This is a genomic window from Micromonospora sp. S4605 (assembly GCF_003176715.1).
Lineage (GTDB): Bacteria > Actinomycetota > Actinomycetes > Mycobacteriales > Micromonosporaceae > Micromonospora > Micromonospora echinaurantiaca.
In genome coordinates this window covers 1-48627 of record NZ_QGSW01000242.1, presented here as the reverse complement: position 1 = coordinate 48627, position 48627 = coordinate 1, and the positions used below count along the sequence as shown (strand labels likewise).

Genomic DNA, 48627 nt, shown 5'->3' with positions numbered 1-48627 from the left:
CCCGCCCCCGCCATCCGGCCCCCTCGGCGTCGCGCCGGTCGTGCCGGCCTGCGTGATCACCCGGAGAGCGGAGGATACGTTGCCGGGAACCGCCCGCGCTGTCCCGTTCACGACCGGTCCGGGCGTCCACCCGCCGGTCGGGTGACGCGGCGCGGCGCCCGCCGCGGGGGCGGACGCCGCGCGACGTACGGGTCAGAAGGCGAACAGCGATCCGGTCTCGCGCAGCAGCGCGCAGCGGTTGCCGAAGGTCTTCACCCAGGACACCGGCTGGTCCTGCCAGAACCCGAGCGCGCGGGCGGTCACCGGCGCGTACTCCAGGGTGCACGGCCCCGGTTCGGGGGTCATCGCGCCGAGGTCGCCGTCCACGGCCGCCACCGCCTGGCAGGCGGTCGTCGCCTCGGGGTGCGTCCCGCCGGCCGGGTCGCAGCGCAGCGCGGCGACCCGCGGTTCGCCGTGCACGTGCGGCAGGACGGTCAGCAGCAGCACGGAGGTGGGCCGGTCGGGAGCGGCGTGCGCGGCGCGGGGGGTGGTCGCGGCGGCGAGCGCGCCGGTGGCCAGGACGGTCACCGCGAACAGGGCGGCGACCCGCTGGACGAAGGGCATGGTGTGTCCTTCCGGTCGAGGCCCCGGGTAGGGGCCGGTGGTCGGCCCGGCCGTCGTGTGACCGGGCCGCCGACCACGCTAAGTGGACACTGTGAACCGGAATCATCACCAACTGTTACGAGGACTCGACCTGCCGCCAGTCGTCCGACCGCAACGCGTTGGCCTGCGGGCCCATCGTCAGCATGCCGCCGTCCACCGGCCAGGAGGCGCCGGTGACGTACGCGGCGGCGGGGGAGGCCAGCAGTGCGACCACCGCCGCCACCTCGCGGGCGTCACCCGGCCGCCCCACCGGTACGCCCGGGCGTTCCTGGGTGAACGGGTCGACGTCCTCCTGCCCGGTCATCGGGGTGGCGATCTCGCCGGGGGCTACCGCGTTGACGGTGATGCCGTCGGCGGCCAGTTCCTGCGCCATCACCTTGGTGAGCAGACCGAGCCCGCCCTTCGCCGCGCAGTACGCCGCCGAGCCCACCCGCGGCGCGTGTTCGTGCACGCTGGTGATGTTGACGATCCGGCCGCCGGTGCCGTCCGCCCGCATCCGCCGCGCGGCCCGCTGCGAGCAGAGGAACGGCCCGTCCAGGTCGACCGCGAGCACCTCGCGCCACTGCTCCCAACCGGTGTCGACGAACGGCACGGAGGCGCCGGTGCCGGCGTTGTTGACCAGCACCCCGATCCCGCCGAGCCGGTCGGCCAGCTCGTCGATGACGGCGGCGGCGCCGGGCAGTCGGGTCAGGTCCAGCTCGGCGACCTCGCAGCGGCGCCCGGTGGCGCGCACCTCGGTGGCGGTCCGGTCGGCGCCCTCGGCGTCGCCGTACCAGGTGATGCCGATGTCGAAGCCGGCCTCGGCGAGCGCCACCGCGCAGGCCTTGCCAATGCCGGAGTCGGCGCCGGTGACGACGGCGATCCGCGGATAGTTCTCGTAGCGAGCTGGCATGCCCCGCGCAATACCCGTCGGCGGCGAATGCAACCATCCGTCGAGGTCGGTCCATGCAGGGGATTGTCGGCGGCCGATCGCTCTGACATCCTCCAGCGTGGACGCTGCCAGTGACGGTCGCCAATCCGGTGCCGCGCTGCGGCGACGCCTTCTCGTGCCGGAGGGACCCTCGTGAAGCGTAGACGTCGCCATCTCTTCGCAGGACTAGCGGTCGCCGCCCTGGTGGCGTCGACGGGTGCCGCCGGCATCCACTTCACCGGCGCCGAGGTGCCGGCCGCCGCGGCGGTGGGCGACGGCGAGATGCCGGGCGCCACCGGAGCCCACCTCGACCGGCTGCGCCAGGCGGTGCCCGGCAGCGACGGGATGTCGCCCGAGGGGCCGGGCAACGCCGCCCAGCAGGAGTTCCTGGAGCGCGCCTACCCGGCCGACTCGATCAGCATCGCCCAGGTCGACCGCTCGAAGGCCGCGTACGCCGCCGCCGAGCGGCGCCTGCGCGGCGGGCAGCGGTGGACCAACGTCGGGCCGAGCGAGGCGCTCTACCCGTTCACCGAGTTCCGCAACGCCTACAACTACGTGCCCAACGACTACGTCGCCGGCGGGCGGGTCACCTCGATCGACATCGCCCCGGACTGCAACGCGCTGCTCTGCCGGGCCTACGTGACCCCGGCCGGCGGCGGCGTCTGGGGCACCCTGAACGTGCTCGCCCCCGAGCCGAAGTGGTTCTACCTCGGCGGGCCGCTGGGCATCAACGCCGCCGGCTCGGTGAAGATCGACCGTAACGACAAGACGGGCCTGACCATCTACGTCGGCACCGGCGAGGCGAACACCTGCGGCTCCGGCTGCGTCGCCGGCGTCGGCCTGTACAAGTCGACCAACGGCGGCCTGACCTGGCAGGGCCCGCTCGGCAAGGACGTGCTCGCCGGCAAGGGCCTCGCCGAGATCACCATCGTCCCGGGTCAACCGAAGACGCTCTACGTCGCCACCACCATCGCGTTGCGCGGCATGTCCAGCTCCTGCTGCACCGGCGTCACCCGGCCGGTGCCGGACGCCGCCAAGTGGGGCCTGTACAAGTCCACCGATGGCGGCAAGAGCTGGCGGTTCATCCACAACGGCTCGGCCGACGCCACCCAGTGCACCGGCAGCGCCGCGGAATACAACAACACCGCCGCCTGCTCGCCGCGCGGGGTCCGCTACGTCAAACTCGACCCGCGCGACTCGAACATCGTCTACGCCTCCTCGTACGCCCGCGGGGTGTGGCGCTCGCCGGACGGCGGCGCCACCTGGACGCAGATCAAGCCCTCCCTCAACGCCGCGGTCTTCCAGACCCGGGCCGCGATCGACGTGACCGCGCTGCCCGGCGGCAAGACCCGGATGTACGTCTACGAGGGCAACCTCGGCAACCCCTACTCGCGGCTGTTCCGCAGCGACGACGTGGCCACCGGGGCGCCCACCTTCACCGACCTGACCAGCGCCAACCCGGCCGACCCGGGCTTCGCCACCTACAACCAGTGCACCGGCCAGTGCTGGTACGACGTGTTCGTGCACACCCCGGCCGGGCACCCGGACATCGTCTACACCGGCGGCTCCTACGTCTACGGCGAGACGGTGGCGCACAAGCGGGCCGTGGTGCTCTCCACCGACGCCGGGGTCAGCGGCACCGACATGACCTACGACGGCACCGACGAGCTGCACCCCAACGGCCTGCACCCCGACCAGCACGCGCTGGTCACCAACCCGCGCAACCCGTACCAGTTCTTCGAGGCCAACGACGGTGGCGTGATGCGCTCCAGCGGCCAGTTCGTGGACCGCTCGGCCTGGTGCGACAACCCGGACCGCAACCTGACCACGCAGGCGCAGAAGGACCGCTGCCGGCAGATGCTGTCCCGGATCCCGTCGAAGCTGGACGGCATCAACAAGGGCATGAACACCCTGCAGTTCATCAGCCTCTCGGTCAGCCCGCACGACCACCGGATGCTGCAGGGCGGCACCCAGGACAACGGCACCTGGGAGAACAAGGGCCAGCGCACCCGCTGGGTGAACACGATGATCGGTGACGGCGGGGCGTCCGGCTTCGACGTCGGCCGGCCGGAGTTCCGGTTCCACACCTTCTACGACGCCACCCCCGAGGTGAACTTCAACAACGGGGACATCGGCAGCTGGATCTCCATCTACGACGGCGTCTTCGGCCAGGCCGGCACGCTCTTCTACGCACCGGTGATCAGCGACCCCAAGGTCAGCGGGACGATGTTCGCCGGCACCGCCCGCTCGGTGTACCGCACCAAGACCTTCGGCCTGGGTGACCGGACGATGGCGGAGGCCAACCGGATCTGCAACAGCTGGACCGGCACCTTCGAGGCCCGGTGCGGCGACTGGGAGCAGTTGGGCGGCGTCGCGCTGACCGACGCCGCCTGGGGCGACCGGGCCGGCGGCGCCGTCTCGGTGGTCCAGCGGGTCGCCAGCGACTCCTCGACGGCGTACGCGGCCACCAGCACCGGCCGGGTGTTCGTCACCCGCAACGCCGACGCCGAGCCGGCCGCCGCGGTGACCTGGACCCGGATCGACACCCCGACCACGCCGAACCGCTTCGTGACCAGCATCCACGTCGACCCGGCCGACCCGGCCCGGGCGTGGATCTCCTACAGCGGGTTCAACTCGAACACCCCGGCCACCGTCGGGCACGCGTTCGAGGTGCGGCTGGCCGGCGCCGGGGCGACCTGGGCCGACCGCTCGTACGACTTCGGCGACCAGCCGATCACCGACCTGGTCCGCGACGACGTCACCGGCGACCTGTACGCGGCCACCGACTTCGGTGTGCTGCGGCTGGCCAAGGGGACGACGAGCTGGGTCAAGGCGGCCGGCGGGATGCCGAACGTGGAGGTCGCCGGGCTCACCATCGTGCCGGACAAGCGGATCCTCTACGCCGCCTCGCACGGGCTCGGCGCCTGGCAGCTCCCCCTGCGGTAGGCGAACATCGGCACCAACCGGGTGAGGGGCCGCGCGAGCGGCCCCTCACCGCTGCCCGAGCGGGCCGCGCGCATCTGGCGCACCCTCGGCGCGGCCTTCGTGATCCTCGTCTTCGTCCCGCCGCTGCTGCTGCTGGTCTCCGGCTCGCTCACCGAGCCCGGCCTGCCGCCCTCGCCGACGCCGCAGCTGGTGCCGGAGCCGGTTTCCACCACCGGTTACCAGCAGGCGGTGGAGCTCGGCGGGCTGCTGCGCGCGTCGCTGAACTCGGTGCTGGTGGCGGTCGTCGCCGTGCCGCTGAGCGTGCTGGTCGCCGCGCTGGCCGGCTTCGCGTTGGCCCGGGTCGCGCCACGCGTCACCGGCACCGTGGTCGCGGCCTCCCTGGTCGCGCTGATGGTGCCGGCCACCGCGCTGCTGGTGCCCCGGTTCGCGATCTTCCGGACGCTCGGGCTGACCGATACCCTGGTGCCGTTGATCGCGCCGGCGCTGGTGGGCACCTCACCGCTCTACGTCCTGGTCTACTACCTGGCCTTCCGGGCCCTGCCGGCCGACCTCTACGACGCCTGTCTGGTGGAGGATCTCTCCCCGATGCGCATCTGGTGGCGGGTCGCCCTCCCGTTGGTCCGCCCGGTAACCGCCGCGCTCACCGCGCTCACCTTCGTGCTCACCTGGTCGAACTTCCTCGACCCGCTGGTCTACGTCTACGACCGCGACCTGTTCACCCTGCCGCTGGCGCTGCGCTCGCTGTCGGTGCTGGACCCGACGAACTTCCCGGTGTTCCTGGCCGGGGCGGTGCTGGCCACGGCGCCGGCGCTGGCCGTGTTCGTGCTGGCCCAGCGGCGCTTCCTCCACCACGACGACCCGACGGGACGGAACCGATGAGACCGAAGGCCCTGCTGGCACTGCTGCTCTCCGCCGTGCTCCTGACCACCGGTTGCGGGTCCGGGTCGGGTTCGTCCGCCGACGGCCCGGTGCGCCTGCTGGTCTTCGGCGCCCCGGAGGAGCTGGCCGCCTACCGCACCCTGATCGAGGCGTACGAGAAGGCCCGGCCCGGCGGCGACGTGCAGCTCATCGAGGCCAGCGACCGCAAGGACCTGCTGGCCCGGCTGGCCACCTCGGTGGCCGGCGGCGCGCCGCCGGACCTGTTCCTGATGAACTACCGCTTCTACGGCCAGTTCGCGGCCAAGGACGTCGTCGAGCCGCTGGACGACCGGATCGCCGCCTCCGACGCCGTCGACCCGGCCGACTACTACCCGGTGGCGATGGAGGCGTTCACGTGGAACGGCAAGCAGCTCTGCCTGCCGCAGAACGTGTCCAGCCTGGCCGTCTACTACAACCGCACCCTGTTCCAGAGGTACGGCGTGCCGGAGCCGAAGCCCGGCTGGACCTGGAACGACCTGGTGGGCACCGCCACCGCGATGACCCGCGACGCCCGCGGGGTGGTGGTCAAGGCCACCGAGAGCGAGGGCGCCGCGCTGCGCCCGGCCGTGCACGGGCTCGGCGTCGAACCGTCGATCATCCGGCTCGCCCCGTTCGTCTGGTCCAACGGCGGCGAGATCGTCGACGACCCGGCGAAGCCGACCCGGTTGACGCTGGACACCCCCGCCGCCCGGGAGGCGCTGAAGAACCTCGTCGACCTGCGGCTGGCGTACGGGGTGGTGCCCACCGACGAGGAGGTGGAGGCGGAGGACGACGAGTCGCGGTTCGCCAACGGCCGGCTGGCCATGCTGATGAGTTCCCGCCGGTCCACCACCACGTTCCGGTCGATCACCGACTTCGAGTGGGACGTCGCGCCGCTGCCGGTCTACCGCGAACAGGTCGGGGTGCTGCACTCCGACGCGTACTGCATGACCCGGGGAGCCAAGCGCAAGGACGCCGCCTGGCGGTTCCTGGAGTTCGCCATCGCCGAGGAGGGGCAGCGGATCATCGCGGCCACCGGCCGCACCGTTCCGTCGCACGTCGGGGTGTCGCAGTCTCCGGCGTTCCTCGGCCCGGCCCAGCCGCCGCGCAGCGCAAAGGTCTTCCTCGACGCCATCCCCACCGTCCGGGCGTTGCCCACCGTCTCCACCTGGCCGGAGATCGAGGACGTCACGTACGGGATCCTGGAGAACGCCATGCACCGCGGCGACCGGCTCGACGACGTGATCCGCGACCTGGACCAGCAGACCCGGCCGCTGTTCGCCCGTGGAGAGCACGGGTGAGCGAACCGGGGCTCGTCCTCGACGGCGTCAGCGCCGCGTACCGGTCCGCGACCGTGCTGCACGAGGTCGACCTCACGGTGCGCCGCGGTGAACTGCTCGTCGTGCTCGGGCCATCGGGGGCCGGCAAGTCGACGGTGCTGCGGGTGGTGGCCGGGCTGGAGCCGGTCACCGGCGGCCGGATCCGGATCGCCGGGCGGGACGTCACCGGCGACCGCCCCGGCCGGCGCAACGTGTCAATGGTCTTCCAGTCGTACGCGCTCTTCCCGCACCTGAGCGTGGCCGAGAACATCGCGTTCGGGCTGGAGGTGCGGGACACGCCCCGCGCGGTCGCCCGGGAGCGGGCCCGGGTCGCGGCCGAGTCGGTCGGCTGCGCGGCACTGCTCGACCGCCGCCCCGGGCAGCTCTCCGGTGGCGAGCGGCAGCGGGTGGCGCTGGCCCGGGCGCTGGTCCGGGAGCCGGACGTGTTCCTGCTCGACGAGCCGCTGTCCAACCTCGACCTCGCGCTGCGGGTGGAGATGCGCGCCGAACTGCGCGCCCTGCACGACCGGGTGGGCGCCACCATGGTGCACGTCACGCACGACCAGACCGAGGCCCTGGTGCTGGCCGACCGGATCGCCGTGCTGCGCGACGGCCGGATCGAGCAGGTCGGCACGCCCGACGAGATCTGGCGCACCCCGGCGAGCACCTTCGTGGCCCGGTTCGTCGGTTCCCCGGCGATGAACCTGCTGCCCGCCGACGGGCCGGTGCGGCCGGCCGGCAGCCCGCCGCCCGGTGCGCCGGTCACCGAAACCGGCCGGCTCGACCTCGGCTTCCGGCCCGAGGCGGTCACCCTGGCCGGCGCCGACGCCGAGGGCACGCCGGCCACCGTGGAGCGGGTGGACGTGGTCGGCGAGGACGCCTACGCGTACCTGCGGCTGGCCGGCGGGGAGCCGGTGGTCGCCCGGGTGCCGGCCGCCCGCCGCCCCGACCGGGGAGCGGCGGTACGGCTCACCGTCCGCTGGGCCGACGTGCACGTCTTCCACGCCGGCTCCGGGCGACGGTACGCCCCGTGACCCGACCGGACACCCGCTCCCGGCGGCAGTTGGCGCTGATGCTGGCGCCGTACCTGGTCGGCCTGGTCGCCCTGGTGCTGCTGCCCGCCGTGGTGACCCTGGCGCTGGCCTTCACCGAGTACGACCTGCTGCGCCCGCCGACCTGGGTCGGGTTGGACAATCTCACCGCGCTGGTCGACGACCCGGTCTTCCGGGTGTCGCTGACCAACTCGCTGGTGTTCGGGCTGGTGGCCGTACCGCTGCGGGTGCTCCTCGCGCTCGGCCTGGCGCTGTTGCTGCACCGCCGCGCGCTCGGCGTCGGTAGCGCCCGCACGGCGGCGGTGCTGCCCACCGCGGTGCCGGAGATCGCCTACGGCCTGCTCTGGCTCTGGCTGCTCAACCCGCTGTACGGGCCGATCAACCAGCTGCTGCGCACCGGCGGCGAGAACGGGTTGACCGCGCTCGGGCGCACCCCGCCGCAGTGGCTCACCGACCCGACCGACGCCCGGGCGGCGATCATTCTGATGAGCCTGTTCACCATGGGGGAGACCTTCGTGGTGCTGCTGGCCGCGCGGCGGGCGCTGCCCCGCGACGTGTACGAGATGGCGGCCCTCGAGGACGCCACCGGCTGGGACGTGTTCCGCCGGATCACCCTGCCGCTGATGGCGCCGGTGCTGGCCCTGCTCGCGGTGCGCGACCTCATCCAGAGCCTGCACTTCTCCTTCGTGCCGGCGTTCGTGGTCACCGACGGCGGGCCGCCGCCGTACGCCACCACCTACCTGTCGCTGTTCGTCTACCGCAACGCCTTCGAGTACCTGCGCTACGGCTACGCGGCCGCGGCGACCCTGGTGATGATCCTGCTGACGGTGGCGGCGGTGGTCGTGCAGTGGCGGCTGGTCCGCCGGTACCGCGCCTTCTACCGGCTCTGACGGGGAACCGGACCGGTTGCCACCGCGTCCCACGTGACGGAGGTTGGTCTCATGCGCAGAGCATCGGTCCTGCTGGCCGCGGTCGGCCTACTGTGCTGGCTGACCGCGTGTTCGGCCGCCCCGGACTTGCCCGAGGTGAGCGGTACGCCGACACCACTGCCGTCCGGTAGCGGCAAGCCGCCCCGGCCGTCGCCGTCCGGCACCGGCGAGGTGCCGGCGTCGCCGTCCGGCAGCGGTGAGTTGCCGGTGCCGTCGCCGTCCGGCGGCGGCGAGGTGCCGGGCCCGCTGCCATTCGGCGCCCGCACGCTCACCGGCACGGTGGAACGCGCCGGGGACTGCACCATGCTGCTGGTGGGCGAGCGGCGCTGGGCGTTGACCGGTGACGTGGCGGCGGCCCTGCGCCCCGGCTCGCGGGTGACCGTGCGGGGCAACGTGGCGCCCCGGCCGGCCGCCTGCGGCGACCGGGACCTCGCGCAGACCGTCGCCGTCACCCGGGCCGACCCGGCCTGACCACGACAGGGCCGGCGGCGACCCGGGCCGGCCGGCGAAGACCCGGGCCCGGTCACCCGGCCCGTGATGCGCCGTCCCGCTGCCGGCGTGTAACACCCGCCGGACCGGGTAGGACGCGCGGATGGAGCTGGTGGAGGAGTCGCCGTACCGGTTCCGGATCGACCGGCACGACCCGATGCGGGTACCGGGGGTGGTCTTCGCGTCCCGGTCGCTGCTGCCGGACGCCGGGGCGGACCGGTCGCTGGAGCAGGTGGCGAACGTGGCCACGCTGCCGGGCATCGTCGGCGCCTCGTACGCCATGCCCGACGTGCACCTGGGCTACGGCTTTCCGATCGGCGGCGTCGCGGCCACCGACGTCGAGGCCGGCGGGGTGGTCTCTCCGGGTGGGGTGGGCTTCGACATCTCCTGCGGCGTGCGGCTGCTCGCCGCCGACCTCGACGGCGCCGAGCTGGGTACCCGGCTGGAGCCGCTGATGGACGGGCTGGGCGCGGTGACCCCGCGCGGCATGGGCAAGGGTGCGGTGTGGCACCTGTCCAAGCAGTCGGAGCTGGACGCGGTGCTGCGCGGCGGCTCCCGGTACGCGGTGGAGCGAGGCTACGGCGTCGAGCGTGACCTGGCCCGCTGCGAGGACTACGGGGCGGTCGACGACGCCAACCCGGCCGAGGTGAGCGAGCGGGCGGTGGAGCGCGGCGCCCGGCAGGTCGGCAGCCTCGGCTCCGGCAACCACTTCCTGGAGGTGCAGACCGTCGAGGAGGTGTACGACGACCGGGTCGCCGCCGCGTTCGGGCTGCGCCCGGGCCAGGTCTGCGTGATGATCCACTGCGGCTCGCGCGGGCTGGGCCACCAGATCTGCACCGACTACGTGCGCCGGATGGAGAAGGTGATGGCCCGGTACGGCATCAAGGTGCCGGACCGCCAGCTGGCCTGCGCACCGGTGGACTCGCACGAGGGCCGCGCCTACCTGGGCGCGATGGCGGCCGCCGCGAACTACGCCCGGGCCAACCGGCAGTTGCTGGCCGACGCGGCCCGCAAGGTGTTCAAGCGGGAGACCGGCCGGGGACTCGACCTGGTCTACGACATCTCGCACAACCTCGCCAAGATCGAGACGCACGGGGTGGATGGCGGGCAGCGCAGTCTCTGCGTCCACCGCAAGGGGGCCACCCGGGCGCTGCCGCCGGGCCACCAGGACCTTCCCGACGACCTGCGCGACGTGGGGCAGCCGGTGCTGATCCCCGGCTCGATGGGCACCGGCTCGTACGTGCTCACCGGGGTGCCGGGCGCGCCGGCGTTCGCCTCCACCTGTCACGGGGCCGGCCGGGTGCAGAGCCGCAAGCAGGCGGTCAAGGCCGAGCGGGGGATGGACCCGCGCGCCCAACTGGAGGCCCAGGACATCGTGGTACGCGGCGCCTCCCGGCGCGGGCTGGCCGAGGAGATGCCGGCGGCGTACAAGGACATCTCGGCGGTGATCGAGTCGGCCGAGGGAGCCGGGCTGTGCCGGAAGGTCGCCCGGCTGGCGCCGATCGGCGTGGTGAAGGGCTGACCCGGCGCGTCGGCCTCGCCGGGCGCTGACCGGCCGGGTCAGACGTCCAGGGTCACTGCGCAGGACCAGCGGGCGCCGTCCCGGGCGAAGCGCAGCTCGTGCAGGGCGACCGCCTTCGGCACCGCACCGACCAGCTCGACGGCGTCAGTGTCGGTGGTGCGCCAGCGCACCAGCAGGCCGTCCGCGCCGTCGTCGGTCACCTCGGTGCTCAGCGGCAGCTCACCCTCGGTCTCCATCCGGAAGATCACCTCGTCGAGCACGCTCACCAGCAGGTCCGCGTCGTCGCCGGCGGGCGCCCGGAACTCCCGTTCGGCCGTCGGCCGGGCCCCGGCGGTGTCGGTGAACGTGTCGACCAGCGCGGTGACCGCCTCGGCCACGCACCCCTCCCGGGTGGGCGCCCACGCCTCGATCCGTACGTCGGCGGTGTGCGGCACGCACCGGTGTCCCCGTTCCGCTGGTCGCTCCATGCCCCGATCATCCGCCCCGCTCCCGGGCCTGGCGGGGTGGTTGTCGCAGCCGCCCCGGAAGCCGGTCCGGGGGAACCCGGAGCGGCCCCGGAAACCGGCCGGATCTGCTGGGCACGGGCCGCATATGCAGGCACGCTACAGGTACCGAATCTACAGGAGGTGCCATCGTGGTGGCCGGACGACGATCCCTGGCCCGGGTGACCATCGGCGTGCTCGCCGTCGTGCTCGTACTCTGCTGCGGCGGCGTGGCCGTCGGCGGCTGGGCCCTCGCCCGCGGCGGTACGGACACCGTCGGACAGGTGGACTTCGTCCGCCCGCTGGCCGTCCCGCCGCTGGCCGAGTCCCGCGTCGACGAGCGTGGGCGGCGGGTGTTCGACCTGCTCGCCCGGGACGGCGAGCGCGACTTCCACGGCGACGGGCGGCTGACCCGCACCGCCGGCTTCGACGGCGACTTCCTCGGCCCGACGCTGCGCGCGAAGCGCGGTGAGCAGGTCGTGGTCAACGTGGTCAACCGGCTCGCCGAGGAGACCAGCGTGCACTGGCACGGCATGCACCTGCCGGCCCGGATGGACGGCGGGCCGCACCAGATGGTCCGGCCCGGGGCCACCTGGTCCCCGACCTGGACGGTGAACCAGCCGGCCGCCACCCTCTGGTACCACCCGCACCCGCACGGCCAGACCGAGGAACACGTCTACCGGGGGCTGGCCGGGATGTTCATCCTGGATGACGACCGGGAGGCCGCGCTGCCGCTGCCGCGCCGGTACGGCGTGGACGACATCCCGGTCATCGTGCAGGACCGCAACTTCTCCCGCAGCGGCCAGTTCAAGAAGACCCGCAACCTGATCGCCGGCATCGGGGTGCTCGGCGACACCCTGCTGGTCAACGGCACCGTCGGGCCGTACCTGGACGTGCGGACCGAGCGGGTGCGGCTGCGCCTGCTCAACGCCTCGACCGCCCGCACGTACGACTTCGGCCTCTCCGACGACCGGCCGTTCGCGCTGATCGGCAGCGACGGCGGGCTGCTGCCGCGCACCGCGCGGGTCGACCGGGTGCGGTTGTCCCCGGGCGAGCGCGCCGAGATCGTGGTGGACGTGCGGCCGGGGGAGCGGGTGACCCTGCGCAGCAACCCGCCCGAGTTGGGCGCGGGCGCGTTGGCCGACCGCTTCGCCGGCGGGGCGGACCGGTTCGACGTGCTGCAACTGCGCGCCGCCGACACCCTCGCCGCGTCGCCGCCGGTGCCGGAGACGCTGGCGCCCACCGAGCGGCTGGATCCGGCCGACGCCGAGCGGACCCGCCGGTTCACCCTCACCGGCCGCAGCATCAACGGCCGCTCGATGGAACTGGACCGGATCGACGAGACCGTCACCCGCGGCGCCACCGAGGTCTGGGAGGTGACCAACCGGGACGGCGCCCCGCACAACTTCCACGTGCACGACGTGCAGTTCCAGGTGCTCTCGGTCGGCGGGTCCGCTCCGCCGCCCGCGTGGAGCGGCTGGAAGGACACCGTCTACCTGGCACCCGACCGGCCGGTACGGCTGATCATGCGGTTCACCGACCACAGTGATCCGGACACGCCGTACATGTACCACTGCCACCTGCTGTACCACGAGGACGCCGGTATGATGGGCCAGTTCGTGGTGGTCGAGCCGGGCCAGCGGGCCGGCCGCCCGCCGCGGTCGGGCGACCACGCCGGCCACGACTGACGGGTGGCGGGTGGGTGCCGCGGGTGGCTGCCACGGGTGGCTGCCGCGGAGCCGGCCGGGCACCCGCGGCGCCGCAGGCCCTGTCGAGCTGCCCCATCAATAGGACCAGCCGCGCGCCGGGCCGCCCGACCTGCGCCACGGCGCGGAGCGGCCTCATCGTGCCCCATCTGTGCGGGCAGCTCGACAGGGCGCGCACCGGTCCAGCGTCACCGGGCCGGCGGAGGGGCGAGTGCCGCCCGGCGGCGCACCGGTCCAGCGTCACGGGGGCCGGTGGACGGGCGAGTGCCGCTTGGCGGCGCACCGGTCCGGCGTCACGGGGCCGGCGGACCGGCCGCCGACGCCGTGCCTGGCGGGACCGCGGCGGTGGACGGCAGGGCGTACGGTCGGCGGGTGCGGATCATCAAGTTCACCCACGCCTGTGTCCGGATCGAGCACGACGGGGCGGTTCTGGTGATCGACCCGGGCACCTGGAGCGAGCCGCGGGCCCTGGCCGGCGCGGACGCCGTGCTGGTCACCCACGAGCACACCGACCACGTCGACGTGCTGCGGCTGGCCGGCCTGGGCGTCCCGGTCTTCGCGCCCGAGCGGGCGGTGCTGCCCGACCTGGCCCCGCTGCCGGTCACCCGGGTCCGCGCCGGCCAGCGGTTCACCGCCGCCGGGCTCACCGTGACCGCGTACGGCGGGCGGCACGCCGCGATCCACGATGGGCAGCCCGACTGCGCCAACCTCGGCTACCTGGTCGAGGAGAGCGTCTACCACCCGGGCGACTCGCTGCACCGCCCCGACCAGCCGGTGCCGATGTTGCTGGTGCCGGCGCAGGCGTCCTGGCTCAAACTCACCGAGGCGATCGACTTCGCCCGGGCCGTCGGCGCCGAGCGGGTGTTCCCGATCCACGACGCGCAGCTCAACGAGCGAGGGCTGGCCAGCGTCAACGGCTGGTTCGGCGAGACCGTCCCCGGCTACCGTCACCTCGCCCCCGGCGAAGCCGCCTGAGCCCTCCGCCGTTCACCCGGCCGTGGCGTGGCGGCTCGGTTACGCTCGGCCCCACCGTCCCCGGCAGGGAGCAGCATGAGCAGCGAGACCGTGTCCACGGTGATGCCCGCGGCCTTCTTCGGGCACGGCAGCCCGATGAACGCCCTCGAACTCAACCGATACACGCAGGCGTGGCGCGCCTTCGGCCGGTCGGTGCCGCGGCCCCGGGCGATCCTGGTGGTCTCGGCGCACTGGTACATCGGGGCCACCGCGGTCACCGCCATGCCCCGGCCGCGGACCATCCACGACTTCTACGGCTTCCCGCAGGAGCTGTTCGACGTGCGGTACCCGGCGCCCGGCCTGCCCGAGCTGGCCGAGGAGATCAGCGACGTGGTGCACCCGACCTGGGTCGGCGCGGACGTCGACTCCTGGGGCATCGACCACGGCACCTGGTCGGTGCTCACCCACGCCTTCCCCGACGCGGACATCCCGGTCGTCCAGCTGAGCATCAACGCCTTCAAGCCGTTGGACTACCACCTGGAGCTGGGCGCGAAGCTCGCGCCGCTGCGCGAGCGGGGCGTGCTGGTCGTGGCCAGCGGCAACGTGGTGCACAACCTGCGCGGGGTGAACCCCGGGATGGTCGACGAGGGCTTCGACTGGGCGCACCGGTTCGACGAGGCGGCGAAGGAGGTCATGCTCGGCCAGCCGACCGAGGCGGCCACCCTGGACGCGCACCGCGACTTCGGCCTCGCCGTACCGACGCCCGACCACTTCATCCCGCTGCTCTACCTGGCCGGCCTGGCCGGTGCCGCCGGCGACGGGTCGGACGTGCTGGTCGACGGGTACGCCTACGGGTCGCTGTCGATGACCGCGTACACCGTGGGCCTGACCTGCGAGGGCGCCGGCCCGGCGACCGGGGCGCCGAGGCTGCCGACCGACGTGCCGGCTGACTCGTCCAACATCTGACCGCCGGCGCCTCCCCACCCGTCCGGCCGGCAGGGCGGCCAGCGGGCGGGGGAGGCTCAGAACTCGAAGCGCGGCGCGGCCGGGGTCAGCAGGGCCGTCCGCGACGGCGCGGACCAGCCCCGGCCCAGCTCGCCGGCGATGGCGTCGAGCACCCGCGGCACGTCCCGCGCGGCGCCGTCGTGCATCGCCTCGACCACCACCAGGATCGTCGCGGTGTCGTCGCGGACCGCCGACCAGCCGCTCTGCCGGTTGGTCCAGCGCCGGGCGTGCGCCCGCCCGTCCGGGTCGGCGAAGATCACCTCACCCGGGTCCGGGTGCTCCTCGGCGCCGGCGAAGGTCAGGTAGCGCTCGTCGCCGTGGGCCGGCCGCACCTCGATGCCGCCGCCGATCCGCGCCACGTCGAGGATCCCCACCGGGATGGCGTACGCGGCGGAGACCGCGTTGCCGAGGTCGACCAGCGGGTGCACCTCGGGCAGCTCCCCCTCGGTGCGCAGCCGGCGCAGCAGCGACTCCGACGCGCACCGGTACCTCGTCGGGGCGAGTCCCATCCGGGCGAACGCCCGCCGCCACGCCTGGATCTCCGGGAAGCTCGCCTCGGTGCCGCCGGCCAGCCGCTGTCGGGCAGCCTCGTGCAGTTCGGCCAGCGGCAGGTCGGCGCGCGGCTTGCCGGCGACGCCCTCGGCGTACAGCAGGCCGGCGACCAGCCCGGGGTGCGCGGCCCAGACCTCGGGGGAGTGCTGGAAGAACATCTCCGCCCCCCTCACGCCTCGGCGCGGGCCAGCAGCAGCCCGAGCGCGACGAACGAGCCGGCGAAGCCCCGGCGCAGCCAGCGGGTCACCGCCGGCCGGGCCAGCACCCGGTCGCGCACCGCGCCGGCGAGGATCCCGTAGACGGCGAACACCGCGAAGGTGAGCGCCATGAACACCGCGCCCAGGCCGAGCATCCGGGCGAACTGGTTCGGCTCGTCGGCCCGGACGAACTGCGGCAGGAACGCGAAGAAGAAGATGGTCAACTTCGGGTTGAGCAGGTTCGACAGCACCGCCACCGAGATCACGCGGGCGGCCGAGGGAGCCGGCTCGGCCGGGTCGACGGCGAACCCGTCGCGGTCCCGCAGGGTGGCCCAGGCCAGGTAGAGCAGGTACGCCACGCCGGCGTACTTGAGCACCTGGAAGGCCGCCGCGCTGGAGTGCAGCAGCGCGGCCAGCCCGGTGACCGCCGCGGCCAGGTGCGGGGCGACGCCCAGGGTGGAGCCGGCGGCGGCGAGCACGCCCGCCCGGGGCCCCCGGCCGAGCCCGGCGGCGAGGGTGTAGAGGGCCCCGGTGCCCGGGGTGGCGATCACGACGAGCGAGGTGACCAGGAACGCGATGGTCATCATCGTCCTTCCGACGAGTGTGTTGGTGCTGTCTCGCCACCTACTCTGCTGCCATCATGGTCCGATGAGCAGGGCCAAACCACGTCCATCCGAGAGGTCCATAACCGCCGGGTCGGATTTCCTGCACCTGGACATCGTCGAGGCGCCGCCCGGCGGCCGCGCCGACTGGCTGGCCACCCGGCTGCGCCAGGCCATCGCCGACGGACGGCTCCCGGTCGGTGGCCGGCTGCCCGCCACCCGGGTGCTCGCGGCCGACCTCGGTGTCTCCCGGGGCGTGGTCACCGAGGCGTACCAGCGGCTGGTGGAGGACGGCCAGGTCGCCGGGCGGGGACGCGCCGGCACCGTGGTGGTCGCCGCCCCGGCCGCGCCGCCCGCGCCGCCGCCGGCAGCGGCACCCGCCCCGGTCACGCTCTTCCCCCGCGCTCCGGGCACCGACATCCTCGACGCCGTACGCGCGGTGCCGGCGCGGGTCGACCTGACGCCCGGCGTACCGGATCTGGCCGCCTTTCCCCGCGCGGCCTGGCTGCGCGCCGAACGGACCGTGCTGCGGCAGCTGGCCGCGTCCGACTTCGGCTACGGGGATCCGCGCGGGGCGCCCGCGCTGCGCGCCGCCGTCGCCGCCTGGCTGGCCCGCAGCCGCGGCGTCGCCGTGGATCCCGCCGAGGTGATCGTGACGACCGGTGTCTCGCAGGCGCTCGGCGTGCTCGCCCAGGCCTTGCGGCCGTACGGCATCACCCGGATCGCGGTGGAGGACCCGGGCTCGCTCGGGGTACGCCAGCACCTGAACAACTGGCAGGTCGACACCCCACCGGTCGCGGTCGACGACGCCGGCCTGCGGGTCGACGAGCTGGCCGCCAGTGGCGTGGCCGCGGTGATGCTCACCCCCGCCCACCAGTTCCCGACCGGCGTGGTGCTCGACGGCGAGCGCCGCCGCCAGCTCGTCGCCTGGGCGCGCGACGGCGGGCTGGTCGTCGAGGACGACTACGACGCCGAGCACCGGTACGACCGCCCGCCGGTGCCGGCGCTGCGGGCGCTCCTGCCCGACCAGGTCTGTTACGCCGCCAGTGTGTCGAAGCTGCTGGCGCCGGCGTTACGGGTCGGTTGGCTGCTGGTGCCGCCGCGCTACCGGGAGGCGGTGGTGGAGGCCCGGCGCAACGCCGACCTGGGCAACGCGGTGCTGCCGCAACTCGTGCTCGCCGAGCTGATGACCTCCGGCGCGCTGGAGCGGCAGTTGCGGATGCTGCGCCGGCGGCACGTCCGGCGGCGGGACGCGATGATCTCCGCGCTGGCCCGACACCTGCCCGGCGCGACCGTGCACGGGGCGGCGGCCGGGCTGCACCTGATGGTCACGTTGCCCGGTGACGTGCCGGACACCGAGGTGGCCGCCGGTGCGCTGGAGCGCGGGGTGAAGGTGCAGCCGCTGTCCTGGCACTGCCAGCGGGCACACCGGCCCGGGCTGGTCCTCGGGTACGCGGCGAACCCGCCCTCGACCATCGAGGAGGGGATCGCCACCGTCGCCGCCGTGCTGCGCGGTTAGCGGGAGCCGCTGCCAGCAGGCGCGACGGGTGCCGGCCGAGCCGACCGCTCGGCGGTCAGGGCGTGGTGGGCGAGCTTGACGAGCCAGGCCAACCCGGTGAAGAGCGAGAGGCGCTGGAGCAGCCCGGCTGGCGCCGGGGTCCACACGCCGGCGTAGTCCAGGCCGACGAGCGTGCCGGCGCCGAGGAACAACACGATGACGGCGACCCCCGCCGCGATCCCGTACGGCCGGGCGAACCGGCGCGCGTACGTGAAGGCGGTCAGCGCCAGGGCGAGGAACACGGCCGGGCCGGCGACGTCGTGCAGCGCCCCGTGCCACGATGCGGTCGCCGCGGCGCCCGGCGGGTAGTCCAGGCCGGGATCGGTGACGAAGACGCCGGCGGCGACGAGGGCGACCCCGGCGGCGGCCACCCAGCGGGGCCCCCACATCGCCGCCGGGCCGGAGCGGACGCGCCGGCGCAGCCCGACCGCGAAGGCGATCAGCAGGACGCCGGTGACCAGGAAGTTGGCGATCTGGATCCAGCCGCGCCCGGTGAGGGCCAGCTCGCTGATCCAGTTCCGCAGCGGGTCGTAGCCCGGCCGGGCGGCGCCCTCGGCCAGCGCGACGGTGGCGAACAGCGGCGGACCGGCGACCCCGGCCCAGAGGAGCCCACGTGACGACATGTCTTCTCCAAACATAATCTGCACGACGCAGATAAATGATGATGCAGATTATGCGGCGGTAGAGTCGGGCCATGTCAAGAGCGCGGCAGGAACTGCTGCTCGAGCTGCAGGCCACGCTGACCCAGGCGGTGGCCGACGCGATCCTGGTGCAGCAGGCGGCGGCCGACCGGCTCGGTCTCGGGTTGGCCGACTTCAAGTGCCTCACCGCACTCACCGAGCAGGGCTCGGCGACGGCCGGGGAGATCGCCCAACGCACCGGTCTGACCAGCGGCGCGGTGACCCGGATGATCGACCGTCTGGAGCGTGCGGGGTGGGTCCGGCGCCGGCACGACACGGTGGACCGGCGCCGGGTGATCGTGGAACCGGTGCCGGCGCGGCTGGCGGAGATCGAGCCGCTCTTCGCCGGGATGGCCGCTGGCTGGTCGGCGGCGCTCGCCGACTACGACGACGCCCAACTGCGGATGCTCATCGACCTGTTCGGCCGGATGCGCGCCCTCGCCCGGCAGCAGGCGGCGGCGATCCGCGTCGACGCCTGACGGCGCCCGCCAGCGCCACCGGTTCCGGAAACGGGTCGACGGCCGCCACCGCCGTCGGGGTGCTCGACCCCGCCGGTGGTGCCGGCCGCCGTACGGACGCTCGGGCGGGCGTACGTCAGAGGCGCTTGGCGACCTCGACCAGCTGGTCCAGGGCGGCGCCCCAGCCCTCGATGAAGCCCATCTCCGCGTGCGCCTTCTTCGCCGAGGCGTCGGCGTGGATCGCGGTGGCGGTGTACTTCGTGCCGGTGCCGGCGGGCTCGATGTGGACGACGGCGGTGAACGGGAAGCCGTCCTCGGTGACCTGCGGGCGGAAGCCGGGGCCGAGGGCCGAGGTGAAGACCAGCGTCGAGTTCTCCTCGGCCAGCAGGACGCAGCCGACGTTCGGGAACTCCTGGCCCTCCGGCGAGCGCATCACCGTGTTGAACTTGCCGCCGGGCCGCAGGTCGAGCTCGCAGGACGTGGTCGACCAGGGCTTCGGGGTGAACCACTGCACGATCAGCTCGGGCGTCGTCCAGGCCTTCCAGACCAGCTCGGGGGCGACGTCGACGGTGCGCTCCAGGACGAGGTCGAGGTTGGGGTCCGCGGAGTAGGTGGTCATTTCTGCTGCTCCTTCAGGTTGTGGAGAAGTGCGTCCAGTTGATCCAGGCGTCGGGTCCACAGCGCGCGCTGACCGGCGAGCCAGCTGTCGACCTGTTCCAGCGGCGCGGGCGTGAGGCGGTAGGTACGCACCCGTCCCTGCTTCTCCGACGTCACCAGGCCGGAGCGCTCGAGGACGCCCAGGTGCTGGGTGAACGACGGCAGTGCCATGTCGAACGGGCGGGCCAGCTCGCTGGTCGTCGCCGGCCCCTGGCCGAGGCGTTCGACGATCCGCCGGCGGGTGGGGTCGGACAGCGCGTGGAACACGCCGTCCAGGGCCGGGTCCGCCGGCCCGCCTCCGTCGCCAGATCGCTTAGGCATGTACCTAAGTATGGGGGCGAACGAAGCTTAGGTCAATACCTAAGTATCGGGCGGGTCGGGTGCTTCCCGCGGATCGGCTCGACGCGGCCGATGTCGTGACCGTCGCTGCCGCCGCCGAGGAGCATCGCTCTTGACATCGTCGGCGCCCGCTGGCCAGCATCGGGGCACCGGTGTCGCGACCTCGGCGGCCAGCAGGGCCGTACGGGCTGAAACGTCGACTCTTCGCGAAGGGACGACGTGATGCACCCGATGCTGCGACGGCTGGACGACCTCGCCGCCCACCTCGCCACCCGCCCGGACGCGGTCGCGCTGCTCGGGCTGGGCTCCGCCGGCGCCGAGCACGACCGCCTCGACGACTACTCCGACCTGGACTTCTTCGTCGTGGTCGACGCGTACGCCAAGCCGCGCTACCTGGAGTCCATCGACTGGCTGCGGGCGCCGTGCCCAGTGGCGTACAGCTTCGCCAACGACCGCAACGGGCGGAAGGCGCTCTATGCCGACGGCGTCTTCGTCGAGTACGCCGTCTTCACCGTCGAGGAACTCGCCCGGCTGCCGTTCACCGGCGCCCGGATCGTGTGGCAGCGCGCCGACGCGCCCGCCGGGCTGGCCGACTCGGGGCCGCCGTCGGCCACGGTTCCGTTCGACACCGTCGAGTTCCACCTCAACGAGGCGCTGACCAACCTCTACGTCGGCCTGCTCCGCGACCTGCGCGGCGAGCGGCTGACCGCCGCGCGGTTCATCCAGTCGTACGCCGTCGACCGGGTGATCGGGCTGCTGAACCTGACCAACCCCGAGGCCGGGCACCGCCGCGACCCCTTCGACGCCAGCCGCCGGGTGGAGCAGGCGTATCCGCCGGAAGTGCTGCCGCTGGCCGCGATGGTGCCCGGATACCAGCACAACCGGCGAGCCGCGGAGGTCACGCTGACCTGGCTGGAGGAGCGATTCACAGTGGATCGGGTGATCGCCGACGCCATCCGCCGGCTCCTGGCCACCGCAACCTAGACCCGGCCGCCGAAGAAGACCCAGACCTCGACCACCCGACCGTCCCGCACCGTGATGTGCTCGGCGTTGCGGTACCGGTCGCCGCCGTGCAGCTCGTACTCGTACAGCAGGAAGACCTGGTCGTCGCCGACGTCGGCCAGCCGCAGGATCTCCTGCGACACGAAGCGGTCCGCCGTCGGGAAGCACCGGTCGAGGTAGGTCGCCCTGTCGATGTGGTCGTCCTGCGGGCTGGTGAAGACCAGGTCCGGGGCGAGCAGCCGGTCCGCGGCGGCCAGGTCCTGGTTCCGGTACGCCGCCAGCAGCGCCCGCACCACCTCCGTGTTGGACACGCTCCACCTCCGGTCGGCCGGCGGTTCTCGGCGACCAGCAGCATAAGCGGCGGCGACTGGCGATTCCCGACACTCCGGCACCGCTGGACGTGTCGACCCCACTCATATCGGGTGTGCTCGATGTCACGTTAGCGTCTGGCCACGCCGACACCACCGCCGGCGCTCGCCGATGTCGGGAGAGCGTCCATGAAGACCCCACTGAGAGCCGCCGCCGCCCTGGTCACCGCCCTGCTGCTGACCCTGACCACCGCGACCCCCGCCCAGGCCGCGGACCCGTCGACCAAGACCCCGGTCGCCGGTTCGCTGCGCGCCTACAACGTCTCCGCCGTGTACGTCGCCGGAGTCTCCTCCGGTGGTTACATGGCCACCCAACTGCACGTCGCCTACTCGTCCCGGATCCGCGGCGCGGCCGTCTTCGCCGCCGGGCCCTACTACTGCGCCCAGAACAACGTCGCCCAGGCGCTCTACGGCTGCGGCGACAACCAGTACCCGACCAACCTGTCAGCCCTGCAGACGTACACCCGCACCTGGGCCTCGTACGGCTGGGTCGACCCGGTGGGCAACCTCTCCGGCGACCCGGTCTACGTCTTCCACGGCGCCAACGACAGCACCGTCAAGAAGTCCGTCACCGACGACCTGGTCCGCTACTACCAGCACTTCGGCGCCAGCGTGCAGTACGACAGCGGCTCCTCGGCAGGGCACGCCTGGGTCACCCCGTACGGCACCCGCGGCTGCACCGCCACGGCCTCGCCGTTCCTCAACAACTGCGGCACCGACCCGCAGAACGCCCTGCTGCGCAAGCTGCTGGGCAGCGTCCAGGCGCCGAACACCGGCGCGCTCGGCGGCACGCTCATCCGGTTCAGCCAGAACACCCACGCGGTCAACGGCTGGGCTCCGGGCCTGAGCATGGACACCAACGGCTTCGCCTACGTGCCGTCGTCGTGCGCCGCCGGCCAGTCCTGCCGGCTGCTGGTCGCCCTGCACGGCTGCCTGCAGGCGTACGGCTCGGTCGGCACCGCGTTCGTGGACCGGGCCAACCTCAACCAGTACGCCGACACCAACAACCTGATCGTGCTCTACCCCCAGGCCGCCACCGCGGGCACCAACCCGAACGGCTGCTGGGACTGGTGGGGCTACCTCGGCGCCACCAACTACCCGATCAAGGGCGGCGCCCAGATCGAGACGATCATGAACATGGTCCGCCGCCTCGATGGCTGACCAACGTGAGAGGGCCCCGGCCGACCCCGCTCAGGCGGGTTCGTCGGCCGGAGCGTCCACCTCGGTCAGGCGGGCGTCCGCCTCGGCCTGCCCCTCGGCGTCCCGGGCCGCCTCGCAGATCGCTGCCGCGTCCACCCAGTGCCCGCGCGCCTCGTCCGGGTCGCCGAGTGCGGCCGCCGCGTCGCCCAGGTACAGCAGGGTCCGGCCCAGCCCCGGGGTGGCCGGCCCGCCCTCGCGCAACCGCCGGCTCTCGGCCAGCATCTCGTACGCCTGCCGGGCCTGGCCGGGCGCGGTGCTCAGCAGCGTGGCGCCGGCGTTGAGCAGCGCGGTGGCCCGGTTCGTCGGGTCCGCCACCGACTCGTACTCGCGCAGCGCGGCCCGCCACGACTGCGCCGCGTCCAGGTGCTCGCCCAGCTCGGCGTGCACCAGCACCAGGTTGGTCAGCGCCGCCGCGTAGCCCCGGGCGTCGCCGAGCGAGCGGAACGTGTTCGCCGCCCGGACCAGGTGGTGGTGCGCGATCTCGAACTCGCCGCGGGCGAGCTGAGCGGCGCCCAGCCCGAGCTGGGTCAGCGCGTGCCCGGCCCGGTCGGCGCCGGAGCGGTGCCGGCGGGACAACTCCAGGTGTTCCACCGCGTCGTCGAGCTGACCCAGGTCGAGCAGGGCCAGGCCGAGGTTCATCCGGGCCTGGGCGGTGCCCCGGCGGCCCCGCTCGGCGACGGCCAGGGTCAGCGCGGTCGCCGCGCCCTGCGGGTCGTGCCGGCGCCGGCGCAGCACGCCCAGCTCGTTGTGCGCCCAGCCGGCGATCTCCGGCCGGTCGTCGGCGGTCGGCGTGGCCAGCACGGTGCGGCACACCTCGTCCCACTCGTCCAGCCGCTCGACGTGGGCGAGCCAGCCGCACAGCGCCACCGCCAGCCGGAACCACCAGCGGCGGACCCGCCGGGGCAGTGACTCGGCCGCGCCGGCCGGCACCCTGACCACCGCGAGCAGCAGCTCCTGGTGCAGGTCGAACCAGCCGTACGGGTCGTCGTCCAGCGGCAGCCGCCGGTCCCGGTCCAGCACGGACGCGGTCACCGCCAGGCTCGCCACGTGCCGTTCGGCCCGTCGGGCCAGGTGCCGGGTGAGCCGGGCCTGCGCGGCCACCCGCCGGCGCACCGGCTCGCCGTCGCGCAGGTGCAGCCGGGCGTACGGGCCGAGCAGCGGCCGCACCTCGTACCGGTCGCCGGGTGCGCCGACCACGAACGCCCCGGCGGCCAGCTCGTCCAGCAGGGCGGCGACCCGGTCCGGTCGCCGGTCGGCGAGCGCGGCGATGGTCGGCCGGTCCACCGGCGCCGGGGTGAGCGACATCAGCCGCCACAGCCGCCGGGCCTCCGCTGACAGCGCGTGGTAGGCGGTGTCCCGCGCGGTCACCAGCAGGGTCGCCGGGGAGGCGTCGATCTCCTGGTGCGGGGGAGTGCCGACGGCCCGGCGCAGCGCGTCGAGCACGTCGGCGTGCCGCCAGCCGTGCTGGGCCGTGCGCCGGCCCAGTTCCGCCACCGTGCGGGGCTGCCGCCCGCACAACTCGACGATGCTGCGGACCGCCGGGTCGGTGCGCGGATCCGGCCGGTGCGGCCGGGCCGCCGGCGCCGCCGCGCCGGCGGCGGCGAAGAGCTCGACGGCGTCGTCGGTGTCCGGCTCACCGATCCAGTGCGCCACCACCCCGACCGCGTCCAGCGCGGCCAGCGCCCCGGTGCCGGCCAGCAGCAGCCGGCAGGAGTTGGTGGTCGGCGGCAGCAGCGGCCGAACCTGGGCGACGTCGTCGACGTTGTCCAGCACCAGCAGGATCCGCCGGCCGTCGAGCTGGCCGCGCAGCTCGTCGGCGGCCTCGGCGAGATCGTCCGGGCGGCCGGAGGCCGGCGGCCGGGTGCCGAGGATCCGGGCCAGCGCGGCGAGCACCTGCCGGGGCGGCTGGCGCCGGCCGCCCCGGCGCAGGTCCAGGTGGTACTGGCCGTCCGGGAAGTCGGCCCGGCACCGGTTGGCCGCCTCGATCGCGTACCAGGAGGTGCCGACGGCCCGGCGGCCCACCACCGCCACCGCCTGCTTCCGCTCCAGCGCGTCGACGATGGCGTCCACGTCGTCGCCGCGCCCGGTGAAGGTCCCCTGATAGGGCAGGGTCGGCGTACCGGCCGCCGCCGGCGCCTCCGCGTCCGTCCCGTCCGGCTCGGCGGGCTGGCCCCGCCGGCGGCGGCGCCACTCGACCACGAAGGAGGCGAGCAGCCCGAGCACCACCACGCCGACGCTCGCCGAGCCCAGCACCTGCACGGACAGCTCGGAGAGCAGGTTGCCGGCCACGTTGCCGAGCAGCGCGCTGACCCCGCCGCCGAGCACCCCGCCGAGGGCCAGCAGCACGCTCAGCCGGCCCGGCCCGCGCGACCGCCCGTCCGGCCGGCTCACCGGACGCCCCCGGCGACCAGCCCGGCGACGAGCTGGCGGCGGGCCAGCACCACCAGCAGCACCGGCAGGATCGACGCGACCACCGACCCGGCGGCGAGCACCCCGCTGTTGGCCACGAACCCGCGGGTCTGGCCGGCGAGGAACAGCCCCAGCGGTGCCGCGCCCGGGCCGCTGAACAGCAGGCCGACCACCAGGTCGTTCCACACCTGCACGAACTCCAGCACGGCGACCGCGACCACCGCCGGCCGGTTGTGCCGGGCCAGCAGCCGCAGCGTGCTCCACCAGTGCCGCCCGCCCAGCCGTACCGCGCGGACCTGCTCGGCGGGCAGGTCGGCGAAGGCGTTGCGCAGCACCAGCACGGCGAACGGGATGCCCAGCGCCACGTGCACCAGCGCCAGCCCGCGGGTGGTGCCGGAGGAGAGCACCGCGCCGAGCACCTCATTGACCGGACCGGCGATCACCTGCACCGGCACCACGCTGGCCGCCATCAGCAGCAACCCGGTCGCCTGCGCGGGCGGCCCGGTCAGCCAGGCCAGCGGGTACGCCGCCAGCAGCGCGATGGCGAGCACGGCGGCGGTGACCACGGTGGCCAGCACCAGGGTGAACCCGAGCGTGCGCCACAGCTCAGGGCCGTTGGTGAGTTGGCGGTACGAATCCAGGCTGGGCGCGCTCGACCACCAGGCCCGGGCCGCCGCGTCGACCGGCCGGTGCAGCGAGGTGGCCAGCAGCACGCCCAGCGGCACCAGCCAGGCGAGCGCGGCGCCGGCGGCGAGCAACCGGATCCACCGCCGCGGCGGCGCCGCCGGCTCGGGGTCGACCGGCGTGGGATCGCGCGGCGGCGGCCACGCCTGGCGGACGAAGAGCGCCGCCACCAGCATGCCGGCCGCCACCGCCGCCAGCCAGATCACCCCGAGCGCGGCGCCCTCGCCGGTGGTGGTGCCGCCGGAGGTCTGCCACACGCGCAGCGCCAGCACCGACGCCTCGTCGCGCACCGAGCCCGGGGTCATCACCAGGATCAGGTCGAAGGTGCGGCTGGTGCCGAGCGCCACCAGGGCGAACACCACCGCGACCGTACGCAGCAGCAGCGGGCGCCACTGCGCGTCCCAGAGCACGTCGCGCCGGTTGCCGCCGAAAGCGCGGACCGCGTCGCCGAGGCTCGGCGGCACCGCGTCCAGCGCGGCCCGGAACACCAGCACGGCCAGCCCGACCCAGGCCCAGACGAACGCCGACATCAGGGCCACGGTGACCAGCCCCGGGCCGAGCAGCTGCGGCACCTGTTCCGCCGAGCGCCCGGTGAGTCGGGCCAGCAGCAGGGTGGCCAGCCCGCGCTGCGGATCGGGGTCGTAGAGCAGCCGGAAAGTCACCCCGGTGACCACCAGCGGCAGCGCGGTCGGCACCACCAGGATGAGCCGGACCAGCCCACCCTCCTGGGAGCGGCGGGACGCGGCCGCCAGCAGGTAGCCCAGCACGGTGACCACCGCCGGCACCAGCAGCGCCCAGAGCACCGTACGGCCCACCACCGCCGCGGTGCCCGGCGCGGCGAACGCGGCGCGGAAGTTCGCCGCGCCGACCCACCGGCCGTCGGTGACCACGCTGGCGTGCAGCGTCCGCAGCACCGGCCAGGCCACCAGGCCGCCGAGCAGCAGCAGCGCCGGCAGCAGCAGCGCGGAGGTGGCGCCCGCCGCCGGATAGGCCCGGCCGCGCCGGGGCGGCCCGACGTCGTCGAGCACCGCCAGTTCGCCGAGGACCGGCCGGGTCATCGCCCACCCCCGGCCGCCCGGGCCGCCGCGGCCAGCTGGCCGGTCGCCCGGCGCACCGCCTCGGTGGCGGACACGCCGCCGGTGACGTCGGCGAAGAAGTCCTGCATGATCCGCCAGATGCCCACCCCGTCGGAGCCGGTGAACGGGCCGGGCAGCCGGTCGGAGAGGTCGAAGCGGACGGACTCCGCGTCGCGCAGTTCGGCGGCGAGCGCCCGGCGCATCGGGTCGTGGTAGCTCTCCAGCGGAACCGTGACGTTGGGGGAGAGGTAGCCGCCGGCGCGCAGCCACGGCTGGAACGCCGACCCGTCGCTGAGCCAGCGCACCAGCTCCGCGCCGCGGGCCGACCCGGCGAACGCCACCGCCGCGTCACCACCCAGGATCAGCGGGCGGTCCGCCGCCCGCGAGCCCGGGAAGCGGAAGGTGATCGGCTGCTCCGCACCGCGCTGGAACCGGGTGCTGACGTCGTCGACGAAGTCGGCCTCGAACACCATCGTCGCCCGGCGGTGGTGCACCACCTGGATCACCGATTCCTCGTACTGGGTGAGCAGGGCGCGGCGAGGGCCGCCGGGGAAGGCGCCGTCGATGCTCCACAGCTCGGCGAGGCGTTCCAGGGCGATCCGCACCGACCGGCTCCGCCAGTCGGCTTCGCCGCGGGCCAGCGCCTCGTAGAAGTCGGGCGCGGCGACGTCGGCGAGCACGTTCTCGAACCAGTCGGTGAGCACCCAGCCGTCGGCGGCGCCGATCGCCAGCGGCGCCGGGGCGATGCCGGCCCGGGCCCGGGCGCCCTGCCGGCGGGTGATCGCCACCAGCTGGTCCCAGGTGGCGGGCGGCTCGGAGAGCATCGAGCGGAAGTACCAGAACAGCGACTTGTGGGCCGCCTTCACCCAGACCCCGTAGCGGCGGCCGTCGGTGGCGAGCAGGTCGGCCATCCCGGGCGGGACGGCGTAGCTCGCGGCGGGAGCGAGTTCGCGCAGCCAGCCCCGGCGGGCGTACTCGACGACCAGCCCGGAGCGGGGCAGGATCGCCACGTCGGGGCTGGTGCCGGCGAGGTGCCGGGCGCGCAGGAACGCGTCGATGTCGTTGCCCGCGCTGACCACCCGCACCGGCTGGTCGTAGCCGGCCACCACCTGCCGGAACCGGGCCAGCTCGGTGCCGCTCCACACCACCGCCACCTGCAGCGACGGCTCGCCCCGGGAGCAGGAGGCGGCGGCGGTCGCGGTGCCGGCCGCGGCGGCGGCCCGCAGCAGCGTACGGCGGCGCAGCCTCACCGGCCCGCCTCCGCGGCAAGGTCGGCCGGCGCCACCGGGACCTGGTTGGCGAGCTCGGCCAGCACGGCCTCGTCGGCGGTGCAGACCAGCACCGCGAGGCCCGGCGCGTCCGGCGGGGAGAGCCGCCCGACCAGGTCGGTGAGCCGCCCGCCGTCGGGGGCGCCGGCCGGCAGGTCGATCACGAGCACCTCCGGCAGGCAGGCCATCGCCCGGGCCAGCGCCACCCGGAACCGTTGGCCCTCGGAGAGCAGGTGCGGCCGCAGGTCGAGGGTCGGCGCCAGCTCCAGCCGTTCGACCACCGTCGCCGCCCAGGTGTCGGCCACCTCGCGCACCCGTTCCCGCTTGCGCTGGCCGTAGGCGATGTTGCGGCGCACGGTCAGGTGGGGCAGCAGGGCGCCGCCGGCCGGGACGTACCCGATGCGGCGGCGCAGCGGCGGCAGGTCCGTGACGTCCCGGCCGCCGACCAGGACCGCGCCGGCCGCCGGCGCGGCCAGCCCGACCACCACCCGGGCGAGCGCCGTGCCGACCCGGGGTGGGGCGGCCAGCGCCACGGTGGCGCCGGCGGGCACGTCGAGGGTCACCGGCGCGTCGGCGGGCAGCGCGACGAGTTCGCAGAGTCGTAACGTGGCCATCACCTCCGGTGACCCGGGTCGTCGCCCCCAGGGTGGCACATCCGGACGACGACCACGCCCCCGCACCCTCCCTTGTGGAGTCGGTGCGCGGCCCTCACCCTTCGGTGCGACATCGGCCGGAACCGGCACCGGGGCGGCCCGGCGGCACCTAGCCTGGCGCTGAGGAGCACCACGCGATCGTCGACGGAGGTCAGCGGTGAGCATCGAGGACGCCAGGGACGCCTTTGCCGGTGCCGAGGAAGTGGAGATCACCGTGACCGGCCGGCGGACCGGCCGGCAGATCTCGCACCCGGTGTGGTTCGTGCAGGACGAGCAGAGCATGTTCCTGGTGCCGATCACCGGGTCGGACAGCGACTGGTACAAGAACGTGCGGCAGACCCCGCTGATCGAGGTCGCGGTGAACGGCACCGCGGTGAGCGCGCCCGCCACCCCGATCACCGACGCCGACCGGGTCGACCACGTGGTGGAGATGTTCCGCGCGAAGTACGGCCGCCAGTACGTGGACGAGCACTACCCGAGGCGCGACGTCGCGGTCCAGGTCTCCCTCGGCTGAGGACGGGCGGTCAGCCCGGCGGCTCGGGACGGTAGAGCGCGGCCAGCGCGACGGCGGTGTCCGCGAGCATGGCGCGCAGCTCGGCCGGCGCCAGCACCTCCACCTCGGCGCCGAGCCGCAGCAGGTCACCGTGGGCGTGGGTGAGCGACTCGATCGGCACGACCGTGGTCACCCAGCCGGCGGCGTCCGGCGGGCCGGCGTTGCCCTCCGCCGCGCCGGCCACCACGTCGCTGGCGATCTCCCGCAGCCGCTGCCGGCCGCGCGGGGAGAGCCGGATCGTCGCGTCGTCGCGGTGCAGTTGGGCGCGGAAGCGCACCACGTGCGCCTGCCACCAGGCCGGCAGGTCGAACTCCGCCGGCCGGTCGAAGCCCTCGTCCAGGGTGGTCAGCGCCAGGATCTGGTTGATCCGGTAGGTCGCCGGGGCGTCCCGGCCCGGCCGGTTGGCCACCGCGTACCACCGGCCGCCCTTGAGCACCAGCCCGTACGGCTCCAGCACCCGGTCCACCTCGCCGCTCCAGCTGCGGTAGCGGACCCGGACGCGGCGCTCCCGCCACACCGCGTCGGCCACCGCGGCCAGGTGGGGGGAGGCGTCGCCGTCGGCGTACCAGCCGGGGGTGTCCAGGTGGAATCGCTGCTGGAGCCGGTACGCCCGGTCGGCGAGCGCGGGTGGCAGCGCGGCCTGGAGCTTGAGCTGGAGCGCGGCCACCACCGCGCCGTAGCCCAGCTCGGCGGCGGGCCCGGGCAGCCCGGCGAGGAACAGGCGCTCGGCCTCCTCGGCGGTCAGCCCGGTGAGCCGGGTCCGCCAGCCCTCGACCAGCTGGTAGCCGCCGGCGTGCCCGGCCTCCCCGTACAGCGGAATGCCCGCCGCGTGCAGCGACTCGACGTCGCGGTAGACGGTGCGGACGGAGACCTCCAACCGCTGCGCGAGCTGGGCGGCGGTCATCCGGCCGTGGCTCTGCAGCAGCAGCAGGAGGGAGAGGAGTCGACTGGCTCGCACTCTGCTGACAGTAGTTGTCAGGGGAGCGGTCCTACCGTCCCGGCATGGCATTTCGCGACAAGGATCTGTGGGTGCCGGGGCCGGTGACGGTCGCCGGCCGCGAGCTCAAGCGCTACCACATCGACCAACCGCACCGGCGGATCGAACCGGAGGTGGAGAAGGCCGCGTACGACCTGCTGCCGCGGCTGCTGCCGGCCGCCGACGACGGCACCCCGGCGGCGGGCTGGGTGGTGCTGCACCGGGGCGCCGACACCGGTGCCTACCTGCTGGCGTACACCTGGGTGTGGGACAACGTGGTGCAGGTGCGGATCGCCGCCGCCGGCCAGCCCGCCCTGGACTGCCCGGACGACGACCCGACCCACTTCGTCGAGCAGCACCGGCCGTGGGTCGGCTGCATCTGGGAACTCGGGGTGCTGGAGCACGAGCGGGCCGCCTGGGCCCGGCACGTGCTGGCGCCGGAGCGCCCGGACCTGGCCGGCTGGCGCGCCGACACCCGGGCCGAGGGGCCGGTGGGCCGCTGATGGGCGACTTCGACTTCTTCGTCGGCACCTGGGACGTGGTCAACCGGCGGCTGGTGAAGCGGCACGTCGGCAGCGACGAGTGGGACGAGTTCCCCGGGCGGTCGGTGGCGGGCAGCTTCTTCGCCGGCGCGGGCAGCTTCGACGAGATCACCTTCCCGACCAAGGGCTTCTCCGGCGCCACCGTGCGGATCTACGACCCGGCGGCGGGCACCTGGTCGATCTACTGGATGAACAGCAACCGCGGTGTGCTGGAACTGCCGCCGGTGGTCGGCCGCTTCGTGGACGGGGTGGGCACCTTCTACGCCGACGACGTCGACGAGGGCCGGCCGGTCCGCTGCCGGTTCGTCTGGTCGGCGATCACCCCGACCTCCTGCCGCTGGGAGCAGGCGTTCTCCACCGACGGCGAACGCACCTGGGAGACCAACTGGATCATGGAGTTCACCCGCGCGCCGGCTTCCTGAGCCACCGCTCAGCCGGCCACCGGCGTCGCGCCCGGGCTCAGCCGGTGCGGCATCTCCCAGCCCTCGGCCAGCCGGGACGGGTGCACGTTCTGCCCGCCGCCGAAGAACTCGCAGAACTTCATGATCAGCGGGTCCCAGCGCAGCGGGTCCACGTACGACGTCCCGGGGATGACCAGGTCCTCCTCGACGTACGCCCGCAGCACCTGCACCTCGAACGCGGTGGCGTGCGCTGAGGCGCCGCCGAAGCGGTGCGTCGCGACGACCCGGCACTCGAGCTGGACCGGGCACTCCGCCACCCGGGGTGCCCGGACCAGTTCGGACGGCTGGGCGGTCAGCCCGGCCAGGGCGAACTTGTCCGGCTCGTAGCGGTAGCCCTGGCGGACCTTGTGCTCCGGCACGTCCGGGCGACCGGTGGTGAGCGCGATCCGGTCGACCACGGCCACCATCGTCGCGGACGGCAGGTTGAGCACGCACTCCCGCTCGCGCCGCAGGTTGGCGGTCGTCTGGCCGCTGTCGCCGAGCCCGAGCATGGCGTGCTGGCCCAGCCACCAGGCCGACGACATCGGCGCCAGGTTGGCCGTGCCGTCCGGGTTGCGCGAGCTGACCAGCACCACCGGCGTGCCGAAGTAGAGCACCTTCAGACCGGGAACCACGTGCATTCGTACGCCTTCCACCGCGGGCGCGACCGGGCGTCGCGCCACCGCCGTCGACTCTGCGTCAGGGCGGCCGCCGCCTGCTGGCGGCGATCGGACATCGCGTTCGGCCGCCGGCTCCGGAGCCTGCGCCCGGGCCGGCCGCGAAACGGCGCTGGTGGCGGCGGGGCGGCTAGGCGCGTCGCGTAGTCCGGGGCTGGTGGCCGTAGCGGGCGGCTGGTGAGGATTGGGGTCAGCCGGGGGCGAGGAGGCAGAACTCGTTGCCTTCCGGGTCGGCCATGACCCGCCACCGGACGCTCTGGTCCAGGTCGATGGCGGTGGCGCCGAGAGCCCGCAGTCTGGCCGCCTCCGCCTCGGGGTCGTCACCCGGGTACGGGCGGACATCGAGGTGGACGCGGTTCCACCCGATCTTCACGTCGGGTGTGCGGACGAACCGCAGATACGGGCCGACGCCCTTGGCGGAGCGCAGTACCGCGTTGTGGTCGGTCACCTCGTGCACTGTCCAGTCCATGGCCTCGCCCCAGAAGCGGGCCATGGCTCGCGGATCCGCGCAGTCGACCACCACCGCGGCGATCGGTCCGGTGTCCCGGTAGAGCGGTCGGGGGTCCAGCACGCAGAACTCGTTGCCCTCCGGGTCGGCCAGCACCGTCCATGGCACGTCACCCTGGTCGACGTCGGCGGGCGTCGCGCCGAGCTCCTTCAGGCGCGTGACCACCTCCGCCTGATGGGCCGCCGAGGTGGTGGCGAGGTCGACGTGCACGCGGTTCTTCCCCGTCTTGGGTTCCGGGGAGATGACGAGGTCGATGCAGACGGCCACGGGGTCGGGGTAGACGAAGCCCTCGGGTTCGAGGTTGGTCACGCCGGGTTCCTCGCTGGAGATGCCCCAGCCGAGCGCCTCCGCCCAGAAACCGCCGAGCGCGGAGTCGTCCCGAGCCTTCATGTTGATCTGTACGAGCCGCGCTGCCATGCCGGCGATGCTAGGCCCTGCGTCGAGCCGGCGGCGTGGTGGTCTTATTCTAGCGCTAGAATAGCGTCGTGGAGCTCACGCCGTCCGAACTGGTCGTCCTCGGGCTGATCGTCGAGTCCCCGCGGCACGGCTACGACCTGGAGCAGGTCATCGAGCGTCGCGGGATTCGCCAGTGGACCGAGATCGGGTTTTCGTCGATCTACTACCTGCTCGCCAAGCTCGAGAGCCGCGGGCTCGTCCACGCCCCCGACGCGCCGGCGGCGGCGAAGTCCCGGCGCGTCTTCCACGCCACCGACGCGGGGCGGGAGGCCGCCAGCCGTGGCGCGCTCGCGCTCATCGCGGAGTTGCGCCCCGTCCCACATCCCCTTCTCGTGGGCGTGGCGAACCTGGCCCTGCTCTCCGAACGGCAGTACGCGCAGGCGCTGCGCGACCGACTCGCCCAGGTCGACGCGCGGATCGCCGCCGTCCGGGCGGCCGAGTCGGCGCAAGCCCCCCTCGCGCCGCCGGCCCGCGAGGTCTTCTCCTACTCCCTCAGCCTCCTGGAGGCGGAAAGGTCGTGGCTCGCGGCGCGGGCCCAGGTGCGCGATGACTGACAAGATTGACTTCAAGCGGCAGATCCACAGCTACCGCGCGAGCCGGGGCCGGTTCGAGGTGGTGAACGTGCCCGACCTGCGGTACCTCATGATCGACGGGCACGGCGACCCGAACACCGCGGCCTTCACCGACGCGGCCGAGGCGCTCTACCCGGTGGCCTACAAGCTGAAGTTCGCCAGCAAGCGCATCCTCGGGCGCGACTACGTCGTCATGCCTTTGGAAGCCCTCTGGTGGGCCGACGACATGGCCACGTTCACCGCGTCGCGCGACAAGTCCCGGTGGGACTGGACGCTGATGATCATGGTGCCCGACTGGATCGACCAGGACATGTTCGCCGACGCGGTCGAGCAGGTCGGGGCCGGGGACCGCCCGCGGCGCCTCGACGACGTCCGGCTCGGCCCGCTGTCCGAGGGTCGCTGCGTGCAGACGCTCCACGTCGGCTCCTACGACGACGAGGCCCCGGTGCTGGCGCGGATGCACCACGAGTTCATTCCGGGCAACGGGCTGCGGATGGTCGGCAAGCACCACGAGATCTACCTCAGCGACTTCCGCAGGACCGCCCCCGAGAAGCTCCGCACCATCCTCCGGCAACCGGTCAGCCCGTCACCCTCCTGACCGCGTGACGGTGGGCGCTGGCGGACCTGATCGCATGTCTCGCCGAGCTTCCCGGGCCGCCCGGGTCGCCGTTCTTCCCGACCGGCATGGGAACGATGGCGACCCGGCGGCCCCGGGGCCCCGTCACCCGACACATCGCGACGGCGGTCCAGACGCTGCGTCGCGGCGGCGACGGCCGGAGCCCGAGGCTGTTCGTTGCGTCCTATCCGACCTTGAGGGCCAGCTTCCCGACATAGTGATCACCGAGGGCGCGGTGCGCATCCGCGGCTCGCTCCAGCGGGAAGGTCCGGGCGACGTGGACCTCGAAGGAGCTCGCCTCGATGATCGCGTTCAACCGGTCGGTGGCGGTGCGGCTTCGGTCCCCGTCGTAGTAGGACACCGTCAGGTCCGGCGACCGTACCGGCGTGGGCAGGACACCGTTCGGCCACGCGATCCGCCCCGACTTCTTGATCGCGCGAAGAGAGCGTTCGGCGATCTCGCCGCCCACGGTGACCAGAGCCGCATCGAGCCCGCCTGGGGCGAACTCGAACGCCGCAGCCAGGACATCGTCTCGGCGACCGTCGATGGCGTCGTCAGCGCCCAGCCGCCGGGCCAGGGCGACACCGTCGTCACCGGAGGCCACCGCCAACACCCGGATGCCGTTGTGCCGCGCCAGCTGGACGGCCATGTGGCCGATCCCCCCGCTGGCCCCGAAGACCATGAGCGTCTCGCCCGGCCGCAGGCCGAGCAGATCGAGGCCGCTCAGTGCGGTCAGGGCGTCCCAGGCCATCGGGCCGGCCTGCTCGGTCGGCACCCGGTCGGGCACGCGAGCCACGAACTCCGCCTCGACGACGCCGTACTCGGCGTAGAAGCCGCCCCGCGGCACCGGCATCGTCGCAGCGTAGACACGATCGCCCACGTCGAACCGTGTGACGTTGCGGCCGACCGCGGCCACCGTGCCCGCCGCGTCCCAGCCGAGGACGTAGGGGAAGGTGGACGCGACACCGAACACGCCGTCGTAGTTCCCCGCCCGCTCGCCCGCGTCCCAGGACCCGACCCCCGCGAACTCCACCCGGATGAGGACGTCGTCGTCGCCGACCTGCGGGAGCGGTAGCCGGCGCGACGAGAGTTCGTCGACTCCGCCGAACCGGTCGAGGACGACCGCCTTCATCTCCGGCACCCCGATCGCGCCGCCCACCGTGCCTTCGACGCTGCTCTCCATCGGCCCTCCCGATTTACTTGAGTGAATCAAGGATCATTGAATCACAGCTATTTGAGCGGGTCAAATAACTCCTCTAGGCTGGGAGACATGGCGCTGCCGAATGGACCCGTAACCCCCTCGTCCGAGGCTGAGGCCGTCCTGTTCGACCTGGTCGACGTATACGACCGCGCCTACGAGGCGGCCGCGGCCGAGCTGTCGCTCAGCCCGGCGCAGGCGTGTGTCCTCGGGCGACTCGATGAGCGACGAGGCATGGGCGCCCTGGCCGAGGAGCTCGGCTGCGATGCCTCCAACGTCACCCAGATCGTCGCGCGTCTGGAAGCGCTCGGCCTGGTGACCCGCGAACCGGATCCTCGGGACCGCCGCGCCCGACTCGTCGCGAGAACCCCCCGCGGAGACGAGATCAACCACCGGTTCGCGACAGCCTTCACCTTCGCCCGCACGGCGGTCGGACGACTTTCACCCGACGAACAGGACCAGTTGACGGCGCTGCTGCGCAAGGCACTGGGCTGACCCGCGCCAGCGGCCTCACCCCCTGAGCGGATCCACCGGCTTCACGCAGGGGCCGGCCGCGGCGGTCTCTGGTTGCCGGCCGGCACGCTCGTGGACCCCTGGTGCCCTGCCCCGCATCAGATGATCACGGTCGTCGGGGCGCGACGCGGAATCGTCCGGCGGGTCAGGCAGGTGGGGGAGGGGTGGTGCGGTAGATCGCTGTCAGCCAGACGTCGAGGAGGACATCGACCACGTCGCGCTCGGCCACCGCCGGGCCGTCGCCGGCGAAGGTGGCGTACCAGACCCGCTCGTTCATCGAGTTCAGCGCGATGGCGAGGTCGCGGGCGGGCAGCCCGTCCGGCGCGGCGCCGCGCCGGCGTTCCGCCTCGATCGCGGTCTCGATGGCCTGCACCCAGCGCTCCATCACGGTCGCCCAGAGCCGGCGCACCTCGGCGTTGGTGCCGCGCACCTGGGCGCAGGCCAGCACCACCGCGCGGTGCCCGCCGAACGTCTCGTGGAACCGGGCGATCAGCTCCCGCCACCGGGCCGGCGGATCCTCGGCCAGCCGGACCAGCACGTCGCCGCAGGTCGCCTCGGCCTCCTCGGTGACCCGGTCCAGCAGCGTGAGCAGCACCGCGTCCTTGGACGGGAAGTAGAAGTAGAAGGTCGGCCGGGAGATGCCCGCGCCGCGGGCCAGGTCGTCGATGGAGATGTCGGCGAAGGCCCGATCGTGCAGCAGCCGCTCGGCGGTGGCCAGGATGGCCGATTCGCGCTCGTCCCCCGCGGAGCGGGCCGCGCGGCGTCCGCGCGGGGCCGCGGTCGGAGTGGGCGTACGGGCGGGCGTCATGTCCGGTGACTCTACACCGGATCGACACTGTGTCGATTGGACTCGACAGGGTGTTGACGGGCGTCGACGGCGGTGGATAGTGTCCGGGGTCACCGCCTCGGATCGGGAGATGACATGGCCTCCGACCACGTCGACGTGCTCATCGTGGGTGCCGGCCTCTCCGGCATCGGCGCCGCCTGCCACCTGCGGCTCAACTGCCCCGACAAGACGTACGCGGTGCTGGAGGCCCGGGGCGCGATCGGCGGCACCTGGGACCTGTTCCGCTACCCGGGCGTCCGGTCCGACTCCGACATGTTCACCCTCGGCTACTCGTTCCGGCCGTGGACCGACCCGAAGGCGATCGCCGACGGCGACGCCATCCGCGCCTACGTCCGGGAGACCGCCGACGAGTACGGCGTCACCGAGCACATCCGCTTCCACCACCGGGTGCTGCGGGCCGACTGGGACAGCGCGACCGCCCGCTGGACGGTGCACGCCCGACGCGACGACACCGCCGAGGACGTGGTGCTCACCTGCTCGTTCCTGTACACCTGCTCCGGCTACTACCGCTACGACACCGGCTACACCCCCGACCTGCCCGGCGCGGAGACGTTCACCGGGCGGATCGTGCACCCGCAGCACTGGCCCGCCGACCTCGACCACACCGGCAGGCGGGTGGTGGTGATCGGCAGCGGCGCGACGGCGGTCACCCTGGTGCCGGCCATGGCCGAGCGGGCCGGGCACGTCACCATGTTGCAGCGCTCGCCCACCTACGTCATCGCGCTGCCCTCGCGCGACGTGCTCGCCGACACGCTGCGCCGGTTCCTGCCGGCGAAGGCCGTGTATCCGGTGGTGCGGTGGAAGAACGTCCTGCTCGCCACTGCCAACTTCCAGGCCAGCCGGCGTGCCCCCAACCTGGTCCGCAAGCTGCTGCGGCGCGCCGCCACGAGTCGGCTGCCGGCCGGCTACGACGTCGACCGGCACTTCTCGCCCCGGTACGACCCGTGGGACCAGCGGCTCTGCGTGGTGCCGGACGGCGACCTGTTCACCGCCCTGCGGCGGGGGCGGGCCTCGGTGGTCACCGACACCATCGACACGTTCACCGCGGATGGCATCCGGCTCAGCTCGGGGGAGGAGCTGCCGGCCGACATCGTGGTCACCGCCACCGGGCTGAACCTGCTCGCCCTCGGCGGGATGACGCTGACCGTCGACGGCGCCGAGGTCGACCTGGCCGGCACCGTCGCCTACAAGGGGATGATGCTCTCCGGGGTGCCGAACTTCGCGATGACCATCGGCTACACCAACGCCTCCTGGACGCTGAAGGCCGACCTGGTCGCCACGTACGTCTGCCGGCTGCTGCGCCACCTCGACCGCACCGGCCAGCAGATCGTCACCCCGCTCGCGCCCAGCGACGGCGCGCTGGAACCGATCATCGACCTCAAGTCCGGCTACGTGCTGCGCAGCGTCGACGCGCTGCCCAAGCAGGGCGCCTCGGCGCCGTGGCGGCTGCACCAGAACTACCCCCGAGACGTGCTGCTGATGCGGCACGGCCGGCTGACCGACGTCGGGGTGCGCTTCTCCCGCGCCGCCGCCGACCGGTCCAGCACCCCAGAGAGGAGCACCGCCGGTGCGTAGCTTCGACTTCACCTCGGGCACCGCCGTGGTGACCGGCGCGGCCAGCGGGATCGGCGAGGCCCTGGCGCACGGGCTCGCCCGCCGCGGCAGCGACCTCGTGCTGCTCGACCGGGACGCCGACCGGCTCGCCGCCGTGGTCGCCGCGATCCGCGCGGCCCACCCCGACCGCCAGCTGACCAGCTACCTGGTCGACCTCGCCGACGCCGCGGCCACCGCCCGGGTGGCCGCGGAGATCCGCCAGCGGCACCCGGTGATCCGGCTGCTGGTCAACAACGCCGGCGTCGCGCTCGGCGGCCGGTTCGACCAGGTGACCCTGGACGAGTTCACCTGGGTCATCGAGATCAACTTCCGGGCCGTGGTGCAGCTGACCCACGCGCTGCTGCCGGCGCTCAAGGCCGAGCCCGGCGCGCACCTGGTGAACGTCTCCAGCCTGTTCGGCCTGATCGCCCCGCCCGGCCAGGCCGCCTACGCCGCCAGCAAGTACGCCGTCCGCGGCTTCACCGAGGCGCTGCGCCACGAACTGGTCGACGACGGCATCGGGGTTACCTCGGTGCACCCCGGCGGCATCCGCACCCGGATCGCGCGGAGCGCCCGGATCGGCAGCGGCGTCTCCGTCGAGGAGTACGAGGCCGGCCGCGAGCGGTTCGAGAAGCTGCTCTCGATGGACCCGGCGAAGGCGGCCGAGATCATCCTGCGTGGGGTGGGCCGCCGCCGCGGTCGGGTGCTGGTCGGCTGGTCGGCCAAGCTGCCCGACCTGCTGGCCCGGATCGCTCCCGCCTCGTACGGCCGGTTGTTCGCCCTCGGGTCGGGCCGGGCGGCCGCCGATCCGGCGCGCCGGGCCACCACCGTCCCCGCCCAGCGGCCACCGGACGACCCGGATCCGGCCGCGCCGGGCGACCGGCCCGCCGAGCGGGCGGGGGATCCGGCGTGAGCGCGCCGGCCGGCCCTCGGCACGTCACCGTCGACGGGCGGCGGGTGCGCCACCGGGTCGACGGCGACGGCCCGCCGGTGGTGCTGCTGCACGGCATCGGCCGCAGCCTGCGCGACTTCACCGAGCAGCACGAGCTGCTCGCCGACCGGTACCGGGTGTACAGCCTCGACCTGCCCGGCTACGGCGGCTCGCTGCCGATGGCCGAGCCGTACACGCTGCCCGCGCTGGCCCGGTTCGTCGGCCGCTACCTCGACGCGGTCGGCGTCGAGGCGCCCGCGCACCTGGTCGGCAACTCCCTCGGCGGTGCGATCGCCATGCGGCTGGCCGTCGCCGAGCCGGCCCGGGTGGCCAGCCTCGCGCTGGTCAACAGCGCCGGCTTCGGCCGCGAGGTGACCATGATGCTGCGGCTGCTCGCCCTGCGTCCGCTCGGCCGGCTGCTGCTGCGCCCCAGCCGGGCCGCCGCCCGGCGCACCGAGCGAGCCCTCTTCCACGACGCGGCGTTCGCCACCGCCGAGCGCGTCGCGTACGCCCTCGAGGTGGCCCACCAGCCGTACGCCGCGCGGGTGCTGCTGGAGACCGCGCACAACCTGGGCACCTTCCGGGGCGTCAGCCCGCAGTGGCGGGAGGAACTGCTCACCGAACTGGCCCGGCTCGACGTGCCCACCCTGGTCGTCTGGGGCGACCGGGACCTCATCCTGCCGGCGGCCCACCTGGCGGCCGCCCGCACCCGGCTGCCCCACGCCCGCACCCACCTGTTCACCAACTGCGGGCACATGCCGCAGATCGAGTGCGCCGAGGAGTTCAGCCGGCTGCTGGTCGACTTCTGGACCGCAGCTCCCGCTGCCGAGCCAGCACCGTCACCGCCACCAGGACGAACAGCAGCGCCGCGATGAGGTAGACCGTCGCCGGCGCCCAGGGAGTGGCCAGCACCAGCAGCGCGGTCACCGGGAACGCCACCACCACCATCCCACGCTGCCGGGGCAGCACCCGCAGCACCCAGACGGTGAGCAGGTAGACGGCCGTCGGGACCGCCACGGTGTGCCCGACCACCACGCCGCCGACGTGGGCCAGGTGCCGGTGGTGGTCGACCACCACCTCCAGCCCGGCACCGACCGCGGCGACCGCCGCGAACACCAGGTAGTGCCCGTACCCCCAGCCGAGCGAGGCGGACAGCCGCGCCGGCGCCGCGGCCGCCCGGTCGAAGTAGAGCCACCACAGCGCGAACACGATCACCATGCCCGCCGCCGCCAGCCGCCACAACCCGCCGTCGCCCGCGTCCACGCCGGTCTGGATCGCCACCGACGTCGCGAGCACCACCTCGCCGAGCACGATCAGGGTGAACAGCCCGTACCGTTCGGCGATGTGTCGCGGGTGCCAGGTGGTCATCCCGGGCCGCTCGGCCAACGCCGGCACCAGCAGGTCGGCCAGGGCCAGCACCACGAACGAGCCGATCCGCCAGTCGTCCGGCAGCAGCAGCCGGACCAGCCACCCGAGCTGCACCAGGGTCACCCCGACCGCGTAGCGGACGTCCGCGGGCCGGTGGCCGGGATCGCCGGCGGCCGCCCGCAGCCACTGCGTCACCAGGGCCAGCCGCATCACCACGTACCCGTAGGTGATGGTGGCGAAGTCGCCCTCGGTGAAGGCGCGCGGCACCCCGGCGGCCAGGATCAGCGCGCCGGCGATCTGCACCAGGGTGGTGACCCGGTAGACGTCGTCGTCGGTGTCGTAGGCGGAGGCGAACCAGGTGAAGTTCATCCACGCCCACCAGATCGCGAAGAACACCATCAGGTAGCTGCGCACCGCATGCCCGACGTGGTCCTCGGCCAGGTCGTGGTGCAGGTTCGTGGCCGCCTGCGCCACCGCCACCACGAAGCAGAGGTCGAAGAAGAGTTCCAGCGGCGTGGCGGCGCGGTGCTCCTCGCCGCGGTCGCGCGCGGTCATCGGCCGGTACCACGGCCGCAGCCCACCGGTCACCCGGTACTCCTCGCCGCCGTACCGTCGGTCCCCTTCACCCTAGGCAGCCCAGCGGCCCCGCACGCCGGGTTCCGCGCAGCCGCCGATCCGCCTGACCTGGGCCGGGACCGGGCCGGGCGGGTCGGTGCCGGGTCGGTGCCGGGCCGCCCGCCGGCTGGGTTCGGTTGCTGCGACCGGCCGGGTGGCCGCGGCTGTTTCGAGCGTGCGCGGGGCGGGGAAGCGGACGGATGCCGCCGGACGCGCTGACCCTGTTCCTGGCCGGGGATGTGATGACCGGCCGGGGCGTGGACCGGATCCTGCCCCGGCCCGGCCCGCCCGACCTGCGCGAGCGGGCGGTCCGCGACGCCGACGAGTACGTCGGGCTGGCCGAGCGGGTCAGCGGCCCGATACCCCGGCCGGTGCCGCCGCAGTGGCCGTGGGGCGTCGCCCTGCCGCTGCTGGACGAGCTGCGGCCGGCCGCCCGGATCGTGAATCTGGAGACCGCGGTGACCGGCCGGGGCGAGCACGCCCCCGGCAAGGCCGTGCACTACCGGATGCACCCGGACAACGTGCCGTGCCTGACCGCCGCCCGGCTCGACGTCTGCGCGCTGGCCAACAACCACGTGCTCGACTTCGGCCCGGTCGGGCTCGCCGACACCCTCGACGCGTTGGCCGGGGCGGGGATCGCCACCGCCGGCGCCGGCCGGGACGCGGCGGCGGCCTGGGCGCCCGCCCGGGTGGACCTCGGCGCGGGCCGCCGGCTGCTGGTCTTCTCGGTGGCCGCGCCGTCCAGCGGCGTGCCGCCGCCCTGGGCGGCCACCGCCGACCGGCCCGGAGTGGCGTACCTGCCGGAGATCTCGGTGGCCACCGCCGACCTGCTGGCGGAGCGGATCGCCGCCGTGGCCGGGCCGGGGGACCGGGTGCTGGTCTCCGTGCACTGGGGCGGCAACTGGGGGTACGAGGTGCCGCCCGAGCACGTCGAGTTCGCCCACCGCCTGGTCGACGCCGGGGTCGACCTGCTGCACGGGCACTCGTCGCACCACGTGCGGCCGGTGGAGGTGTACCGGGACCGGCTGATCCTCTACGGCTGCGGGGACCTGGTCGACGACTACGAGGGCATCGGCGGGCAGCAGGCGTACCGGCCGGAGCTGCGGCTGCTCTGGCTGCCGTCGCTCGACCCGGGCAGCGGCCGGCTGCGGGGGCTGCGGGCGGCCCCGGTGCGGATCCGGCGGATGCGGCTGGCGCCGGCCGACCCGGGCGAGGCGGCCTGGCTCGCCAGCCTGCTCGGCCGACTCAGCCGGCTCGGCCGCCGCTTCGACGTCGGCGCCGACGGTCTGCTCACCATGCACCCCGACGCGCTCTGACGGGGTGGCTTGCGCCACGTCCCGGGCACCCGGCTCGGCCCCGGCCGTGGCCGGTCCGATCATAGATACATGACGCATCCCTCGGCCCCGACCACCGCGACCTCGGCGGCCGAGCGGGCCTACCGGCACCTGAAGCGGTCCATCCTGGAGCAGCTCTACCCGGGCGGGCAGTTGGTCAGCGAGGGCGAGATTGCCGAGGCCACCGGCGTCTCCCGCACCCCGGTACGCGAGGCGCTGCTGCGGCTGGAGGCGGAGGGACTGGTCCGGCTCTACCCGAAGCGGGGCGCGCTGATCCGGCCGGTCTCCGCCCGGGAGATCACCGACGTCATCGAGGCCCGCCGGCTGGTCGAGCTGCACGCCGCCGAGCGGGTCTGGCCCCGCCGGGCGGCGCTGCGGGCCGACCTCGCCGCGCGGCTGGCCGAGATGCGGGCCGCGCACGCCGCCGGCGACCTGACCACGCTGATGGCCGCCGACCGCGCCTTCCACGCCACCGTGGTCGACGCCGCCGGCAACGAGATCCTGGCCGAGCTGTACCAGCGGCTGCGGGACCGACAGCTGCGGATGGGGGAGGCGAGCTTCCGGCTCTCGCCCGGCTGGGCCGAGGTGGCGCTGACCGAGCACGCCGCCCAGCTCGCCGCCCTCGACGGCGACGACCCGCAACGCTGGCTCGACACGGTTGCGGCGCACATCGACAACGCCGCCACCGTGCTGCGGACGCTGCGGTGACCGCCGCAACGGCAGCCCGGCAGCGCTCCGGCTGGCTGGTCTGGGGCGTGGCGCTGGGCGCGTACGTCGGGGCGGTGTTCCACCGCAGCACGCTCGGGGTCACCGGGGTCGACGCCGCGCACCGGTTCGACATCAACGCCAGCACGCTGGCCACCTTCTCCGTCGCCCAACTCGCCGTGTACGCGGCCATGCAGGTGCCGGTCGGCGTGCTGCTCGACCGGTACGGCTCGCGCCGGCTGCTGATCGCCGGCGGCGCCCTGATGGTCGCCGGGCAGCTCTGCTTCGCCCTCGCCACCGAGGTGTGGCTGGCGGTCACCGGCCGGGTGCTGATCGGGCTGGGCGACGCGATGACCTTCATCAGCGTGCTGCGGATCGTCGCCCTCTGGTTCTCCGGCCGGCGCTACCCGATGCTGACCCAGCTGACCGGCACGCTGGGCCAGTTCGGCGCCATCCTCGGCGCCGTACCGCTGGTGGCGCTGCTGCACCGGGCCGGCTGGACCCCGGCCTTCCTGGTCGCGGCGGCGCTCGGCGCGACGCTGCTGCTGCTGGTCGTGGTGGCGGTCCGGGACACCCCGGACCGCGAGGTGGCCGCCGGCCCGACGCCGGACCTGGCGACGGTGCGCCGGGAACTCGCCGCCGCGTGGGCGCAGCCGGGCACCCGACTGGGGCTCTGGACGCACTTCGTCACGCAGTTCTCCGGCTCGGTGTTCGCCCTGCTCTGGGGCTACCCCTTCCTGGTGCAGGGGCAGGGGCTGACGCCGACCGCGGCCGCGTCGCTGCTCACCCTGATGACGGTCGCCATGCTGGTGTCCGGGCCGGCGATCGCGCACTTCTGCGCCCGGCACCCGTTCCACCGGTCGGTGCTGGTCTTCGCGATCGCCGGCAGCAGCGCGGCGGTCTGGGCGGTGGTGCTGCTCTGGCCCGGCCCGGCGCCGCGCTGGCTGCTGGTGACGCTGGTGCTGGTGCTCGCGGTGAACGGCCCCGGCTCGCTGATCGGGTTCGACTACGCGCGCTCGTTCAACCCGGTCAGCCGGATCGGCAGCGCCACCGGCGTGGTGAACGTCGGCGGTTTCGTCGCCTCGATCACCCTGGTGCTGGTGGTCGGCGTGGTGCTCGACCTGGCCACCCCGGCCGGCCGGGCCACCCCCGACCTGTCCGCCTTCCGGTGGGCCTTCGCCGCGCAGTACCTGCTCTGGGCGCTCGGCGCGGTGCAGGTGCTCCGCTACCGCAACGCGGCCCGCCGGCAGATCGCCGCGCAGGCGCTCGCCACCCCGCCCGCGGCGACGGCGCCCTGAACCGGCCCGGTCCGCGGCCGGGGCCGCCCGGTCAGGAGCGACGGCGGTGGGTGAGGCCGTCCAGCACCAGGGTCAGGCCGGCGCCGAGCAGCCAGACGTCCTTGGCCAGGCCGATGCCCTGCTGGCTCGGCCGCAGGCTGCCCTGTTCCCGCATCCCGGGCGTCTTGAGATAGAGCTGGGTCAGGCCGGCGGCGAACGCGGTCAGCCCCAGGCCGACCAGCGCCGACGGGATGAACGGCGCGAGCAGGGCGGTGCCGAGCGCGATCTCGGCCCCCGACAGCAGTCGGGCGAACTTGTCCGGCGGGTACTGTCGGAGCTGCGGGATGGCGTTGGTGGCCATCCCGTGCATGCGCTGTGCCGCCTCACCCTCCAGCGACCGCTTGCTCAGCCCGGAATTGAGGACGAACGCGCCGATGCTCACACGCAGCGGCAGATGGCTCACCTTCATGGCGCACTCCCGTCCGACGGCAGGATCGTGCCCCCGCCTACCCGGACCGCGCCGGGATAACCGCCGCGCGGCTCTGGGCCGCCGGTGGTGATCGGCGGTAGTTTCGCCCGAGAGGCTGATCCACCGGGTCGCCGTGGCGCGGTGGCGGCGGATCCCGACACCACGGCGGCGCGTCGCGCCGCGGAGCAGGAGGAGACCGTGAGCCAGCAGGTCCGGGGAGTCATCTCCCGCAGCAAGGGCGCACCCGTCGAGGTGACCACCATCGTGGTGCCCGACCCGGGGCCGGGCGAGGCGGTGGTGCGGGTGCTGTCCTGCGGGGTCTGCCACACCGACCTGCACTACCGCGAGGGCGGCATCACCGACGACTACCCCTTCCTGCTCGGCCACGAGGCGGCCGGGGTCGTGGAGGAGGTCGGGGCGGGCGTCGACGCCGTCGCCCCGGGCGACTTCGTGGTGCTCAACTGGCGGGCCGTCTGCGGCGTCTGCCGGGCCTGCCGCCGCGGCCGGCCCTGGTACTGCTTCGCCACCCACAACGCGGCGCAGAAGATGACCCTCACCGACGGCACCGAACTGGCCCCGGCGCTCGGCATCGGCGCGTTCGCCGAGAAGACCCTGGTCCACGCCGGCCAGTGCACGAAGGTCGACCCGGCCGCCCGGCCCGCCGCGGTGGGGCTGCTCGGCTGCGGGGTGATGGCCGGCCTCGGCGCGGCGATGAACACCGGCGGGGTCACCCGCGGCGACTCGGTGGCGGTGATCGGCTGCGGCGGGGTCGGCGACGCGGCGGTCGCCGGCGCGACGCTGGCCGGGGCGACCACGATCATCGCGGTGGACACCGACGCCCGGAAGCTGGAGTGGGCCCGCCGGTTCGGCGCCACCCACACCGTGAACGCCTCCGCCGAGGATCCGGTCGAGGCGATCCGCGCCGCCACCGGCGGCTTCGGCGCCGACGTGGTGATCGACGCGGTCGGCCGGCCGGAGACCTGGAAGCAGGCGTTCTACGCGCGCGACCTGGCCGGCACCGTCGTGCTGGTCGGCGTGCCGACGCCCGAGATGACCGTCGAGGTCCCGCTGCTGGACGTCTTCGGCCGCGGCGGGGCCCTCAAGTCCAGCTGGTACGGCGACTGCCTGCCCAGCCGCGACTTCCCCATGCTCACCGCGCTCTACCTGCAGGGCCGCCTCGACCTCGACGCCTTCGTCACCGAGGAGATCGCGCTCGACCAGGTGGAGGAGGCGTTCGCCCGGATGCACCGCGGCGACGTGCTCCGCTCGGTGGTGGTCTTCTGATGGCCGCCCGGATCGACCACGCCGTCACCGCCGGCACCTTCTCGCTGGACGGCCAGACCTTCGACGTGGACAACAACGTCTGGGTGGTCGGCGACGACACCGAGTGCGTCGTCGTCGACGCGCCGCACGACGTCGACGCGATCCTGGCCGTCGTCGGCGGCCGGCGGGTGCGGGCGATCCTCGCCACCCACGCCCACGACGACCACGTCCGGGTGGCCCCGGCGCTGGCCCGGGCCACCGGCGCGCCGGTGCTGCTGCACCCCACCGACCGGGTGCTCTGGGACCAGGTGCACCCGGACGAGGCACCCGGCGGCGAGTTGCGCGACGGCGACACCGTCGAGGTGGCCGGCGTCGCGCTGACCGTGCTGCACACCCCCGGGCACAGCCCGGGCGCGTGCAGCTTCCACGCGCCGGCGCTCGGTGCCGTGTTCACCGGGGACACCCTGTTCGCCGGCGGGCCGGGCGCCACCGGTCGCTCGTACAGCGACTTCGGCACGATCATCGACTCGATCCGGAACCGGCTGCTCACCCTGCCCCCGGTGACGGTCGTGCACACCGGCCACGGCGAGAGCACCACCGTCGGCGCGGAGGCGCCGCACCTCGCCGAGTGGCTGGCCCGGGGCCACTGAGCGCCGGTCAGCGTTCGTCGGGCGGACCCAGCACCGGCTTGACGTCCAGCACCGGGGTGCCGTCCAGCGCCTCCAGGTCGGCGACCCGCACCCGCAGCCCGTCCACCGCCAGCACCCGTACCCGGTGCAGGCCGATCGGGTTCGGCCGGTGCGGCGACCGGGTGCTGAACACCCCGGTCTCCGGCCGGGACGCGTCGCCGCGCGGATGCACCGCCAGCACGTCCCGGCGGGCCCGGTCGAGCCAGGTCAGCACCAGCACCTCCGCGCCGACGCGCAGGTCGCGCAGGGCCGTGGCCACCTCCGGCGCGAAGTCCAGGTACGCCTCCGGCGCGCCCTCGTCGCCCTGCCGGGGCGCGGCCGCCGGGTCGGTCAGCGGCGAGGCGACCCGCCCGACCGGACGCAGCAGGAAGGCCCCGTCGGTCATGACGTCCGCCGCATGTACAGCCGGACCGTCGTACCGGCCGGGGAGGTGTGCAGCCGCACCAGGTCGCAGAGCGCGTGCACGATGACCAGTCCCCGCCCGCCGACGCCGTCCGCCGCCGGGTTCACCCGCCCGGCCATCGGGTCGGTCAGCCAGCCGTGGTCACGAAGCTCGCAGACCAGGTGCGCGACCGTCCGCCACACGTGCAGCACCCCGCGGCCCCCGCCGTGCGCGACGCTGTTGGTCGCCAGTTCGCTGACCGCGATCTGCAGGTCCGCCACCCGGTCCGCGGCCAGCCCGGCCGCCGTGGCGTGGTCGGCGACGAACCGGCGTACGTCGGAGAGCGTGTCGACCTGGTAGTCCAGTGCCGCGGCCGGCTCGGCGGGCGCGGGCAGCGGCGCGTTGTAGCGGGCCACCACCTCCGCCGGGGCGTAGTCCGGGCTGGGCCGCCGCCCCGCGCGATCCACCAGCACCGGGTGCGTGACGCACGCGTCGGCCAGCGCCGCGTCGTCCAGCGCGGCCACGTCGTACGGGCAGAGGATGGTCGCCGCGCGACCGGCGAACACCGCGTTGATCATCGCCTCGTGCTGGGCGCAGGCCGGATACTCCACCTCGCTGCGCCCGGCCCAGATCGGCTCGCCGATGATCCGCACCCGCCGGCCGGGATGCCGGTCGGCGAACGCCTGCAACACCCACGGGATGATCCGCCCCGGGTTGCGGCCCGCCTCGGTCATGTCCGCCCAGCGCACCCGCTCGGTGCCGCCCACCGCCGCGCGGACCCGTCGCAGGTTGGCGCCCGGCATGGCGACCAGCACCGGTTCGCCGGCGGCCAGCCCGGCCTCGACGAACGGGACCGTGCCGGCCAGCAGGTCGTCGCCGTCCCGGTAGAAGAGCCCCTCGTGGACGAACCCAACGGCCGGCGCTGTCCCCTCCGGCACCGTCCGGTCCGGCACGGTCATGCGGGCCGCCCCGGCCCGCCCGGCGTGCCATCGGCGGGGTCCGCCACCGTCGCACGCGTCGCGGGCCGGCCGGCGGCACCGATCCGCGCAAACCGGCCGTACCGCCCCAGGTGGCCGTAGAGCACCTGGTCGGCCACGTCGGCAGCAGTCACCTCATCGCCTTCCGGTCGGAGCCCTCACTGTAGCCCGGCCCGACCGCCCGCCTGACCACCGACCTGTCGTCGTACTGGGTAGGCTCCCCGGTCATGGCCGATGATCACACCCGTCCGCCCGCCGTACGTCAACTCCGCCTGGTGGTGGAGGCCGAGGACTACGCCGCGGCGGTGGCGTTCTTCCGCGACGCGCTGGGCCTGCCGGAGCAGGCGGCGTTCACCGGCGAGGGTGACGCGCGGGTGGTGATCCTGGACGCCGGCCGGGCCACGCTGGAGATCGCCAACCCGGCGCAGAAGCGGATGATCGACGAGGTGGAGGTGGGGCGGCAGGTGGCCCCGAAGCTCCGGGTGGCGTTCGAGGTGGACGACAGCCGGGCGGCGACCGACCGGCTGGTCGCCGCCGGTGCCACCGAGATCGCGCCGCCCACCGTGACAC

At 74.2% G+C, this 48627-nt stretch carries 51 protein-coding genes; 29 read left to right on the top strand and 22 right to left on the bottom strand.

Going from position 1 to position 48627, the window contains the following annotated elements; all coding sequences use genetic code 11:
• Positions 1-192: 192 nt before the first annotated feature.
• Together DLJ47_RS21275 and DLJ47_RS21270 are read right to left on the bottom strand one after the other, a co-directional pair.
• The gene (locus tag DLJ47_RS21275) at positions 193-603 is read right to left on the bottom strand and encodes an SSI family serine proteinase inhibitor (protein ID WP_109902021.1); all 411 of its coding nucleotides are present in this window, start codon (positions 601-603) and stop codon (positions 193-195) included.
• A gap of 115 nt (positions 604-718) precedes the next feature.
• Entirely contained in the window at positions 719-1534 is an 816-nt protein-coding gene (locus tag DLJ47_RS21270; RefSeq protein ID WP_109902019.1) for an SDR family oxidoreductase, read from the bottom strand.
• A gap of 171 nt (positions 1535-1705) precedes the next feature.
• Here DLJ47_RS21270 and DLJ47_RS21265 point away from each other — a divergent pair, with 171 nt between their 5' ends.
• From DLJ47_RS21265 to DLJ47_RS21235, 7 genes are all read left to right on the top strand, one after another.
• Positions 1706-4498 (top strand): hypothetical protein, encoded by a 2793-nt coding sequence (locus DLJ47_RS21265; RefSeq protein WP_109902017.1) that lies wholly within the window; start codon positions 1706-1708, stop codon positions 4496-4498.
• 21 nt (positions 4499-4519) lie between these two features.
• The gene (locus tag DLJ47_RS21260) at positions 4520-5377 is read left to right on the top strand and encodes a carbohydrate ABC transporter permease (protein WP_109902015.1); all 858 of its coding nucleotides are present in this window, start codon (positions 4520-4522) and stop codon (positions 5375-5377) included.
• Positions 5374-6696, top strand: a complete 1323-nt coding sequence (locus DLJ47_RS21255; protein ID WP_109902013.1) for an ABC transporter substrate-binding protein — start codon at positions 5374-5376, stop codon at positions 6694-6696. Before DLJ47_RS21260 ends, DLJ47_RS21255 begins: the two co-directional genes overlap by 4 nt.
• Positions 6693-7748 carry an ABC transporter ATP-binding protein gene (locus DLJ47_RS21250; RefSeq protein WP_109902011.1) on the top strand — a complete coding sequence of 352 codons (1056 nt, stop codon included), beginning with the start codon at positions 6693-6695 and terminating at the stop codon, positions 7746-7748. The genes DLJ47_RS21255 and DLJ47_RS21250 overlap by 4 nt, the downstream gene beginning before the upstream one ends.
• 38 nt (positions 7749-7786) lie before the next feature.
• Complete coding sequence (locus DLJ47_RS21245) at positions 7787-8656, top strand: carbohydrate ABC transporter permease (RefSeq protein ID WP_109902039.1); 870 nt, start codon at positions 7787-7789, stop codon at positions 8654-8656.
• A 51-nt stretch (positions 8657-8707) separates the two neighbouring features.
• On the top strand, positions 8708-9166 hold the full coding sequence (locus DLJ47_RS21240) for a hypothetical protein (protein WP_109902009.1): 459 nt from the start codon (positions 8708-8710) through the stop codon (positions 9164-9166).
• A 121-nt stretch (positions 9167-9287) separates the two neighbouring features.
• Positions 9288-10706: an RtcB family protein gene (locus DLJ47_RS21235; RefSeq protein ID WP_109902007.1), complete on the top strand. Its 1419-nt coding sequence runs from the start codon at positions 9288-9290 to the stop codon at positions 10704-10706.
• A gap of 38 nt (positions 10707-10744) precedes the next feature.
• On the opposite strand, the gene DLJ47_RS21230 is transcribed toward DLJ47_RS21235, so the two are convergent.
• A complete protein-coding gene (locus tag DLJ47_RS21230) occupies positions 10745-11173 on the bottom strand; it encodes an archease (RefSeq protein WP_109902005.1) in 429 nt (142 codons plus the stop codon).
• Between the two features lie 170 nt (positions 11174-11343).
• Between DLJ47_RS21230 and DLJ47_RS21225 the strand changes: the two genes are divergently transcribed.
• The 3 genes from DLJ47_RS21225 to ygiD all read left to right on the top strand — a co-directional run bounded on the left by DLJ47_RS21225 (position 11344) and on the right by ygiD (position 14814).
• Positions 11344-12876: a multicopper oxidase family protein gene (locus DLJ47_RS21225; RefSeq protein WP_233257932.1), complete on the top strand. Its 1533-nt coding sequence runs from the start codon at positions 11344-11346 to the stop codon at positions 12874-12876.
• A 390-nt stretch (positions 12877-13266) separates the two neighbouring features.
• Entirely contained in the window at positions 13267-13869 is a 603-nt protein-coding gene (locus tag DLJ47_RS21220; protein WP_109902037.1) for an MBL fold metallo-hydrolase, read from the top strand.
• Positions 13870-13944: 75 nt separating this feature from the next.
• A complete protein-coding gene (gene ygiD / locus DLJ47_RS21215) occupies positions 13945-14814 on the top strand; it encodes a 4,5-DOPA-extradiol-dioxygenase (RefSeq protein ID WP_233257931.1) in 870 nt (289 codons plus the stop codon).
• Between the two features lie 56 nt (positions 14815-14870).
• Here the strand turns inward: ygiD and DLJ47_RS21210 are convergent, their stop codons facing one another.
• Together DLJ47_RS21210 and DLJ47_RS21205 are read right to left on the bottom strand one after the other, a co-directional pair.
• Positions 14871-15563, bottom strand: a complete 693-nt coding sequence (locus DLJ47_RS21210) for a B3/B4 domain-containing protein (protein WP_109902001.1) — start codon at positions 15561-15563, stop codon at positions 14871-14873.
• Between the two features lie 11 nt (positions 15564-15574).
• Positions 15575-16186: a LysE family translocator gene (locus DLJ47_RS21205; protein ID WP_109901999.1), complete on the bottom strand. Its 612-nt coding sequence runs from the start codon at positions 16184-16186 to the stop codon at positions 15575-15577.
• 64 nt (positions 16187-16250) lie between these two features.
• Here DLJ47_RS21205 and pdxR point away from each other — a divergent pair, with 64 nt between their 5' ends.
• Positions 16251-17723: a MocR-like pyridoxine biosynthesis transcription factor PdxR gene (gene pdxR / locus DLJ47_RS21200; protein WP_199235942.1), complete on the top strand. Its 1473-nt coding sequence runs from the start codon at positions 16251-16253 to the stop codon at positions 17721-17723.
• Here the strand turns inward: pdxR and DLJ47_RS21195 are convergent.
• On the bottom strand, positions 17720-18385 hold the full coding sequence (locus DLJ47_RS21195) for a DUF998 domain-containing protein (protein ID WP_158289864.1): 666 nt from the start codon (positions 18383-18385) through the stop codon (positions 17720-17722). The genes pdxR and DLJ47_RS21195 overlap by 4 nt on opposite strands.
• Positions 18386-18456: 71 nt before the next feature.
• On the opposite strand from DLJ47_RS21195, the gene DLJ47_RS21190 reads away from it, so the two are divergent.
• Positions 18457-18921: a MarR family winged helix-turn-helix transcriptional regulator gene (locus DLJ47_RS21190; protein WP_109901995.1), complete on the top strand. Its 465-nt coding sequence runs from the start codon at positions 18457-18459 to the stop codon at positions 18919-18921.
• Between the two features lie 115 nt (positions 18922-19036).
• Here the strand turns inward: DLJ47_RS21190 and DLJ47_RS21185 are convergent, their stop codons facing one another.
• On the bottom strand, positions 19037-19519 hold the full coding sequence (locus DLJ47_RS21185; protein WP_109901993.1) for an SRPBCC family protein: 483 nt from the start codon (positions 19517-19519) through the stop codon (positions 19037-19039).
• A complete protein-coding gene (locus DLJ47_RS21180) occupies positions 19516-19878 on the bottom strand; it encodes an ArsR/SmtB family transcription factor (protein ID WP_109901991.1) in 363 nt (120 codons plus the stop codon). Before DLJ47_RS21180 ends, DLJ47_RS21185 begins: the two co-directional genes overlap by 4 nt.
• Before the next feature lie 240 nt (positions 19879-20118).
• On the opposite strand from DLJ47_RS21180, the gene DLJ47_RS21175 reads away from it, so the two are divergent.
• Positions 20119-20880 carry a hypothetical protein gene (locus DLJ47_RS21175; RefSeq protein WP_109901989.1) on the top strand — a complete coding sequence of 254 codons (762 nt, stop codon included), beginning with the start codon at positions 20119-20121 and terminating at the stop codon, positions 20878-20880.
• On the opposite strand, the gene DLJ47_RS21170 is transcribed toward DLJ47_RS21175, so the two are convergent.
• Positions 20877-21209 carry a nuclear transport factor 2 family protein gene (locus DLJ47_RS21170; protein ID WP_109901987.1) on the bottom strand — a complete coding sequence of 111 codons (333 nt, stop codon included), beginning with the start codon at positions 21207-21209 and terminating at the stop codon, positions 20877-20879. The two genes, DLJ47_RS21175 and DLJ47_RS21170, sit on opposite strands and share 4 nt — an antisense overlap.
• A gap of 186 nt (positions 21210-21395) precedes the next feature.
• Between DLJ47_RS21170 and DLJ47_RS21165 the strand changes: the two genes are divergently transcribed.
• Positions 21396-22427 (top strand): extracellular catalytic domain type 2 short-chain-length polyhydroxyalkanoate depolymerase, encoded by a 1032-nt coding sequence (locus DLJ47_RS21165; protein ID WP_109901985.1) that lies wholly within the window; start codon positions 21396-21398, stop codon positions 22425-22427.
• 30 nt (positions 22428-22457) lie between these two features.
• On the opposite strand, the gene DLJ47_RS21160 is transcribed toward DLJ47_RS21165, so the two are convergent.
• The 4 genes from DLJ47_RS21160 to DLJ47_RS21145 are packed head-to-tail and all read right to left on the bottom strand — an operon-like array spanning position 22458 to position 28517.
• A complete protein-coding gene (locus DLJ47_RS21160) occupies positions 22458-24857 on the bottom strand; it encodes a tetratricopeptide repeat protein (protein ID WP_109901983.1) in 2400 nt (799 codons plus the stop codon).
• Entirely contained in the window at positions 24854-26617 is a 1764-nt protein-coding gene (locus DLJ47_RS21155) for an ABC transporter permease subunit (RefSeq protein ID WP_109901981.1), read from the bottom strand. The genes DLJ47_RS21160 and DLJ47_RS21155 overlap by 4 nt, the downstream gene beginning before the upstream one ends.
• On the bottom strand, positions 26614-27885 hold the full coding sequence (locus DLJ47_RS21150) for an extracellular solute-binding protein (RefSeq protein ID WP_158289863.1): 1272 nt from the start codon (positions 27883-27885) through the stop codon (positions 26614-26616). The genes DLJ47_RS21155 and DLJ47_RS21150 overlap by 4 nt, the downstream gene beginning before the upstream one ends.
• Positions 27882-28517 carry an ATP-binding cassette domain-containing protein gene (locus tag DLJ47_RS21145; RefSeq protein ID WP_158289862.1) on the bottom strand — a complete coding sequence of 212 codons (636 nt, stop codon included), beginning with the start codon at positions 28515-28517 and terminating at the stop codon, positions 27882-27884. Before DLJ47_RS21145 ends, DLJ47_RS21150 begins: the two co-directional genes overlap by 4 nt.
• Positions 28518-28713: 196 nt before the next feature.
• Between DLJ47_RS21145 and DLJ47_RS21140 the strand changes: the two genes are divergently transcribed.
• Complete coding sequence (locus DLJ47_RS21140) at positions 28714-29070, top strand: nitroreductase/quinone reductase family protein (RefSeq protein ID WP_231928614.1); 357 nt, start codon at positions 28714-28716, stop codon at positions 29068-29070.
• A gap of 10 nt (positions 29071-29080) precedes the next feature.
• Here the strand turns inward: DLJ47_RS21140 and DLJ47_RS21135 are convergent, their stop codons facing one another.
• Complete coding sequence (locus tag DLJ47_RS21135; protein ID WP_109901975.1) at positions 29081-30067, bottom strand: helix-turn-helix transcriptional regulator; 987 nt, start codon at positions 30065-30067, stop codon at positions 29081-29083.
• A gap of 44 nt (positions 30068-30111) precedes the next feature.
• On the opposite strand from DLJ47_RS21135, the gene DLJ47_RS21130 reads away from it, so the two are divergent.
• Both DLJ47_RS21130 and DLJ47_RS21125 read left to right on the top strand, forming a co-directional pair.
• Positions 30112-30588 (top strand): hypothetical protein, encoded by a 477-nt coding sequence (locus tag DLJ47_RS21130; RefSeq protein WP_109901973.1) that lies wholly within the window; start codon positions 30112-30114, stop codon positions 30586-30588.
• The gene (locus DLJ47_RS21125) at positions 30588-31049 is read left to right on the top strand and encodes a hypothetical protein (protein ID WP_109901971.1); all 462 of its coding nucleotides are present in this window, start codon (positions 30588-30590) and stop codon (positions 31047-31049) included. The genes DLJ47_RS21130 and DLJ47_RS21125 overlap by 1 nt, the downstream gene beginning before the upstream one ends.
• An 8-nt stretch (positions 31050-31057) precedes the next feature.
• Here the strand turns inward: DLJ47_RS21125 and DLJ47_RS21120 are convergent, their stop codons facing one another.
• Positions 31058-31708 carry a flavin reductase family protein gene (locus DLJ47_RS21120; protein WP_109901969.1) on the bottom strand — a complete coding sequence of 217 codons (651 nt, stop codon included), beginning with the start codon at positions 31706-31708 and terminating at the stop codon, positions 31058-31060.
• Between the two features lie 226 nt (positions 31709-31934).
• On the bottom strand, positions 31935-32669 hold the full coding sequence (locus DLJ47_RS21115) for a VOC family protein (RefSeq protein ID WP_109901967.1): 735 nt from the start codon (positions 32667-32669) through the stop codon (positions 31935-31937).
• 68 nt (positions 32670-32737) lie between these two features.
• Between DLJ47_RS21115 and DLJ47_RS21110 the strand changes: the two genes are divergently transcribed.
• Together DLJ47_RS21110 and DLJ47_RS21105 are read left to right on the top strand one after the other, a co-directional pair.
• Complete coding sequence (locus tag DLJ47_RS21110; RefSeq protein WP_109901965.1) at positions 32738-33262, top strand: PadR family transcriptional regulator; 525 nt, start codon at positions 32738-32740, stop codon at positions 33260-33262.
• Positions 33255-33878 (top strand): GyrI-like domain-containing protein, encoded by a 624-nt coding sequence (locus tag DLJ47_RS21105; protein ID WP_109901963.1) that lies wholly within the window; start codon positions 33255-33257, stop codon positions 33876-33878. The genes DLJ47_RS21110 and DLJ47_RS21105 overlap by 8 nt, the downstream gene beginning before the upstream one ends.
• A 202-nt stretch (positions 33879-34080) precedes the next feature.
• On the opposite strand, the gene DLJ47_RS21100 is transcribed toward DLJ47_RS21105, so the two are convergent.
• Entirely contained in the window at positions 34081-35079 is a 999-nt protein-coding gene (locus tag DLJ47_RS21100; RefSeq protein ID WP_199235941.1) for a quinone oxidoreductase family protein, read from the bottom strand.
• An 87-nt stretch (positions 35080-35166) separates the two neighbouring features.
• On the opposite strand from DLJ47_RS21100, the gene DLJ47_RS21095 reads away from it, so the two are divergent.
• Positions 35167-35589, top strand: coding sequence for a MarR family winged helix-turn-helix transcriptional regulator (locus DLJ47_RS21095; RefSeq protein WP_109901961.1), 423 nt, complete (start codon positions 35167-35169; stop codon positions 35587-35589).
• Between the two features lie 163 nt (positions 35590-35752).
• Here the strand turns inward: DLJ47_RS21095 and DLJ47_RS21090 are convergent, their stop codons facing one another.
• Positions 35753-36415, bottom strand: a complete 663-nt coding sequence (locus DLJ47_RS21090) for a TetR/AcrR family transcriptional regulator (protein WP_109901959.1) — start codon at positions 36413-36415, stop codon at positions 35753-35755.
• Between the two features lie 114 nt (positions 36416-36529).
• On the opposite strand from DLJ47_RS21090, the gene DLJ47_RS21085 reads away from it, so the two are divergent.
• The 3 genes from DLJ47_RS21085 to DLJ47_RS21075 are packed head-to-tail and all read left to right on the top strand — an operon-like array spanning position 36530 to position 39853.
• Positions 36530-38029, top strand: coding sequence for a flavin-containing monooxygenase (locus DLJ47_RS21085; protein ID WP_109901957.1), 1500 nt, complete (start codon positions 36530-36532; stop codon positions 38027-38029).
• Entirely contained in the window at positions 38022-38960 is a 939-nt protein-coding gene (locus DLJ47_RS21080; protein ID WP_109901955.1) for an SDR family NAD(P)-dependent oxidoreductase, read from the top strand. The genes DLJ47_RS21085 and DLJ47_RS21080 overlap by 8 nt, the downstream gene beginning before the upstream one ends.
• Positions 38957-39853, top strand: a complete 897-nt coding sequence (locus tag DLJ47_RS21075) for an alpha/beta fold hydrolase (RefSeq protein WP_109901953.1) — start codon at positions 38957-38959, stop codon at positions 39851-39853. The genes DLJ47_RS21080 and DLJ47_RS21075 overlap by 4 nt, the downstream gene beginning before the upstream one ends.
• Here the strand turns inward: DLJ47_RS21075 and DLJ47_RS21070 are convergent.
• The gene (locus DLJ47_RS21070; RefSeq protein WP_233257930.1) at positions 39762-40934 is read right to left on the bottom strand and encodes a low temperature requirement protein A; all 1173 of its coding nucleotides are present in this window, start codon (positions 40932-40934) and stop codon (positions 39762-39764) included. The genes DLJ47_RS21075 and DLJ47_RS21070 overlap by 92 nt on opposite strands.
• 227 nt (positions 40935-41161) lie before the next feature.
• On the opposite strand from DLJ47_RS21070, the gene DLJ47_RS21065 reads away from it, so the two are divergent.
• The 3 genes from DLJ47_RS21065 to DLJ47_RS21055 all read left to right on the top strand — a co-directional run bounded on the left by DLJ47_RS21065 (position 41162) and on the right by DLJ47_RS21055 (position 44298).
• The gene (locus tag DLJ47_RS21065) at positions 41162-42277 is read left to right on the top strand and encodes a CapA family protein (RefSeq protein WP_109901951.1); all 1116 of its coding nucleotides are present in this window, start codon (positions 41162-41164) and stop codon (positions 42275-42277) included.
• 69 nt (positions 42278-42346) lie between these two features.
• Entirely contained in the window at positions 42347-43003 is a 657-nt protein-coding gene (locus DLJ47_RS21060; RefSeq protein WP_109901949.1) for a GntR family transcriptional regulator, read from the top strand.
• On the top strand, positions 43000-44298 hold the full coding sequence (locus DLJ47_RS21055; protein WP_233257929.1) for an MFS transporter: 1299 nt from the start codon (positions 43000-43002) through the stop codon (positions 44296-44298). Before DLJ47_RS21060 ends, DLJ47_RS21055 begins: the two co-directional genes overlap by 4 nt.
• Positions 44299-44329: 31 nt before the next feature.
• Here DLJ47_RS21055 and DLJ47_RS21050 read toward each other — a convergent pair whose 3' ends face one another.
• Complete coding sequence (locus DLJ47_RS21050) at positions 44330-44746, bottom strand: hypothetical protein (protein WP_109901947.1); 417 nt, start codon at positions 44744-44746, stop codon at positions 44330-44332.
• A 198-nt stretch (positions 44747-44944) separates the two neighbouring features.
• On the opposite strand from DLJ47_RS21050, the gene DLJ47_RS21045 reads away from it, so the two are divergent.
• On the top strand, positions 44945-46030 hold the full coding sequence (locus DLJ47_RS21045) for an S-(hydroxymethyl)mycothiol dehydrogenase (protein ID WP_109902025.1): 1086 nt from the start codon (positions 44945-44947) through the stop codon (positions 46028-46030).
• Complete coding sequence (locus DLJ47_RS21040) at positions 46030-46659, top strand: MBL fold metallo-hydrolase (RefSeq protein WP_109901945.1); 630 nt, start codon at positions 46030-46032, stop codon at positions 46657-46659. The genes DLJ47_RS21045 and DLJ47_RS21040 overlap by 1 nt, the downstream gene beginning before the upstream one ends.
• A gap of 7 nt (positions 46660-46666) precedes the next feature.
• Here DLJ47_RS21040 and tsaA read toward each other — a convergent pair whose 3' ends face one another.
• Positions 46667-47083, bottom strand: a complete 417-nt coding sequence (gene tsaA, locus DLJ47_RS21035; protein WP_109901943.1) for a tRNA (N6-threonylcarbamoyladenosine(37)-N6)-methyltransferase TrmO — start codon at positions 47081-47083, stop codon at positions 46667-46669.
• Positions 47080-48039 (bottom strand): sensor histidine kinase, encoded by a 960-nt coding sequence (locus DLJ47_RS21030; RefSeq protein WP_109901941.1) that lies wholly within the window; start codon positions 48037-48039, stop codon positions 47080-47082. Before DLJ47_RS21030 ends, tsaA begins: the two co-directional genes overlap by 4 nt.
• 245 nt (positions 48040-48284) lie before the next feature.
• On the opposite strand from DLJ47_RS21030, the gene DLJ47_RS21025 reads away from it, so the two are divergent.
• Positions 48285-48627 (top strand): VOC family protein (locus tag DLJ47_RS21025; RefSeq protein WP_109902023.1); only part of this gene is annotated, 343 nt, incomplete at its 3' end.

Coding starts and splice junctions, on each gene's coding strand:
- DLJ47_RS21060 (WP_109901949.1), top strand. CDS start 42,347: ATGACGCATCCCTCGGCCCCGACCACCGCGACCTCGGCGGCCGAGCGG.
- DLJ47_RS21040 (WP_109901945.1), top strand. CDS start 46,030: ATGGCCGCCCGGATCGACCACGCCGTCACCGCCGGCACCTTCTCGCTG.
- DLJ47_RS21180 (WP_109901991.1), bottom strand. CDS start 19,878: ATGCCTAAGCGATCTGGCGACGGAGGCGGGCCGGCGGACCCGGCCCTG.
- DLJ47_RS21050 (WP_109901947.1), bottom strand. CDS start 44,746: ATGAAGGTGAGCCATCTGCCGCTGCGTGTGAGCATCGGCGCGTTCGTC.
- pdxR (WP_199235942.1), top strand. CDS start 16,251: ATGAGCAGGGCCAAACCACGTCCATCCGAGAGGTCCATAACCGCCGGG.
- DLJ47_RS21115 (WP_109901967.1), bottom strand. CDS start 32,669: ATGGCAGCGCGGCTCGTACAGATCAACATGAAGGCTCGGGACGACTCC.
- DLJ47_RS21190 (WP_109901995.1), top strand. CDS start 18,457: ATGTCAAGAGCGCGGCAGGAACTGCTGCTCGAGCTGCAGGCCACGCTG.
- DLJ47_RS21130 (WP_109901973.1), top strand. CDS start 30,112: ATGGCATTTCGCGACAAGGATCTGTGGGTGCCGGGGCCGGTGACGGTC.
- DLJ47_RS21175 (WP_109901989.1), top strand. CDS start 20,119: ATGCACCCGATGCTGCGACGGCTGGACGACCTCGCCGCCCACCTCGCC.
- DLJ47_RS21275 (WP_109902021.1), bottom strand. CDS start 603: ATGCCCTTCGTCCAGCGGGTCGCCGCCCTGTTCGCGGTGACCGTCCTG.
- DLJ47_RS21210 (WP_109902001.1), bottom strand. CDS start 15,563: ATGTTCTTCCAGCACTCCCCCGAGGTCTGGGCCGCGCACCCCGGGCTG.
- DLJ47_RS21105 (WP_109901963.1), top strand. CDS start 33,255: ATGACTGACAAGATTGACTTCAAGCGGCAGATCCACAGCTACCGCGCG.
- DLJ47_RS21270 (WP_109902019.1), bottom strand. CDS start 1,534: ATGCCAGCTCGCTACGAGAACTATCCGCGGATCGCCGTCGTCACCGGC.
- DLJ47_RS21065 (WP_109901951.1), top strand. CDS start 41,162: ATGCCGCCGGACGCGCTGACCCTGTTCCTGGCCGGGGATGTGATGACC.
- DLJ47_RS21100 (WP_199235941.1), bottom strand. CDS start 35,079: ATGGAGAGCAGCGTCGAAGGCACGGTGGGCGGCGCGATCGGGGTGCCG.
- DLJ47_RS21145 (WP_158289862.1), bottom strand. CDS start 28,517: ATGGCCACGTTACGACTCTGCGAACTCGTCGCGCTGCCCGCCGACGCG.
- DLJ47_RS21205 (WP_109901999.1), bottom strand. CDS start 16,186: ATGACCATCGCGTTCCTGGTCACCTCGCTCGTCGTGATCGCCACCCCG.
- ygiD (WP_233257931.1), top strand. CDS start 13,945: ATGAGCAGCGAGACCGTGTCCACGGTGATGCCCGCGGCCTTCTTCGGG.
- DLJ47_RS21255 (WP_109902013.1), top strand. CDS start 5,374: ATGAGACCGAAGGCCCTGCTGGCACTGCTGCTCTCCGCCGTGCTCCTG.
- DLJ47_RS21230 (WP_109902005.1), bottom strand. CDS start 11,173: ATGGAGCGACCAGCGGAACGGGGACACCGGTGCGTGCCGCACACCGCC.
- DLJ47_RS21195 (WP_158289864.1), bottom strand. CDS start 18,385: ATGTCGTCACGTGGGCTCCTCTGGGCCGGGGTCGCCGGTCCGCCGCTG.
- DLJ47_RS21155 (WP_109901981.1), bottom strand. CDS start 26,617: ATGACCCGGCCGGTCCTCGGCGAACTGGCGGTGCTCGACGACGTCGGG.
- DLJ47_RS21245 (WP_109902039.1), top strand. CDS start 7,787: ATGCTGGCGCCGTACCTGGTCGGCCTGGTCGCCCTGGTGCTGCTGCCC.
- DLJ47_RS21090 (WP_109901959.1), bottom strand. CDS start 36,415: ATGACGCCCGCCCGTACGCCCACTCCGACCGCGGCCCCGCGCGGACGC.
- DLJ47_RS21030 (WP_109901941.1), bottom strand. CDS start 48,039: ATGACCGTGCCGGACCGGACGGTGCCGGAGGGGACAGCGCCGGCCGTT.
- tsaA (WP_109901943.1), bottom strand. CDS start 47,083: ATGACCGACGGGGCCTTCCTGCTGCGTCCGGTCGGGCGGGTCGCCTCG.
- DLJ47_RS21165 (WP_109901985.1), top strand. CDS start 21,396: ATGAAGACCCCACTGAGAGCCGCCGCCGCCCTGGTCACCGCCCTGCTG.
- DLJ47_RS21235 (WP_109902007.1), top strand. CDS start 9,288: ATGGAGCTGGTGGAGGAGTCGCCGTACCGGTTCCGGATCGACCGGCAC.
- DLJ47_RS21095 (WP_109901961.1), top strand. CDS start 35,167: ATGGCGCTGCCGAATGGACCCGTAACCCCCTCGTCCGAGGCTGAGGCC.
- DLJ47_RS21120 (WP_109901969.1), bottom strand. CDS start 31,708: ATGCACGTGGTTCCCGGTCTGAAGGTGCTCTACTTCGGCACGCCGGTG.
- DLJ47_RS21240 (WP_109902009.1), top strand. CDS start 8,708: ATGCGCAGAGCATCGGTCCTGCTGGCCGCGGTCGGCCTACTGTGCTGG.
- DLJ47_RS21125 (WP_109901971.1), top strand. CDS start 30,588: ATGGGCGACTTCGACTTCTTCGTCGGCACCTGGGACGTGGTCAACCGG.
- DLJ47_RS21085 (WP_109901957.1), top strand. CDS start 36,530: ATGGCCTCCGACCACGTCGACGTGCTCATCGTGGGTGCCGGCCTCTCC.
- DLJ47_RS21185 (WP_109901993.1), bottom strand. CDS start 19,519: ATGACCACCTACTCCGCGGACCCCAACCTCGACCTCGTCCTGGAGCGC.